The sequence below is a fragment of the Dietzia sp. UCD-THP genome, from assembly GCF_000349585.1.
GTDB lineage: Bacteria > Actinomycetota > Actinomycetes > Mycobacteriales > Mycobacteriaceae > Dietzia > Dietzia natronolimnaea_A.
The window spans coordinates 348377-406047 of record NZ_KB714650.1 but is presented as its reverse complement, the minus strand read 5'-3'; the positions used below and the strand labels follow the sequence as shown (position 1 = coordinate 406047).

Sequence of the window (57671 nt, the reverse complement as noted above, 5' to 3'; positions counted from 1 at the left end):
GGCCTTCCTCTGTACCGAGGTGGCGCGCTGGGTGGCGCAGGAGGGGCTGAGCCTGGACGTCGCCTCGGGCGGCGAGCTCGCGGTGGCCCTGCGCGCCGACTTCCCGCCCGCCCGGATCACGGTGCACGGCAACAACAAGTCCGCCGACGAACTCAGGCTCGCCGTGCGCAGCGGAGTCGGACACGTCGTCCTCGACTCGATGTCCGAGATCGCGCTGCTGGACCGTATCGCCGCCGAGGAGGGGCTGGTCCAGGACGCCTTCATCCGGGTGACGGTGGGCGTCGAGGCACACACCCACGAGTTCATCGCCACCGCGCACGAGGATCAGAAGTTCGGGTTCTCCCTCGCGGGAGGCGCGGCCATGGCCGCCGTCCGCGCGGTGCTCGACGCACCGCACATCCGGCTCACCGGACTCCACAGCCACATCGGTTCGCAGATCTTCGACGTCGACGGCTTCGAACTCGCCGCGCGTCGCGTGATCGGGCTCCTGCGCGACATCGTCGACGAGTTCGGCGCCGAACGCACGGCCCAGCTCGACCACCTGGACCTGGGCGGCGGCCTGGGCATCAGCTACGTCCCGACCGACGACCCGCCCCCGGTGGCGCACCTGGCCACCGCGCTGACGGAGATCGTCGACGGGTTCTCGGCCGACGTCGGGCTCGCGCCCCCCACGTTGGTCGTCGAGCCCGGCCGCGCGATCGCCGGACCCGGCACGGTCACCCTCTACGAGGTCGGCGTGGTCAAGGACGTCGAGCTCGCCGGAGGGGAGAGACGTCGCTACATCAGCGTCGACGGCGGGATGAGCGACAACATCCGGACCGCCCTGTACGACGCCGAGTACGACGCCCGTCTGGTGGGCCGCTCGTCGACCGCGGAGCCCGTCGTGGCGAGACTCGTGGGGAAACACTGCGAGAGCGGTGACGTGGTGGTCCGCGACCTGTGGATGCCCGAGGACACCGGGGCAGGGGATCTGGTGGCCGTCGCGGCGACCGGCGCCTACTGCTATTCGATGTCCAGCCGGTACAACCTGATCGGTCGGCCCGCGGTGGTCGCGGTCCGTGACGGACGGGCACGCCTGGTGCTCCGACGTGAAACCCTGGACGATCTGACGAGCCTGGAGGTGGGACAGTGAGCGACGCAACGGCGTCTGGCGCGCGACCCGTTGGAGTGGCGGTGCTCGGAATGGGCACCGTCGGCACCGAGGTCATCCGCTACATGACGGAGAACGCGGAGGCGCTCGCCTCCCGGATCGGGGCTCCGCTCGTCCTGCGGGGTGTCGCGGTGCGCGACCTGTCCCGCGACCGCGGGATCGACCCCGATCTGCTGACGGCGGATCCGTCCTCGCTCGTCTCGCGGGACGACGTCGACGTCGTCGTCGAACTGATGGGCGGTATCGACGTCCCGCGTCCCCTCCTGCTGGAGGCGCTCGGCAACGGCAAGGCCGTGGTCACCGCCAACAAGGCCCTGCTCGCCGAGTACACCGACGAACTGGCGGAGGCCGCGGACTCGACCCGCTCCGACCTGTACTTCGAGGCGGCCGTGGCCGGCGCGATCCCGGTGATCGGACCCCTGCGGCGTTCCATGGCGGGTGACCAGGTCCAGCGGGTCCTCGGGATCGTCAACGGGACGACCAACTACATCCTCTCCGCGATGGGGTCCACGGGCGCCGACTACGCCGAGACCCTCGCCGAGGCCTCCCGGCTCGGATACGCGGAGGCCGACCCCACGGCGGACGTCGAGGGATACGACGCGGCGGCCAAGGCCGCGATCCTGGCCTCGATCGCGTTTCACAGCCGCGTGACGGCGGGCGATGTCTACCGGGAGGGCATCTCCCGGATCACGCCCGACGATTTCGCCTCGGCCCGCGATATGGACTGCACCATCAAACTCCTCGCGATCTGCGAGAAGCTGCAGCGCGAGGACGGCAGTGAGGCCGTCTCGGCGCGCGTCTACCCGGCGCTGCTCCCCGACAGCCATCCGCTCGCCACCGTCAACGGCGCCTTCAACGCCGTCGTGGTCGAGGCGGAGGCGGCAGGCCGGCTCATGTTCTACGGGCAGGGAGCCGGGGGATCCCCGACCGCGTCCGCCGTCCTCGGGGACATGGTCGCCGCGGCCCGGAACAAGGTCGACTCGGGCCGGGCACCGGGGGAGTCGACCTACGCGGCGCTGCCGGTGGCATCGATGGACGAGGTCTCCACCCGCTATCACGTGCGGATGCGCGTGGCCGACAAGCCCGGGGTCCTGGCTCTGGTCGCGGCCGAGTTCTCGCGCCACGGGGTGTCCATCGCCCAGGTCCGGCAGACCGAGGTCGAGTTCCCCGATTCCGAGCTGGACGACGCCGAGCCCACCGCCGAGCTCACCGTCCTGACCCACCGAGCCTCGGAGCGCGCGCTCGCCGACACGGTCTCAGCGCTCTCCGACCAGGACGCGGTCTCGGTCATCACCAGCGTCATCCGACTCGAGGGAGTGGACACAGAATGAGCAGCACATATCAGCCCGTGCATTACCGCTGGCCCGGTCTCATCGAGGCCTACCGCGACCGCCTCCCGATCGGGGACACCTGGGAGACGGTGACGCTCTTCGAGGGTGGTACCCCGCTCCTGCCGGCCCCCTACCTCTCCGGGGTGACCGGGTGCGAGGTCTACCTCAAGGTGGAGGGCCTCAACCCGACGGGCTCGTTCAAGGACCGCGGGATGACGATGGCCGTCACCGACGCCAGGGCGCGCGGTCAGAAGGCCGTGCTGTGTGCCTCGACCGGCAACACCTCCGCCTCGGCCGCCGCCTATGCGACCCGGGCCGGCATGGGCTGCGCGGTGCTGATCCCCCAGGGCAAGATCGCCGCCGGGAAACTGGCACAGGCGGTCATGCACGGTGCCACGATCATCCAGGTCGACGGGAACTTCGACGACTGCCTGGAGCTGGCCCGCAAGACCACCGCGACGTACGCGGAGATCGGCCTGGTCAACTCGGTCAACCCGGTGCGGATCGAAGGCCAGAAGACCGCCGCGTTCGAGATCGTCGACGTGCTCGGGCGGGCTCCCGATCTGCACTTCCTCCCGGTCGGCAACGCGGGCAACATCACCGCGTACTGGAAGGGCTACAGCGAATACCACGCCGACGGCGTCATCTCGACCCGTCCCCGGATGATGGGCGTGCAGGCAGCGGGCGCGGCGCCCCTGGTGGACGGCGCGCCGGTCAAGAACCCCGAGACCATCGCCACCGCCATCCGCATCGGCGCGCCGGCGTCCTGGGACGGCGCCGTCGCCGCCCGCGACCAGTCCGGCGGGACGTTCCGCAAGCGCACCGACGAGCAGATCCTCGAGGCCTACCGCACCGTCGCGGGTAAGGACGGCGTGTACGTGGAGCCGGCCTCCGCGGCGTCGGTCGCGGGCCTGCTCGACGCTCACGCCAACGGAGAACTCGAGCCCGGCCAGACGATCGTCTGCACCGTGACCGGCAACGGACTCAAGGACCCGGACACCGCCTTGCTGGGCATGCCTGAGGTGGAGGCCATCCCGGTGGATCCCTCCGCCGTCGCCGGCGCCCTCGGGCTGGAGTGAGCGCCGTGAGCGTTGCCGGTCCGGAGGTCTTCGGCAGCTCCGGCGGACGTATCCTGCAGGTCGGCCGCTCGGTCACCGTCGAGGTGCCCGCCTCCAGCGCCAACCTCGGTCCGGGGTTCGACGCCCTCGGTGTGGCACTGGGACTCTACGACACCATCACGGTGACGACGATCGCGTCGGGCCTGGAACTCGAGGTCTCGGGGGAGGGGGCCGGGCAGGTTCCCGAGGACGCCTCACACCTTGTCGCCAAGGCGGTCGAGGCCGGTCTCCGGGCCGGCGGCACGGGCGCCCCCGGGGTCAGGATCACCTGTACCAACGCGATCCCCCATTCCCGGGGTCTCGGTTCCTCCGCGTCGGCGGCGGTGGGGGGACTCGTCGCGGCGAACGGGTTGATGGGTCAGGTGCTGACAGACGAGCACCTGGTGCAGCTGGCGAGCGAGTTCGAGGGCCATCCTGACAACGCCGCGGCCAGCGTCCTCGGTGGGGTGGTGGTCTCGTGGACCGAGAGGTCGGCGACCGCCGTGACCTACCGGGCGGTCCGCATGGAGGTGGACCCGACGATCGTCGCCACCGTGCTGGTGCCCTCCGAGACCTCGTCGACGGCTCAGACGCGCGGTCTGCTCCCGGAGACGGTGCCCCACGAGGATGCGGCCTTCAACGCCAGTAGAGCCGCGCTGATGTCGGTGGCGCTGGCCGCGCACCCCGAGTTCCTGCTCGCCGCGACCGAGGATCGACTGCACCAGTCCTACCGGGCGCCGGCGCTCGTCGGCACCACGGAGTGGATCGCTAGGCTACGGGGCCGGGGTCTCGCCGCCACGGTCTCCGGAGCAGGACCCACCGTTCTGGTGCTGGGGACCACCCCGCTGCCGACCGACCTGCGCGCTGACGCCGAGGCGCAGGGGTGGCAGGTCCTGGACCTGGAGATCGCCGAGGGCGCACGGGTGCTCGCCGAGCAGTGAGCACGACACCCGCGTGATCAGGTGGCGGAACCGGGCGAGATGGTGGTGACCGGATAAGCCCCCTCGGCGTGCAGCGAACGGATGGCCCGCTTGTCGTACTTTCCCACCGACGTGCGCGGGATGTCGTCGACGAAAGCCCAGTGATCAGGGCGTTTCCAGAGTTCGACGTGGCCCTCCAGTGAGTCCCAGAGGGACCGGGCGGTGGCCGCCGCGCCGGGTTTGAGGTGGACCAGGACCATGGGGCGATTGCCCCAGCGTTCGTCCGGCACCCCGATCACCGCTGCATCGGCCACCCGATCGTCCCGCAGGACCGCGTGCTCGAGTTCTATCGAGGAGATCAGCTCGCCCCCCGAGGCGATGATGTCGTCCACCCGGTCGACCACGTCGAGGTAGCCCCGCGGGGAGATGGTGGCCATGTCCCCGGTGCGCAGCCAACCGTCGACGAACCGGTCGGTGGCGTCGTCGTCCAGATAGCGGGCGGTGACCCACGGGCCCCTGAGCTGGAGTTCGCCGACGGACCACCCGTCGTTCGGGAGGACTCGTCCGGACTCGACGATCCGGGCGTCGACCCCGGCGGGAAACCGGCCCTGCCCGAGGATCTGGGCGCGGCGATGGGTCGCCGAGGAGTGGGGGTCGGCGCGGGCGAAGGTGGCGATCGGGCTGGACTCCGTGAGCCCGTAGGCCTGCATGATGGTGACCCCGTGCCGGGTGACGAAGGCGTCGAACAGCGCCTCCGGCACCGGAGAGCCGCCGACCAGGACCTCGGCCAGGTGGCCCAGTGGTTGCGGGTGGTTCTCCAGGTGTCGCAGGAGGCGCTGGAGCGAGGCCGGGGTGGTCGCGACCTTGTTGGGCCTGAACGTGGCCAGCAGGTCCGCCAGCTCGCGTCCGGAGTGCATGGCCTGACCCGGCCGCGGCCGTGCGGTGATGAGGCCGGCCCCGGTCATGAAGGCCGCGTACGGCAACCCCCAGGACAGCACGTGGTGCATCGGCACGGTCGTCAGGACGCTGTCCCCACTACTGAGGGCGGCACCCTCGGCCATGCAGATCTGCATGGAGTGAAGCCATATCGACCGGTGCGTGAACGCGACTGCTCTCGACAGTCCCGTGGTGCCGGAGGTGTACGCGAGCGCGGCGGCGGTGCGTTCGTCCACTGCAGGCCACGGGAAGGTGGTCGGTCGCCCGTCGAGGAGTGCCTCGAGGGCGTGGAGCTGCCCGCCCCGTACGTCCCCGGACACTGCGGGGGTGTCCCCGTGGACCTCGTCATCGAACACGACCAGGTGGGGTGCGTGCTCCAGATCGCCGATCACGTCGAGTGCGCGGGGCAGCAACTCCGGATCGACCAGCAGCACCGAGACGTCGTTGTCGCGCAGCGCGGCGAGGAGGAACGATCGGGATCGAAAGACGTTGAGCGAGAGAATCGCCGCGCCCATCGACGGGATCGCGAACATCGACTCGATGACCTCGGGGCGGCTACCGGACAGTACGGCCACGACGTCGCCGTCACCCACACCGAGATCCGTCAGGGCGTGCGCAGTGGCCGCGGCCCGGGCCGCGATCACGTCGAACCGGGAGGTCCGCGGCACCATGTCGCCGACGAAACCGGTGACCGTGGAGCTGGAGTGGCGCTCCGCGGCGTGGTCGAGGATCCGCGACACGAGCAACGGGGTGTCGAGCATCGTTCCGAACATCCGACCTCCTTCCACTCAGCCGCAGTGGGCTGTTAGGTTACCGCCCGTCGGTGGGGATGAGGACACGCCAGGCAGGACTCGCGAGGGGGACGCGTGTGGGGACGGGCAGCGGGTAGTATGCTTTTCTGAAGCCACGGACGCCCGGTCGTCCCTGAATCCCGGAACATCTCCCGTACGCTTGCCCCGCCAGCGGTGAGCGGTCCGCGAGGCGATCCCGGGGGAGCGGCCGAACGGCGCGTGGCCAATCGGGATTGTCGTGCCCGTGAGTGGGTCTCGTCCGACGTCGACGGTCAACATGAAGCCGACCCGGCAGGAATCACCTCGTGCACATCCCCCTCAGACGACTCCGTGTCCGGCCAGTTCGCCGCCACGGAAGGCCTCAGCGGCCACCCGGGACGCGTGTCTGCGTCCCGGACAGTTGCCCGGCGCGGAGCGGTTGACACCGACTCGGCCCGGGCCCAGAAAGGACACCCGTGACCTCGACGGAAACCCACTCCACACCTCCGCAGGGGGCTGCACTGGCGGCCATGCGTCTGGCAGACCTCAAGTCTCTCGCCCAGCAGATGGGCCTCAAGGGCCTGTCAGGTAAGCGCAAGAGCGATCTGGTGGCGATGATCGACTCCGCCAGTGGTGGGCGGCCCCAGGCCGCCGCCAAGTCATCGCCCGCCCAGTCCTCGCCCGCCCAGACTCCCACCCAGTCCTTGCCCGCCCAGACTCCCGCCGAGGCCACGCCGGCCGCGGCTGCGGACACCGCCCCCCGGCAGGACGGCCAGGAGGCCGCGGACGGGCAGAAGACCGGTGCCGGACGGAGGGCCGGGGGGGGTCAGAGGGCCGGGGGACAGGCGAAGAACGCTGATCAGGGGGCTCGCCGCGACGAGGGCCAGGACCAGCAGGAGTCCCAGAACCAGGGTGCCCGGCAGCGACGGGGCGGCCAGAACCGCGACGAGCAGCAGTCGGGTCGCCAGGACCAGGGTCAGCAGGGCGGTCGCGGTCGCGACCACCAGTCGGGGGACCAGCAGCAGTCCGATCACCAGGGTCGGGGTCAGCAGGGTCGCGACAACCAGGGTCGCGACAACCAGGGTCGAGACAACCAGGGCGGGCGCGGTCGCGGTCGCGACCAGCAGGGCGGCGATTCCGGGAACCCTCGTAACCAGGGCAACCAGGGCAACCAGGGCGGAGACAGCGGCCCGCGGGGCGACGGTCAGAACCGAGACGACGACGACGGGGGCGGCCGCGGTCGTCGAAGCCGCCGGCGGCGCGAGCGCAACCGCGGTGGGGGCGGCGGCCGACCGCAGGAGGGCGAGACCGAGGTGCGGGACGACGACGTCCTCCAGCCGGTCGCGGGCATTCTCGACGTCCTGGACAACTACGCGTTCGTCCGTACCTCCGGCTACCTCGCGGGGTCGAACGACGTCTACGTCTCGATGAACATGATCCGCAAGTACGGACTGCGTCGCGGCGACGCGATCACGGGCGCGGTCAAGATGCCTCGGGACGGTCAGGGCGACGCCCAGAACGACGGGTCCGGCGGGGGTCAGGGCGGCGGTCGCGGCGGCGGTCAAGGGGGGAAGAACAGGGCGAAGTTCAACCCGTTGGCCCGGATCGACTCGGTCAACGGGGGACCGCCGGAGGACGCGCGCAACCGCCCGGAGTTCGGCAAGCTCACGCCGCTCTACCCCAACCAGCGTCTGCGTCTCGAGACCGAGAAGAACGTCCTCTCGACCCGGGTGATCGATCTGATCATGCCCATCGGCAAGGGCCAGCGGGCGCTCATCGTCTCCCCGCCCAAGGCGGGCAAGACCACGATCCTGCAGAACATCGCGAACTCGATCGCGATCAACAACCCCGAGTGTCATCTCATGGTCGTGCTCGTCGACGAGCGACCCGAGGAGGTGACCGATATGCAGCGCTCGGTCAACGGCGAGGTCATCGCCTCGACCTTCGACCGCCCGCCGTCGGACCACACCCAGGTCGCGGAGCTCGCGATCGAACGCGCCAAGCGACTGGTGGAGATGGGGCAGGACGTCGTGGTCCTCCTCGATTCCATCACCCGGTTGGGTCGCGCCTACAACAACTCCTCACCCGCCTCGGGACGCATCCTGTCCGGCGGTGTCGACTCCACCGCGCTCTATCCGCCCAAGCGGTTCCTGGGAGCGGCACGCAACATCGAGAACGGTGGTTCCCTGACCATCATCTCCACCGCGATGGTCGAGACGGGGTCCGCCGGTGACACGGTGATCTTCGAGGAGTTCAAGGGCACCGGCAACGCGGAGCTCAAGCTGGACCGGCGCATCGCGGAGCGGCGCGTCTTCCCGGCTGTCGACGTGGGGCCCTCGGGCACCCGCAAGGAGGAGCTCCTGATGACGCCGGAGGAGGCCGGTGTCATGCACAAACTGCGGAGAGTGCTGTCCGGGCTCGACTCGCACCAGGCGATCGACCTGCTGATGTCGCAGCTGCGCAAGACCAACACCAACTACGAGTTCCTCCTGCAGGTGGCCAAGACGACTCCGACCCTGCCCCAGGACGAGGAGTGACGCAGGCCCCGGGGCGTTCGCCGTCCTCCATCGACGACGTCCTCTCGGAGTACGGGGGTCTCGAGGCGCAGCTGTCCGACCCGGCGCTCCACGAGGACCCGGTGGCCGCGCGCAGGGTGGGCAAGCGATTCGCCGAGCTGACTCCCGTGGTGCAGTGTCACCGTGCTCTGGAGTCCACCCGGGGCGACCTGTACGCCGCGCGTGAGCTGGCCGGCGACGACTCGTCGTTCGCCGAGGAGGCCGATCGGTTGGCGGAGGAGGTCACGAGGCTGGAGTCGCGGTTGGCCGACCTGTTGGCACCGCGGGACCCCCACGACGCGGATGACGTGGTCATGGAGATCAAGTCCGGTGAAGGCGGGGAGGAGTCGGCGCTGTTCGCGGCAGACCTGGCCCGCATGTACACGCGGTACGCGGAGAAGCACGGCTGGGTGGTCGAGGTCCTCGGGGTGACCGAGTCCGATCTGGGCGGGTACAAGGACGCCTCGTTCTCGATCAGGTCTCGTCACCCCTCGAGGGACGGTGTGTGGTCCCGCCTGAAATTCGAGGGCGGAGTGCACCGCGTCCAACGGGTACCGGTCACCGAGTCGCAGGGCCGGGTCCACACGTCGGCCGCCGGGGTGCTCGTCTTCCCCGAGCCCGAGGACGTGGGGCCGGTCGAGATCGACGAGTCGGACCTGAGGATCGACGTGTACCGCTCGTCGGGAAAGGGCGGCCAGGGGGTCAACACCACCGATTCGGCGGTGCGGATCACGCACCTGCCCACCGGCACTGTCGTCACGTGTCAGAACGAACGAAGTCAACTGCAGAACAAGCAGCGCGCGCTGGAGGTGCTCGCCGCCCGGCTCCAGGCCGCCGCCGAGGAGGCCGCGAGCGCCGAGGCCTCCGAGGGGCGGTCCAGCCAGATCCGCACCGTCGACCGGTCGGAGCGCATTCGCACCTACAACTTTCCCGAGAACCGGATCGCCGATCACCGGGTCGGGTTCAAGGCGCACAATCTCGACGCCGTCCTCGACGGTGACCTCGACGCGGTCCTCGACGCACTGGCGGTCGAGGACCGCCGCAGACGCATGGAAGACGCCTAGGCGGTGCCTTCGCGCCCCGTGCCGGCGACCGCGGTCGTGAGGTCGGCCGCGCACGACCTGCGGGCCGCCGGTGTCGACTCCGCCGTCGTGGAGGCGCAGCTGATCTGCGCGCATGTGCTCGGAATCACCCGCTCCGCACTCCCGTTGGCCGACGCGGTGGACGCCTCCGGACTCGCGGAGATCGACCGGTTGGTCGCCGCCCGCATCGCCGATCGCACCCCGATCCAGTACCTCCTCGGGCGGGCCGTGTCGGGCCGTCTGGACCTCGCGGTGGGGCCCGGTGTCTTCATCCCCAGACCTGAGACCGAGCTGTTGGTGGAGGACACGCTGGCCGCGCTCCCCGCCCCGGGCGACGGACCGGGCCCTGTCGTGGTGGACCTCTGTGCCGGTAGCGGAACGCTGGCCCTCGAGATCGCCCATGCCCGTCCCGATGCGCGGGTCCACGCCGTGGAGCTGCACGATCAGGCTCTGGAATGGCTGCGGCGCAACGCCGCCGAGCGGGCGGCCGCGGGGGACACGCCACTCATGGTGCACTCCGGGGACGCGACGGACCCCGGCATCCTGCCGGGACTACGGGGTCGGGTCGACGCGGTGGTGTCCAACCCGCCGTACATCCCGCGGACCGACGACCTCCCCGCGGAGGTCCTCGGGCACGAGCCGGCGACCGCGCTGTTCGGGGGAGCCGACGGCCTCGCCGTCATCACTCCGCTCGTCGGTGTAGCGGCCGGGCTCCTGGCGCCGGGGGGCCACCTCGCCGTGGAGCACGACGAGGAGACCGGCGCCGCCGTCGCGGCGGTGGTCGAGGCGCAGGGATGCTTCGGTACCGTGGAGCAGCACACCGACCTCGCCGGACGTCCGCGGTTCGTCACCGCGACCAGACTCGACGATCATGACAGCGATCGTGACGACGATCCTGACGGCGATCCTGACAACGACGACGAGCTCGACCCGACAGTCCGGAAGGGGACCACCCGGTGACCATCACCTACGACTGCACCGAGGACACCGGTCGAGAGGTCGGCCTCAGTTCCGCGGCCGGGGCACTGCGTGCGGGCCGGCTCGTCGTGACCCCCACGGACACCCTCTACGGCATCGCGGCCGACGCCTTCGACCCGGATGCGGTCACCCTGCTGCTCTCCGCCAAGCGGCGCGGACCGGACATGCCCGTGCCCGTCCTGGTCGGTTCCTGGGAGACCATCGACGGCCTGGTCGTCAGCACACCCGCGACGGCGCGAGACCTCATCCGGGCGTTCTGGCCCGGCGGCCTGAGCCTGATCGTGCACCAGGCACCGTCCCTCAACTGGAACCTGGGACACACGCAGGGCACGGTGATGCTCCGGATGCCGCTGCATCCCGTCGCCATCGAGCTGCTCCGCGAGGTCGGGCCGCTCGCCGTCTCCAGCGCCAACGTCTCCGGGCAGCCCCCGGCGACCACGGTCGCGGAGGCCCGTGAGCAGCTGGGGGACTCGGTCGCCGTCTACCTCGACGGCGGCCCGTGCTCGGTCGGCCAACCCTCGACGATCGTCGACCTCACGGGACCGGCGCCCCGGATCGTGCGGGAGGGGGCCGTGAGCGCAGAGCGCGTCGGGGAGGTCCTGAACACCGACGCCGCGTCTCTGCGCGGCTGACCGGGGTGATCTGGGCGTGGGCATAGGGGTTCCGTTCCGCGAGCTCCTGCTCATCGCGGTCACGGCGGGCCTGGTCACGTTCGTCGTCACAGGTCTGGTCAGGGGGGTCGCACCGGCGATCGGGGGACTGGCCTACCCGCGCGACAGAGACGTGCACGTGGTGCCGACGCCCCGCCTCGGCGGGGTCGGCATCTTCACCGGGATGCTGGTCGCCGTCTACCTGTCCGCGCAGCTCCCCGCTCTCAACCGGGCGTTCCCGCCGTTCGCCCCGGACGTCGAGGCGACGATCATCGCGGGCGGAGTGATCGTGCTGGTGGGCATCGTCGACGACATCCTCGGCCTCGGAGCGGTCACGAAGCTCGCAGGTCAGGCGGCGGCGGCGGGCGTCCTGGTGGCGATGGGCGTGTCCTGGAACCTGGTGTACATCCCCTTCGGGGACGGAAACATCCTGGTGCTGGATCAGCTCCAGGCGGGTCTGCTCACCGTCGTCTTCACACTGACCATCGTCAACGCGATGAACTTCGTCGACGGTCTGGACGGCCTCGCCGCCGGGCTCGGTGCCATCGCGGCCACCGCGATCTGCGTCTTCTCCGTCGGGATCATGCTCGACCAGGGGGGCACGGTCGGCGCGTACCCCCCGGCCCTGGTCACGGCGGTCCTCGCCGGCGCGTTGCTGGGCTTTTTGCCGCACAACTTCCAACCTGCCCGGATCTTCATGGGGGACTCGGGGTCGATGCTGATCGGCCTGGTCCTCGCGGCGGCCTCCACCAGCGCGTCCGGAAAGATCTCCCAGAGCCTGTACGGGCCGCAGGAGATGATCGTCCTGCTCTCGCCGATGATCGTCGTCGCGGCGGCCATGTTCGTCCCGATGCTCGACCTCGTGATGGCGGTGGTCCGTCGGGTGGGCGCCGGCCGCAGCCCGTTCGCCCCCGACAAGATGCATCTCCATCACCGTCTGCTGGATCTGGGTCACTCCCATCGGCGGGTCGCCCTCGTCATCTACGCGTGGGTCTCGCTCATCGCGTTCGGTGCCGTCGGCGCGACCATGCTCCCGACCGAGGTGATCGTCCCGCTCGCCGCCGCCGGGCTCATCTCGGTCCTGGCCGCCACGCTGGTGCCGCGGTTGCGGAGTTCGCGCGGCGAACGCGGAACCGTCGACCCCGGGGGCTCGGGTTAGGCTGCTGGTCATGACGGACACTCCCGCGACACCCGCGCAGCCCGCCGACAGCCCCCACACCGCAGGTCTCCGCAAGGCGGTCCGGTTCGGCGCTCTGGCGCTGGCCGTGCTCGCCGTGTTCAGTGCCGCGGCCTGGACCGCGATCGACGGGACCCCCGGGTTGTGGGGCACGCTGATGGGAGCCGCCGTGGGCGGGGCGTTCGTGCTCACCACGGCGATCGTGGTCATCTCCACGGCGCACTCGGCTCCGCAGACGACCGCGGCCGTCGTCCTGGGGACCTGGCTGGTCAAACTCCTCGCGGCGATGGGTATCGTCGCCGTGCTCTCGAGGTTCGACTTCTACTCGCGCCCCGCCTTCGCAGTCACGGTCATCGCCGCGCTGATCGTGGTGCTGGCGGTGGAGACGTGGGCCATCCTCAAGACCCGTGCGCCCTACGTGGAGCCCGCGGCCACGTGACGGGTCCCCCTGTGTCCCCGTGCCGAGACCAGGATGTTATTCTCATCGACGGTGAGACGAGCACGTCACCGGGCTGCTTCACGGCCCGAGGCGTTCGCGCGGAATCCCAAAATGGCCGCGATCACCGGGCCACTCGTACCGAACGCGCTCGGGCGCATGTCGCCCAACACGACCAGGGGAGAACACACTGAGTACCACGCTTCTGGCCTTCAAGGGCGAGTTTCATCCCCCGAACATCGACTATGAGTTCTTCCCTTCCCAGCAGTGGTTGACCGGTTTCGCCGGTGACGCGTTCGTCCTCGACCGGCTCATGATCATCCGGTTGCTCATGACGGTGGTGCTGCTGGGCTTCTTCGTGATCGCCATGCGGAACCCCAAGCTGGTCCCGCGCGGGGTCCAGAACTTCGCCGAGATCTGCCTGGACTTCGTCCGGGTCCACATCGCGGAGGAGATCCTGGGCAAGGAGCAGGGGCGCCGTTTCCTGCCGGTCATCGCGACGATCTTCTTCGCGGTCTTCGCGATGAACCTCCCGACGATCATCCCGGGGCTCAACATCTCGCCCAACGCCAGGATCGGCTTCCCGCTGATGCTCGCGGTCCTGGGCTACGTGACCTTCATCTACGCGGGGTCCAAGAGGTACGGCTTCGCCAAGTTCATCAAGGCGAGTGTGGTGATCCCGGGTCTTCCCCCGGCGCTGCACATCCTGGTGGTGCCGATCGAGTTGGTGTCGACGTTCATCCTCCGTCCGGCCACGCTGACCATTCGTCTCATGGCCAACATGCTGGCGGGGCACCTGATCATCGTCCTGCTGTTCAGTGCCACGAACTTCTTCTTCTGGCAGCTGAACGGCTGGTCGCTGCTGGCGGTGGGCACCTCGTTGCTCTCGGTCGCCTTCACGCTGTTCAAGCTGCTGGTCCTCTTCCTCCAGGCCTACATCTTCGCGCTGCTGGTCTCGGTGTACATCGACCTCGCACTCCACGCGGAGAGCCACTAGACCCCGGGCCCCCGGGCCCGGCACGACCATCCCGTCTACCCGACACATCACGTCCGACCGGTGCGGAGAAGCCCGCACCGGCCATCTGAAAGGGAACTCCCATGGACATCGTCACTCTCGCCCAGGCCGCCGAGACCGTCACCGTGAACGAGGGCTTCGGTGCCATCGGCTACGGCCTCGCCGCCATCGGCCCCGGCATCGGCATCGGCATCCTCGTCGGCAAGACCGTCGAGGGCATGGCCCGCCAGCCCGAGATGGCCGGCACCCTCCGTACCACGATGTTCCTCGGTATCGCCTTCACCGAGGCACTCGCCCTGATCGGTATCGTCGCCGGCTTCCTGTTCTGATCGACGACCACCGACCTCGTAGGGACGCACCATGAACAACGTCATCGCCATCTTGGCGGCCGAGGGTGGAGAATCACTCCCCCTGGAGGACAGCCCCAACCCGCTGATTCCTCCGCTGTATGACATCGTCTGGTCGCTCATCCCGCTCGCCGTCATCCTGTGGCTCTTCTGGAAGTTCATCCTCCCGAAGTTTCAGCAGGTCCTCGACGAGCGCTCCGAGCGCATCGAAGGCGGTCTGCGTCGTGCCGAGCAGACCCAGGCCGAGGCGAAGGAGGAGTTGGCCAAGTACAAGGCCCAACTCGCCGAGGCGCGCAGCGAAGCGGCCAAGATCCGCGACGACGCGCGTGCACAGGGTCAGCAGATCCTCGCGGACATGAAGTCCGAGGCACAGGCGGAGAGCGACCGCATCATCGCCTCCGGCGAGCAGCAGCTCGCCGCTCAGCGGCAGCAGATCATCGCCGAGCTCCGCAGCGACCTCGGTCGTCAGTCCGTGGATCTCGCCGAGCGGCTCATGGGTGAGCAGCTGTCGGATCCGGTCCGGCGCTCGGGCACCATCGATCGCTTTCTGGCGGACCTCGACCGGGTCCCCGGCGCGGGCAGGAACTAAGGGAAGTGGAGCCGATGCACGCAGCGAGTCGCGAAGCGCTCGACCATACCCGGAGCGCTCTGGAGCAGACCCTGGCGGCGAACCCGGCCGGGGGAGCGACAGGGGCGAAGGTGGGCCAGGAACTCTTCGAGGTCGTGGGCGTCCTCGAGGACAACCGCGCTCTCCGGGTGTCCGTGGCCGACACCGCGGCCCCGGTGGAGGCCCGACAGGACCTGGTCCGTGGGGTGTTCGGGTGGAAGGTCGACCAGGCGACCCTGGACCTTCTCCTCGCTGCGGTGTCCCAGGACTGGTCCACCCCTCGTGAGCTGCGGGAGGGTCTGGTCCTCCTGGGCCGCGAGGCGCTCCTGCGCTCGGCCGACCAGCAGGGCCAGCTCCAGACCGTCGAGGACGAGCTGTTCCGGCTCGGGCGGATCGTCGCCGGGGATCCCCAGTTCGAGCAGCTGCTGGCTGATCGGACCGCCGACGTGGGAGCCAGGCGCGGCCTGCTCGCCGAGGTGCTGTACGGCAAGGTCACCGCGGTCACCGAAGCTCTGGCCTCCCAGGCGGTGGCTCGGCCGTCGGGTATGCCGGCGGACGACATCATGGCGGTCTCGGTCCAGGCCGCGGAGTTGCGTGGCCGGTCCGTCGCCGTGGTGACCAGCGCGGAGCCGCTGACCGGACAGCAGTCGGATGATCTCCGGGCCCGACTGGCGTCGTTGTACGGGCGGGAGATCGCCATCCACAACGACGTCGACCAGTCCCTCCTGGGCGGCGTCGTCGTCCGGGTCGGCGACGAGATCATCGACGGTAGCGTGGCAGGACGGCTCGACGCGATGCGTCGGTCCCTCCGCTGACCTGCCGGGCCGGCACAAGACGAGCTGCGACTCGGCCGTGTTCCAGCGGTAGTGGCTCACGTAAACACCCATAAAGCACATCCCGACTTTGAGAGCAGGAATGACATGGCGGAGTTGACGATCTCCTCCGAAGAGATCCGCAGCGCGATTGCGAACTACACCTCGACCGTTTCGACCGACGCGACGAAGGAGGAGGTCGGCGTCGTCGTCGACACCGGTGACGGCATCGCGCACATCAGCGGCCTCCCCTCGGCGATGGCCAACGAGCTGCTGGAGTTCCCCGGCGGGATCCTCGGTGTCGCACTGAACCTCGAGGACCGGGAGATCGGCGCGGTCATCCTCGGCAACTTCGACGAGATCGCTCAGGGACAGGAGGTACGTCGCACCGGGGACGTCCTCTCCGTCCCCGTCGGCGACGGCTTCCTCGGCCGCGTGGTCAACCCGCTCGGCAAGCCCATCGACGGCCGTGGCGAGATCGAGTCCGCGGGTACCCGCGCTCTCGAGCTGCAGGCGCCGTCCGTCCTGGAGCGTCAGCCCGTCGAGGAGCCGATGCAGACCGGCATCAAGGCCATCGACGCCATGACCCCGATCGGCCGCGGACAGCGTCAGCTGATCATCGGCGACCGTAAGACCGGCAAGACCGCGGTCTGCATCGACGCGATCCTTAACCAGAAGGCCAACTGGGAGTCGGGCGACAAGAGCAAGCAGCTCCGGTGCATCTACGTCGCGATCGGCCAGAAGGGCTCGACCATCGCGGGCGTCAAGGCCACGCTCGAGGAGCACGGCGCGATGGAGTACACCACCATCGTCGCGGCCCCCGCCTCCGACTCCGCCGGCTTCAAGTGGCTCGCCCCCTTCACCGGCTCGGCCATCGGCCAGCACTGGATGTACGAGGGTGCGCACGTCCTGGTGGTGTTCGACGACCTGTCCAAGCAGGCCGACGCCTACCGCGCCATCTCGCTGCTGCTGCGCCGCCCGCCGGGTCGCGAGGCCTACCCGGGTGACGTCTTCTACCTGCACTCCCGTCTCCTCGAGCGCTGCGCCAAGCTCTCCGACGACATGGGCGGGGGATCGCTGACCGGCCTGCCGATCATCGAGACCAAGGCCAACGACGTCTCCGCGTTCATCCCGACCAACGTCATCTCCATCACCGACGGCCAGGTCTTCCTCGAGTCCGACCTGTTCAACCGCGGTGTGCGCCCCGCCGTCAACGTCGGTATCTCCGTCTCCCGAGTCGGCGGCGCCGCCCAGACCAAGGGCATGAAGAAGGTCTCCGGGTCACTGCGTCTCGACCTGGCCGCGTACCGCGACCTCGAGTCGTTCGCGACCTTCGCCTCCGACCTCGACGCCGCGTCCAAGGCGCAGCTCGAGCGTGGTCAGCGTCTGGTCGAGATCCTCAAGCAGGACCAGAGCTCCCCGGTGGCCGTCGAGGACCAGATCGTCTCGATCTACCTCGCCGGCGAGGGTTTCTACGACACGGTCCCCGTCGAGGACGTCCGTCGGTTCGAGGGCGAGCTGCTCGAGAGCCTGCGGCACTCCGCCGCCGACGTCTACAGCCAGATCGACGGCGGCGCCGCTCTGTCCGAGGAGTCCAAGGCGACTCTCGAGGCCAAGACCAATGAGTTCAAGGAGGGCTTCGTCGCCTCCGACGGCTCCCGCGTGGTCAACGAGCCCGAAGCCGAGGCCCTCTCGGAGGACGAGATCGACCGTGAGACCCTCACGCTCACCAAGAAGAAGAAGGCCTGAGGCCTCGAGATGACAGCCATCCGATTCAAGGCCGAGAGGAGAGTGATCTGAAGTAATGGCGAACATGCGTGAACTGCGCGACCGGATCAAGTCCGTCAACTCGACCAAGAAGATCACCAAGGCCCAGGAGCTGATCGCCACCTCGCAGATCTCCAAGGCCCAGGCGAGGGTCGAGGCCGCTCAGCCCTTCGCCGATCAGATCACCGCCATCCTGACCGATCTCGCCAGCGCGTCGTCGGTCCAGCACAGGATGCTCAACGAGCCGGAGGACGCCACACGCTCCGCCGTGCTGGTGGTGACGTCCGACCGCGGGATGTGCGGTGGATACAACCACAACGTCCTCAAGGAGGCCGCCGAGCTCATCGCGTTCCTGGAGGAGGCCGGCCGCGAGGTCGACATCTACGTGCTGGGCAACAAGGGCATCGTGTATTACACGTTCCGCGAGGTCGAACTGGCGGGTTCGTGGCACGGGCACTCCCAGAAGCCGGACTACCAGGAGGCCCGTCCGGCCTTCCAGCTCCTGTCCGCCGCCTTCGCGGCTGGGGGCGAGGCGACGTTCGACGCGTCGGAGTACCTCGGCAGCGACTACTCCGGCGACACCACCCGCAAGGGCGTCGACGAGGTCCACATCGTCTACACCCAGTTCAAGTCGATGCTCACGCAGACCCCGCGTGCACGGCGTCTGGCCCCGATCGAGACCCGTGTCGAGGTCGAGGAGCTGGACCTGGGCGAGGACATGCTGGACACGTCCAAGACGGACTTCAAGCCCGAGGTCACCTTCGAGCCCGACGCGGACACCCTCCTCGACAATCTCCTCCCGAGGTACATGTCGACGCGGGCGTTCGCGTCGCTGCTCGAGTCGGCGGCGTCGGAGTCGGCCGCGCGACGCACGGCCATGAAGTCCGCGACGGACAACGCGACCGAACTGGTGGAAGGCCTGAGCCGCGAGGCCAACCAGGCCCGCCAGGCACAGATCACCCAGGAAATCAGCGAGATTGTCGGTGGCGCTGGTGCGCTCGCCGCTAGCGCAGGAAGTGACTAAGCAATGACCACAGCTGTTACCGATCAGAGCACGACGGGCACGGCCGGTCTCACCGGTCGGGTCGCCCGCGTCCTGGGTGCGGTCGTCGACGTGGAGTTCCCGCGCGGCGCCCTCCCGGCACTCTTCAACGCCCTGACCACAGAGATCACCCTCGAGGCCGTGGCCAAGACCGTGACCTTCGAGGTCGCCCAGCACCTCGGCGACAACATGGTCCGCTGCATCTCCATGCAGTCGACCGACGGGCTCGTCCGTGGCGCGGAGGTCGTCGACTCGGGTAAGCCGATCTCGGTCCCCGTGGGCGACGTCGTCAAGGGCCACGTCTTCAACGCCCTCGGCGACTGCCTCGACGCGCCCGGCACCGGCCGGGACGGTGAGCAGTGGGGTATCCACCGTGAGCCGCCCGCCTTCGACCAGCTCGAGGGCAAGACCGAGATCCTCGAGACCGGCGTGAAGGTCATCGACCTCCTCACCCCGTACGTCAAGGGTGGCAAGATCGGCCTGTTCGGTGGTGCCGGCGTCGGCAAGACCGTGCTGATCCAGGAGATGATCACCCGTATCGCCCGCGAGTTCTCCGGCACCTCGGTGTTCGCCGGCGTCGGTGAGCGCACCCGTGAGGGCACCGACCTCTTCCTCGAGATGGAGGAGATGGGCGTCCTCCAGGACACCGCGTTGGTGTTCGGCCAGATGGACGAGCCGCCGGGGACGCGTATGCGCGTCGCCCTCTCGGCGCTGACCATGGCCGAGTACTTCCGCGACGTTCAGGGCCAGGACGTCCTGCTGTTCGTGGACAACATCTTCCGCTTCACGCAGGCCGGCTCCGAGGTCTCGACCCTGCTCGGCCGCATGCCGTCCGCCGTCGGTTACCAGCCGACCCTCGCGGACGAGATGGGCATGCTGCAGGAGCGGATCACCTCGACGCGTGGCCGGTCGATCACCTCGCTGCAGGCGATCTACGTCCCCGCGGACGACTACACCGACCCCGCGCCGGCGACCACCTTCGCCCACCTCGACGCGACCACCGAGCTCTCCCGCTCGATCGCCTCGAAGGGCATCTACCCGGCCGTCGACCCGCTCACCTCGACCTCCCGCATCCTCGAGCCGGGCATCGTGGGGGAGGAGCACTACCGGGTGGCGCAGAACGTCATCCAGATCCTGCAGAAGTACAAGGAACTCCAGGACATCATCGCCATCCTGGGCATGGACGAGCTCTCCGAGGAGGACAAGGTCACCGTTCAGCGTGCCCGTCGCCTCGAGCGCTTCCTCGGCCAGAACTTCCTGGTCGCCGAGAAGTTCACCGGCCAGGTCGGTTCGGTCGTGCCGCTGTCGGACACCATCGAGGCGTTCGACAAGCTGTGCAAGGGCGAGCTGGACCATCTCCCGGAGCAGGCGTTCAACGGTATCGGTGGTCTGGACGACGTCGAGGCGGCCGCCAAGAAGCTCTCGGGGAAGTGACCGCTGACCATGGCTGACATCGAGGTCGAGTTCGTCACGGTCGAGCGCCGCTTCTGGTCCGGTACCGCCACCATGGTGGTCGCCAAGACCACCGAGGGCGAGATCGGTATCCAGTCCGGGCACGAGCCGCTGCTCGGCGAGCTGGATGCCGGCGGCACCGTGACGGTCTACACGGACGAGGGCAAGAAGGTCGCCGCGGTGCAGGGCGGATTCCTCTCCGTGACGGCGAACAAGGTCAGCATCCTCGGCGAGACCGCGGAGTGGGCGGAGTCCATCGACCGGGCCGAGGCCGAGCGCGCACTGTCCGAGGCAGGGGACGACCAGCAGGCGGCCGCCGCCGCCCGCGGTCGTCTCCGGGCGGTCGAGAAGGCCGGCAGCTAGCGGTACGATACGGTCCTCCCGTGACCTGACGGCCGCGGCCACCGGAAGGGGTTGGGTAGATGGCGATCACCGGGATCATTCTCGGTGTCGTCGTGCTGCTCGTCCTGGCCCCGGTGGCCGCGGCCGTGGTGTATCGCCTGGTGGTCGTCCGCAGGAACGCCACCTCGGTCCTCGTCAGGCGGGACGGTGAGGACTCCTGGCGCCACGGCGCCGTGAGGTATTCCGATACCGATCTGGCCTTCTACCGGTTGCTCAGCGTGAGGTTCGGTGCGGACGTCCGGTTGGACCGCCGGAGCCTCGAACTCGGCCCCCGGCGACAGCCGACCGGCCACGAGCTCGACATCGCGGAGTCGGGGGAGCTGATCGTGTCCTTCGCGGGTCGTGACCGCAGGCTCGGGATCAGAGAAGGCGAACTGTGTGTGGGCCCGGCAGAGCTGACCGCGCTGCTGGCGTGGGTGGAGGCCTGCTCCACCGATCAGATCCGCTCCGCCGACCAGTTCCGCTCCGCTGACCAATTCCGCTCCGCGGACCGCCGACGGCGGTGACGGTCTCGAGCACCGCGCTCGGCGACGACTGTCCGGAGGGCGGTCCCGCACACCCCGAATCGAGGAGGATCCGTGCGTCTCGTCGTCGCCACATGCCAGGTCGACTACGTCGGCCGTCTGTCGGCCCATCTCCCCATGGCACCCAGGCTGCTGGTGCTCAAGGCGGACGGGTCCGTCAGCGTGCACGCCGACGACCGCGCCTACAAGCCGCTCAACTGGATGACGCCACCCTGTTCGCTCGTTGAGCAGGAGCATCCGGAGGATCCTGCGCACCTGCTCTGGGTGGTGGAGAACAAGGCCGGGGAGCAACTCCGGATCACACTCGCCGAGGTCCACCACGACTCCCGTCACGAGCTGGGGGTGGACCCCGGCCTGGTCAAGGACGGGGTGGAGGCCCATCTCCAGGAACTGCTGGCCGAGCACCTGGAGACTCTCGGTCCCGGCTACACCCTGGTCCGCCGTGAGTACATGACGGCGATCGGGCCTGTGGACATCCTCGGCCGGGACGCCGATGGCGTGACCGTGGCGGTCGAGATCAAGCGCCGCGGTGAGATCGACGGCGTGGAACAGCTCACGCGCTATCTGGAACTGCTCAATCGCGACCCGTTGTTGTCCCCGGTGAGAGGGGTGTTCGCGGCGCAGGTCATCAAGCCGCAGGCCAGGACTCTCGCCGAGGACCGCGGCATCCGTTGCGTGACGCTCGACTACGACTCGCTTCGCGGCATCGAGTCGACGGACCTGCGGCTGTTCTGAGGTGAGGGGACCAGGTGCCGAGACGTCACAGACGCGCGGGAGGTGAGCGCCCGGCGCCCCGGAGGGACGGCCTCGGAGGCGCCGCACTGGAATCCGGCCCGTCGGGGGATCCGGACGACTACCACGTTCGGCGTGTGCCCGGCTCGCGCGCCGGGAAGGACTATCGCTGCCCGGGGTGTGACCAGGTCATCACCGCGGGTTCCCCGCACGTGGTCGCGTGGCCCGACAGGCCGCGCGGCGAGGACGACCGGCGCCACTGGCACAGCGGATGCTGGTCCGGGAGGGCGAACCGTGGCCTCACCCGTCGGTGGAGCTGAGCCGACGATCGTCACGCTGTGGAACGTCGACAAGGGGATCGGCGGGCAGGGCCGGATCGTCGTCCAGGCGGCCGGGGATGGGCTCCAGACGGGCTCGTATCGACGCGAGATCGGCGACGACCTGCTCGCGGACCGACTTCAGCTGCTCCACGTGGGCACGCGCCTTCGAGACGAGAGCCGCCGCCTCGGAGGTGGCCCGGTCGATCGTCCCGCGAGCCTGCTCCTCGGCCTCCCGCCGGACGGAGTCCGCCGCGGCCTTTGAGGCCTCCCGGCGCTCCCGGTCCTCGAGCAGGGACCGCGTCCTCCTCGCGTCGGAGGCGATGCGGTGGTCCTCGTCGATCAGATCGCGACGGTGGGCGGCCTCGAGATCGAGCCTGGCGGCCTCCCGCTCGGCGGCGAGGACGATCTCCTCAGCTCTCGCCCGCGCCGCATCGAGGATGCCGGTCTGTTCCGTCCGCACCGCGGCGGCGCGCTCTCGCGCAGCGGTGAGCTCCGCGGCGGCGGCCCCGCGGTCGGCCTCGGCGTCTCGTCGGGCCGAGTCGCGCAGGTTCCAGGCCTCGTCCTCGGCGTCGGCCCGGATGCGATCAGCGGCGGCGAGGGCGGCGTCGCGCATCGACTCGGCCTCGGCGGAGGCGAGGGACAGCATGGTGGAGAGCCGGTCGGACATCTGCTCGTTGGTGACCGGGGTCCGGCCGAGTTCCGCGACGCGGGCCTCGAGGGAGGCGGCGCGGGACCGTTCCTGCGCCGCCTCGGCCGCCGCTCGTTCAGCCCTCTCGACGGCGGCGTCGCGGTCCGCGCGGAGGAGTTCCACCTCGGCCTCGAGGCGTTGGAGCGCTGAGGTCACCTGCTCGCGGTCGAAGCCCCTGCGGACCACCGCGAACGGGCCGGCGCCCGTGGCGGCCATCTGTGTGCTCGACATGACCCCACCCTAGCGGGGCGGCCACGCCGGGGGACTAGTGCGATCCGGCGGCCGGCTCGACCAGTTCGAGCAGGACGCCCCCTGCGTCCTTGGGGTGGATGAAGTTGATCCGCGAACCCGCGGTCCCGTTCTTCGGAGCCGGGTACAGCACCCGCACCCCCCGCCCGGTGAGGTGGAACGTGATCGCGTCGATGTCGGTCACCCTCACCGCCATCTGCTGGATTCCCGGACCGTTGCGGTCGAGGTACTTGGCGATGGTCGAGGACTCGTCCAGGGGTGCGAGCACCTGCAGCAGCGCGCCACCGTCCGGTCGTCCCGGCGATCCGAGCATGGCCTCGCGTACGCCCTGCTCCTCGTTGACCTCCTCGTGCAGGTTCTCCAGCCCGAGGTTGTCGCGGTACCAGGCGACGGCGGCATCGAAGTCGGGGACGGCCACGCCGACGTGGTCGATCGCCACGACGAGCTCGGAGGGCAGTAGGGGCTGGTCGGCTGGGGTAGAGGTCATGGGGACCACGGTAGTCGGTGAGTGGAGACGGTAGTTTGGCGTGTACACGTTCAGCCCCTCGAATGGAAGGTCCGCAATGCCCGCCGACTCCACCCGCACCGTCATCGTCTCCGGGGCCCGCACCCCGTTCGGCCGCCTCCAGGGCGGGTTGTCCTCGCTCTCGGCCCCGGAGCTCGGTGGCATCGCGATCAGCGCCGCCCTCGAGCGGGGCGGTGTCTCCCCGGAGGCCGTCGACCAGGTGATCATGGGACAGGTGCTCTCCGCCGGAAATGGTCAGATGCCCGCTCGTCAGGCCTCGCTGGCTGCGGGCATCCCCAAGCGGGTCGACGCCCTGAGCATCAACAAGATGTGCCTGTCCGGACTGACCGCGATCGCGCTCGCCGATCAGGCGATCCGCTCCGGGTACTCCGAGGTGGTCGTGGCCGGGGGTCAGGAGTCGATGTCGCAGGCTCCGCACCTGCTGCCCAAGAGCCGCGCCGGGTACAAGTACGGATCGATCGAGGTCCTCGACCACATGGCCTACGACGGCCTGCACGACGTTCCGACCGACCAGCCGATGGGCGCCCTCACCGAGGCGCGCAACGTCGAGCTCGAGATCACCCGTGAGCACCAGGACGAGTTCGCCGCGACCTCCCATCAGCGTGCCGCCGCCGCCGCGGAGGCCGGCCGGTTCGCGGACGAGATCGTCCCGGTGACGGTCAAGGGCCGCAAGGGCGACACCGTCGTGGAGACCGACGAGGGGGTCCGTGCGGAGTCGACCGCGGAGTCGATGGGCAAGCTCCGGCCGGCGTTCTCGAAGGACGGGACCATCACCGCCGGGTCCTCGTCGCAGATCTCCGACGGCGCCTCGGCGGTCATCGTGACCTCGGCCGCGCGCGCGGAGGCCGAGGGGTGGCCGGTCCTCGCCGAGATCGTCGGGTACGGCACCGTCGCGGGCCCGGACTCGACCCTGCAGCACCAGCCCGCGGACGCGGTACTGGACGCGTGCAGGCGAGCGGACGTCAACGTGAAGGACGTCGACCTGTTCGAGTTCAACGAGGCCTTCGCCTCGGTCGGACTGCACTCGACCCGCATGCTCGATCTGAGCCCGGACCAGGTGAACGTGAACGGCGGCGCCATCTCGATCGGTCACCCGATCGGCGTGTCGGGCAACCGCGTCGTCCTGACCCTCGCGCTCGAGCTCGCCCGCCGTGGTGGTGGCCTCGGGGCGGCCGCCCTCTGCGGCGGCGGTGGGCAGGGAGATGCTCTGTTGATCCGCGTGCCCGCGACCAGCTGACCCCCGATCGGACCGGCCGTGGCAGGATCGAAGGCGTGACGAGACCAGGTAACCGACCCCCGTCCGCGTCCGAGCAGAAGCTCGCGGCCTCCCTCGCCGGCGCCGTCGACCTGTCGGGGTTGAAGAAGCGGGCGGAGGCGAAGCGGGACCCCGTCGCCGCCCGCACGCCCGGTGGGGACACGGGGCCGGTGACCCTGGTCGAGGTCGACGAGGCGACCTTCGAGCAAGAGGTGTTGGTCCGGTCGACTCAGGTCCCCGTCGTCGTCGAACTCATGTCCCGCCGGGCACCCACGGTACTGACCACCCTGCTGTCCTCGCTGGCCGAGGAGGGGGGCGGTCAGTGGGTACACGCGGTCGTCGACGTGGACGCCAACCCGGGGATCGCGCAGGCGTTCCAGGCGCGGGCGGTCCCGACCGTCGTCGCCGTCGCGGCGGGGCGGCCGCTGGCGGACTTCGAGGGGGAGCAGCCCGAGGACGCGCTGCGTCAGTGGATCGCGGCCGTCCTCCAGGCCACCGAGGGGAAGCTCAGCGGAGTCCCCGGGTCCGAGGCCACCGGGCAGCCGGACGACCCGGCAGATCCCGAACGTGACGCGGCCGAGGACGCACTCGCGGACGGCGAGTTGGCTACCGCGGAGGAGCGCTTCGCCGCGCTGGTGGACTCACGCCCGCGTGACCACTCGCTCCTCGAGGCGCTGAGGTACGTGCAGGCCGCTCGTCGTGCGGCCGAGGACGCCGATGCCGGCGAGGGCACGGTTGCCGCGGCCCTGCGGGCGGCCGACAGGGCTTTGGTGGGCGGAGAGTACGAGTCGGCGTTCGCGGTCCTCGTCGACGCGATCCGGGTGAGCGCGGGCGACGACAGGGCGGTCCTGCGGTCCCGGCTGGTCGATCTCCTCGAGTCGCTCCCGACGGACGACCCGCGAGCCCTGGCCGCCCGCCGCAACCTCGCCAACGCGCTGTACTGACGCCGCTGCGCCTCCCCCGGTCACCGGGTGTGTCGCAACCAGATCGTGGCGCGGGGACCGACGGTGATGCCCGCCGAGTGCGTCCGGCCGTGGTGTGGCCGCTCCTCGGCGTCGACCCCACCGAGGTTGCCAGTACCGGATCCCTCGTAGGCGGCGGCGTCGGTGTTGAGGATCTCCTCCCAGAACCCGGCCTCGGGGAGCCCGATCCGGTAGTCGTGCAGGGCGCTGCCCGAGAAGTTCACCACGCAGGCGATGGTGCTGCCCGAATGATCCGTCCGCAGGAAGGACAGGGCGTTGTGGTCGGAGTCGTTGGCATCGATCCACGAGAATCCCGACGGGTCGTCGTCGAGTGACCAGAGACCGGGGTTCTCCGCGTAGCGGGCGTTCATGTCGCTGACCGAGGCGAGGATGCCGCGGTGGTACTCGCCCTCCCAACCCTCGAGGTCCCCCCAGGTCACGCCCTGTTCGTCGTTCCACTCGCCGACCTGGCCGAACTCCAGTCCCTGGAAGAGGAGCTTCTTGCCCGGGTGGGCCCACATGTAGGCGTAGAGTCCCCGCAACCCGGCCGCCCGGTCCCACGAGGAACCCGGCATGCGCTGCCACATCGATCCCTTGCCGTGCACCACCTCGTCGTGGCTGAGCGGGAGCACGAAGCGCTCGCTCCAGGCGTACATCAGCGAGAACGTGATCTCGCCGTGGTGGTGGCCCCGGTAGACCGGGTCGAGGCCCACGTACCGCAGGGTGTCGTTCATCCACCCCATGTTCCACTTCATGGAGAATCCGAGCCCGCCGGTCTCGGTGGGGGCGGTGACGCCGCCCCACGACGTCGATTCCTCGGCGACCATGAGGAATCCCGGGTGCTCCCGCTGCACGGTCGCGTTGACCTCCTGGAGGAACGAGATGGCCTCGAGGTTCTCCCTCCCGCCATAGCGGTTGGGGGTCCACTCGCCCTCGTTGCGCGAGTAGTCCAGGTAGAGCATCGACGCCACGGCGTCCACGCGCAGACCGTCCACGTGGAACTCCTCGGCCCAGTACAACGCGTTGGCCACCAGGAAGTTCCGGACCTCGTGACGGCCGAAGTCGAAGACATAGGTGCCCCAGTCGGGCTGTTCACCGCGGCGGGGGTCCGCGTGTTCGTAGAGCGGGGTGCCGTCGAAGCGGCCGAGGGACCACTCGTCCTTGGGGAAGTGTGCGGGGACCCAGTCCATGAGCACGCCGATGCCGCGCGAGTGCAGGTGGTCGACCACGTAGCGCAGGTCGTCCGGGGAGCCGAAGCGACTGGTGGGGGCGTAATAGGAGGAGACCTGGTAACCCCAGGACCCGCCGAAGGGGTGCTCGGCGACGGGCATGAGTTCGACGTGGGTGAAGCCGGTCTCGGCCACGTGGTCGGCCAACTGGTGGGCGAACTCCCGGTAGCCCAGCCCCGGCCGCCAGGAGCCCACGTGGACCTCGAGGACCGTCATCGGGGACCGGGAGTGGTCGCGGGTCGCGCGGGTGGCGACCCACTCGTCGTCGTTCCACTCGTACCCGGACGTGAACACCCTGGATCCTGTCGCGGGTGGCACCTCGGTGGCCACGGCCAGCGGATCGGCGTGGTCGACGGTGCGACCGTCGGCGCCGCGGACGCAGTACTTGTACACGGCGCCGTCGGCGACGTCGGGAACGAACACCTCCCACACCCCGGAGGCGCCGATCGCGCGCAGGGGCAGCGCGACGGGGTTCCACCCGCAGAAGTCACCCACCACGCTGACGCCACGGGCGTTCGGGGCCCAGACGGCGAACGACGTGCCGGTGACGGGACCGCCGGGGGTCTCGTACGTGCGGACGTGCGCCCCGAGGACGGTCCACAGCCGCTCGTGACGGCCCTCGTTGACCAGATGGAGGTCCATCTCGCCCAGGGTGGGCAGGAACCTGTACCCGTCCGCGACGGTCCGGGTGTATCCGTCCGGGTAGGTGACGTGGAACCGGTAGTCGGGGACATCCGGCTCGTCCATCGTCGCCCCGAACACGCCGTCACCGAGCGGATCCATGGGGACGGTGCGGGAGCCGAGCACGATCTCCACCGAGGTGGCGCCGGGCTGCATGGTCCGCACGACGGAACCGCCGCCGGCCCGGTGGGCGCCGTAGACCGAATGCGGGTCGCGGTGGGTCCCCGAGCGCAGCGCGTCGAACTCGTCGCGGGGGATCTCGCCCGCCGGACCCGCCGGCGCGGTCGGACCTTCCGGCGCGGCCGGAGCCGGGGTCTGCCCCGACGAGTCCCGCGCGAGATCCTCGGGCGTCCGCCAGGTGGCCCCCGGGTCGACGGGCGGAGGCACCCGGCCTGGCGTGGTGGTGGGCTTGTCGGAGGCGGGCCTGCCGGAGGCGGGTCGACCCGCGCCGTGGTGCTTTGCCATGCCGTTGTCCCTCAATCCACGATGTGCGTGCGGTAGGTCAGTTCGACCCTACGTGCTTCGTCGCAGGGCGGGACCACGACGATGTGCGCGACCGCCGTCCACGGCTCGAGTCGCACGTAGTTACTCGAGCCCCAGTGGAACTCGTTGCCGGAGACCTCGTCGTGGACGCTGAACCGGGCGTCGTCGTCGTACCCGAGGGCTGCCATGTCCAGCCTGAGCGTGCCCTCCTGCACCCCGTGGGAATCGAGCGAGACGACGGTCAGGACGCAGTCACCGGTGGCGGGGTCGACCTTGGAGTAGGCGATGATCTGATCGTTGTCCACGTCGTGGAAACGCAGCGTGCGCAGCTGCTGGAGAGCGGGATGCTCACGCCGGATGCGGTTGAGGGTCCGCAGCCACGGGGCCAGGGACTGCCCCGCCGCCTCGGCGCCGGCGAAGTCCCGGGGTCGGAGTTCGTACTTCTCCGAGTCCAGGTACTCCTCGCTGCCCTCGGTGACGGGTTGCCATTCGAACAGCTCGAAGCCCGAGTACACGCCCCACGCCGGGCTGAGCGTGGCCGCGAGGACCGACCGGATCGCGAACATCGCCGGGCCTCCGCGCTGCAGCGACTCGTGCAGGATGTCCGGGGTGTTGGTGAACATGTTCGGCCGGGCTTCGTCGACGTGCGCCAGCAACTGCTCGCAGAACTCGACCAGGTCGGACTTCGTGGTCTTCCAAGTGAAGTACGTGTAGGACTGCGAGAAACCCCGCTTCGCGAGCCCGAACAGACGGGCCGGGCGGGTGAAGGCCTCGGCGAGGAACAGCACGTCCGGTTCGGTGCGCTTGACCTCCGCGATCAGGCGGCTCCAGAAATCCGCGGGCTTGGTGTGCGGGTTGTCCACCCGGAAGATCCGTACGCCCAGGGAGGTCCACATCCGCACCACCCGGAGCACCTCGGCGTAGATCCCCTCGGGATCGAGGTCGAAGTTGACGGGGTAGATGTCCTGGTACTTCTTGGGTGGGTTCTCGGCGTAGGCGATGTGGCCGTCGGGCAGCACCGTGAACCACTCCGGGTGGGCCTGCGCCCACGGGTGGTCCGGGGCGCACTGCAACGCCAGGTCCAGGGCGATCTCGACGCCGCGACCGGTGGAGTACTCGACCAGTTCGCGGAAGTCCTCGATCGTGCCGAGTTCCGGGTGCACGGCATCGTGTCCACCGTCCGCCGAGCCGATGGCCCACGGCGACCCGACGTCTCCCTCGGCCGGGGTGAGGGAGTTGTTCCGGCCCTTGCGGTTGACCACCCCGATCGGGTGGATCGGCGGCAGGTAGACCACGTCGAAGCCCATGTCCGCGGCGTGGTCGATGTACCCGCGGGAGGTGGCGAAGGTGCCGTGGACCGGCCGACCCTGCTCGTCCCATCCGCCCGTGGAGCGGGGGAAGAACTCGTACCAGGAGCTGAACTGGGCCTCACGGCGGTCGACCCACACGCGGTGGGTCTGGCCGGGCGTCACGAGCTCGCGGACGGGCCCCGCGGCCATCGCGGCCGCGACGTCATCGGACAGCGCGAGCGACGTCCGTGTCCCGGCGTCCCCGGTGCCGCGGAGCGCGGTGGCCGCCTCCGTCAGGAGCGTGGCGCGGTCGGTGTCGCCCGACGCGGCCGCCTGCGCGGCCCCGGCGTCCAGGACCCGCGCGCCCACCTCGAACTCGTTGCCCAGGACGTCGGCGCCCTGGCCGGCGTCCATCTTCTTGACGATGCCGCTGTTCCACGTGGCGAACGGGTCGGACCACGCCTCGACGCGGAACGACCACATCCCGGGGACATCGGTGTTCAGGAGCGCGTGGACGGTGTCCGCCTCCTCCCCGGGTATCATCGTCGTGCGGTAGGAGGCGCCGCCGGGTCGGCGGACCACCAGGCTCGCCGACAACGCGTCGTGGCCCTCCCGCCACACGGTCGCCGAGATCGGCAACACCTCACCCACGACCGACTTGGCGGGGAACCTCCCGCAGGAGACCAGGGGGCGGACCTCGTCGATGGCCAGACGGTCGTTCACGTCGGTGCTCCTCTCGGCTGCGGGCTCCGGGGTGTGGACGCCTCTACGACACGACGCTATCGAAGCGGGCACCGATCCGTCAGGGGCGTGGCGCCGGTGTTCACGGGCTCGTGCCGTGTTCCTCGACACCCGGCCACCGGGGAGGGGGTTAGATGGGGGTCGTGAGAACGCCTATCGAGACCGACCCCGACCTCGTCCTGGATCTGACCGACGTCTCGCTTCGCAGGGACGGGCGGACGCTCGTGGGACCCGTCACCTGGCAGGTCGAGCTGGACGAGAGATGGGTCGTCCTGGGGCCCAACGGTGCGGGCAAGACCTCGCTGCTGCGCATCGCCTCGGCGCTCGAGTACCCGAGCACCGGCTCGGCGGTGATCCTCGGTGAGCAACTGGGTCGCACCGAGGTCACCGAACTCCGGAGCCGGGTGGGGTTGTCGTCCGCCGCGGTGGCCGGCCGGATCCCGGGCGACGAGGTGGTCAAGGACCTGGTGGTCTCCGCCGGGTACGCCGTGTTGGGGAGGTGGCGGGAGGCCTACGACGAGGCCGACTTCGACCGCGCGGCGGACACCCTGGAGATGATCGGTGGCGAGCACCTGGCCGACCGCACCTGGGGGACCTTGTCGGAGGGCGAACGCAAGAGGGTGCTGATCGCCCGCGCGATGATGACCGACCCGGAACTGCTCCTGCTCGACGAACCCGGAGCGGGCCTGGATCTGGGGGGCCGGGAGGATCTGGTCGCCCGTCTGGCGGACATGGCTCTCGACCCCGACGCCCCGGCCACGGTCCTGGTGACCCACCACGTGGAGGAGATTCCCCCGGGTTTCACCCACGCGATGCTGCTCGCGGAGGGCGGGGTGACGGCCACCGGGCTGATCGACGACGTGATCACCTCCGAGAACCTCAGTCGCGCTTTCGCGCAGTCGATCGTCGTCGACGCCGTCGACGGACGCTACTTCGCCCGCCGCGCGCGCCGGTCCGGCCGGCACCGACGTCCGTGAGCCGCGTCTGCGACCCCGTGACGACCCCACCCGCGGACGTCCCCGTCCGCGAGGCCGCCACGGTGGCCCTGGTGCGTGACGCCCGCGTGGGCGGGGGAGTCGAGGTGTTCCTGCAGCACCGTGTGGCCACCATGCAGTTCGCGGCCGGGATGTCCGTCTTCCCCGGGGGCGGGGTGGAACCGCGTGACTACCGGGGCTCCCGGCCCTGGCGGGGCCCGGATCCGCGCTGGTGGGCCGACGCGTTCGGGATCGACGACGCCCGCGCGGCCGCGGCCGTCCGGGGCGTGGTGCGGGAACTCTTCGAGGAAACCGGCGTGCTTCTGGCCGAGCCCGACCGGACCGCCACCGGGCGGCCCCGTCCCGGTGGCGCACCCGGTCCCGGACCCGAGGAGCGTCGCGCGCTGGCCGCGGGGGAGGGCGACCTGGATGCGCTTCTCGAGGAGCACCGGCTGACCCTGTCCGCGCACCTGCTGCGTCCGTGGGACCGTTGGACCACTCCGCCGGGACCCCCTCGCCGGTACGACACGCTGTTCTTCGTGGCCGCGGTGCCAGCAGGGATGGAACCGGACGCCGGCACGAGCGAGGCGCGCGCGGCGGGATGGATGCGCGCCGACGACGCGGCGACCGCGGGAACCCTCGGGCGGCTCGGCATGCTGCGCCCGACCCTCGACGTCCTGGCCGGTCTCGCGGCGGCGGCCGACGTCTCCGAACTCCTCGCCACGGCCCGGTCCATCGCACCGGGCGGCAGGTAGGTGGTGGGACGGTGACCCCGGAGGACCTCGATTTCCTGCTCACCGCCGCCGGCCGGGACCTGCTCGACCTGGCCGCCGGGCTGGACTGGTCCCGTGACCGCCTCGTCGCCTCGACGGCTGCCGTCAGGAGGGCCGACGCCGGCCACGCCGCCGCGGCGATCGACCTCGTCACCGCGCGCCGCCGCGCGGACGGTCGGATCCGGGGTGCGGACCGGATGCTCGTGACGGACGACGCGGTTCAGCAGGCCACCGCCTGGCCCGTCGCCGCACTGCGGGCCGCGCGGTTGGCGGGCCGGGACGTCCACGACGTCACCTGCTCGGTGGGGGCCGAACTGGGCGAACTTGTGCGGACCGCCGACCGGGTCGTGGGGTCCGATCTCGACCGGGTCAGGGCCCGGATGGCCGCGCACAACGTGCCCGACGCGCTGGTGTGTGTGGCGGATGCCCTCGCCCCGCCCAGTCGGGACGTCGTGCTGCTCGCCGACCCCGCCCGACGGTCCGGGGGCCGCCGGATCCACGACCCCGCCCGGCTCAGCCCCCCTCTGCCGGACCTGCTGGCCGTGGCGCGCGGCGCGGACTACGCGATCAAGTGTGCGCCCGGTCTGGACACCTCGGTTCTCGACCACCCGGGGGAGGTCGAACTCGTCTCACTGGACGGGTCGGTGCGCGAGGCGTGCCTGTGGTCGGCGGGCCTGTCCGGCCGGGCGCGGCGCCGCGCGACCGTGGTGCGCACCACCGTCGCCGACGCGCCCGCGCCGTGGGGGGCACCGCGACTGGTCGCCGACGGCATCGCGGTCCATGCGGAGGAGGTGACGGACGAGGACGACGACGAGGTCGACGCCCACGGGGAGGCGGACCGGTTCATCGTCGATCCCGACGGGGCGGTCGTCAGGGCCGGCCTGGTGCGGCACTGGGCCCGCCGTCGCGGACTCCGTCAGCTCGACCCCCGGATCGCCCACCTGACCGGGCCGCACATCCCGGCCGGGTACACGGGGTTCGAGGTGCTGGAGCGGTGCCGGCTCGACCGCAAGGAACTGCGCAGGGCCCTCAGGCGCCGGGACTGCGGGTCACTGGAGATCCTGGTCCGCGGGGTGGACACCGACCCGGACGTGCTGCGGCGGTCCCTGGCACCGGGCGGCTCCCGCCCGCTGGCGCTGGTGGTGACGAGGATCGGCAGGGCCGCTGTGGTGTTCGTGTGCGGGCCGCGGACCGATCAGTCCGCCGACGTTCAGTCGTAGAGACGCCGGCGTTCACTCGTAGAGATAGACCGCACCGACCGCGGTCGTGAGCGCGATGCGGCCGTCGTCGTCCACACTCAGGCCGGAGACCGGCCCCGCGGCGGCCGGGACCTCGATCTCGTGCAGGGTGCTGCCGTCGTCGCCGTCGAGCAGGAGCAGGGCGATCCCCGGCTCGTCGTCGGTCCCGCCCGACCTCACCGCCACCAGCACCCGCCCGTCGGCGGTGGCGGCGGGGTTGGTGAGCTGGCGCAGGTCGTCGCGCCGCCACACCTCGCCGCCCTGGCCGTCCTCCCCCCGGCCACCGGCCCCGCGGACGGCGACCACGGGCGCGGGTCCGGCGTCGGCGGCGTGGTCGTCGTCCTGCCCCCTCCACACGGTCGAGGTGCGACCACCGGTGACCAGCGTGCCGTCCGGGAGCAGGGCGGGGGGCGTGTCGGGTCGGTATCCGATCGGGGACGACCACACGGGTGACCCGTCGGCGGTCGAGTAGGCGGACAGGGCGCCGTCCTCGGAGTGCAGGTAGACCTCGTCCCGGTCGTCCGACAGGACCACCGGGACCCCGAGACGACCCTCGGGGAGCCCGGCGCGCCACAGCACCTCCAGGCGCCCCGCGTCGCCGGCGGTGAACCGCACGGCGACCAGCTCGGGGGCCGGGCCCCCTGGTGTCCACGCGGTGAGATAGGCGGTGCCGGTCTCCGTGTCGACCGCTGCCGGGCCGGGCACGGGGCACCCGCGTTCACCGATGCCGCACCACGGCGACCCGAACCCCGGATCGGACGGTGCGATCTCCCCGGCGACCGGCAGTTCGGGCGAGGCGTCCAGACCGGTCTGGGTGTTGACCACCCGGACGATCCCCAGGTGGGAGACCGTCAGGAGGTGGCGGTTGTCGAGCAGCGTGATGGTGGTGGGGATGCCCCGGGTCCGGGCGAACCACCGGTTCTCACCCTCCGCCGACACCGCACCCACCCCTCCGTAGAAGGGAACGAAGAGGGATCCTCGGCCGTCGACGGTCGCGGTGATCCGCGGCCCGTGCGTCGGCAGGCGCAGGCACCACCGCTTGCGGCCGTCGTCGGCGGTCAGTGCGAAGAGGTTGCACCCCTGCTCGGAGACGGTCGCCTGGAAGAAGGAGCCGATCCCGTCGGAACCGGCGACCCCGGTCGCGGGCGCCCCCAGTGGTCGTGACCAGACCAGCGCCGGAGAATCGGAGACCGATGCGTGTGCGCGTCCGGAGTTCGGGGGGCCGCCGGCGACGGACGACCAGCTCTCGGCCTGCTCCAGGCGGGCGCCCCCGCTCTCGGTGTGGGACGCGCACCCCGCGGCGAGCCCGACCGCGACCGCACCCACCGCCAGAGCCCGCGCGGTCGGTGCGGCCCGCCGCGGAATCGATGCCGGTGCCACCTGGAGGTCCCCTTCACGTCGGATCGTCACCGGAGAGCGTAGTCCGAGGGGCGTCGCCGGGGGGACCGGGGCGCAATCCGCCGGTGCGCGAGAGCCGCCGCGGCTACCGTGACCGTGATCACCCGAGACCGGGTCACCGGACGACCCCACGAGAGGCGGACCCCGCGCGATGGCAGCCAGTTCAGGACTCGACACCGCTCTCACCCCTCTCGCCTTCCTGGAGAAGGCCGCGCGCGTGGTCCCTGACGCGACCGCCGTGGTGGACGGGCCCCGCCGGCAGAGCTACGCCGAGTTCGCCGACCGGGCCACGCGCCTGGCCTCGCTACTGCGGATGCGCGGGGTCGCCAGGGGAGAGCGCGTCGGGGTTCTGGCCCCCAACTCCGCCGAGGCGCTCCTGGCCCAGTTCGCCGTCCCGCTCGCCGGGGGAGCGGTGGTGGCGCTCAACACCCGTCTCGCGCCCCCGGAGGTCTCCTACATCGTCGAGCACGCCGGGATCTCCGTGCTCATCGCCGACGCCGGGCTCCTGGAGGGGTTGGGGAACGAGGTGCCGGAGTCGATCAGCCTGATCCTGGTGACCCCGGACGCCGACGGCACCCAACCGGACCCCGCCCGCTTCGGCCCCCGCGCCGAGGCACTGGAGGAGAGCCTCGCGCTGGCCTCCCCGCAGCCGGTGGCGTGGACGGTGGAGGACGAGGACTCCGTCATCGCCGTCAACTACACCTCGGGGACCACGGGACGCCCGAAGGGAGTGATGTACACCCACCGAGGTGCGTACCTCAACGCGCTCGGCGAGATCATCACCCAGGGGCTCGACGCGGACTCCCGCTATCTGTGGACGCTGCCGATGTTCCACTGCAACGGCTGGTGCACCACGTGGGCCCTGACCGGCGCGATGGGTACCCACGTGTGTCTGCGCGCCGTCCGGGGCGAGGAGATCTGGAGAATGTTCGACGACGAGGGGATCAACCGCCTCGCCGGCGCCCCGGCGGTGTTGAGCACGATCGCCGACGATCCGGCGGCCCGGCCGGTGGAGGGGATCCGCATGGTCACGGCCGGTGCGCCCCCCTCGCCCACGATCCTGCGACGGTTCGAGGACCTGGGCATCGACGTGACGCAGGTCTACGGGCTGACCGAGACCTACGGACCGTTCACGGTGTGCACGCCCCAGCCCGGGTGGGCGGAGCTGGACCCGGACGAGCGGGCGAGCCTGAAGTCCAGGCAGGGCGTGGCGATGATCCACGCCGACACGGTCCGGGTGGTCGAGCGGACCAGCCCCGGGGAGAAGCACCTCGTCGACGTCCCGGCGGACGGTGTGACGATGGGCGAGGTTGTCATGACCGGCAACGGCGTGATGAAGGGGTACTTCGCCGACCCCGAGGCCACCGCCACCGCGTTCGCCGGCGGGTGGTTCCACTCGGGCGATCTCGGGGTGATGCATCCGGACGGGTACGTCCAGCTGCTCGACCGCGCCAAGGACGTGGTCGTCTCCGGCGGCGAGAACATCTCCACGATCGAGGTCGAACAGGCGATCGTGGCGCACCCCGACGTGGTCGACTGCGCCGTGGTCTCGATGCCCGACGAGAAGTGGGGAGAGCGACCCAAGGCCTACGTCGTGGTCAGGCCCGGGTCGGAACTCGACGAGCACGGCGTGATCGACCACTGCCGGACGAGGATCGCCCGCTACAAGGTGCCGGGAGCGGTGGAGATCACCGAGGCCCTGCCGCGGACCTCCACCGGCAAGGTCCGCAAGAACGAACTGCGCGACGCGGCGTGGGCGGGGTGGGACACGCGCATCAACTGACGGACCCGCTCCGGCGGTACCGACGGCCCCGCTCCTGCGGTGAGGGCCCGGGTGGCGTTATTGTTGTCCCCAGGACCACAATCCGGTGCGCCCGGTCAGTTCGGAACGCACCCAGCCCCGACTCGCAGGAGGTCGACGCAGGCCCATGACGAACATCGTCGTACTGATCAAGCAGGTTCCGGACACCTACTCGGAGCGCAAGCTCTCCGATGGGGACTTCACCCTGGACCGTGAGGCCGCGGACGCGGTGCTCGATGAGATCAATGAGAAGGCCGTTGAGCAGGCACTCCAGATCAAGGAGGCCGAGGGGGGCGAGGTGACCGTCCTGACCGCCGGTCCCGACCGCGCCACCGAGGCGATCCGCAAGGCTCTGTCGATGGGCGCGGACAAGGCCGTCCACCTCAACGACGAGGCGCTCCACGGTTCGGACGTGGTCCAGACCGCGTGGGCCATCGCCAACGTGCTGGGCACCATCGAGGGCACCGAACTGGTCATCTGTGGCAACGAGGCCACCGACGGCCGCATGGGCAGCGTCCCGGCCATCATCGCCGAGTACCTGGGCCTGCCGCAGGTCACGCACATGCGCACCCTCGAGGTCTCCGGCGGGACGATCAAGGGCGAGCGCGAGACCGACGAGGGCGTCTTCGAGATCGAGGCCTCGCTACCGTGCGTCGTGTCGGTCGGCGAGAAGATCAACGAGCCGCGGTTCCCCTCCTTCAAGGGCATCATGGCCGCCAAGAAGAAGCCGGTCGAGGTCCTGACGCTCGCCGACACCAACGTCGAGGCCGGCCAGGTGGGCAAGGACAACGCCGCGTCCACCGTGACCTCGTCCGTCCCGAAGCCGCCGCGCAGCGCCGGTGAGAAGTTCAACGACGAGGGCGAGGGCGGCAACGAGGTCGCCAAGTACCTCGTGGCGCAGAAGCTCATCTGATCGCGCTCACCCCGAACGACTCCCACCACTGTTTTCCAAGGAGAATCCACCATGGCTGAAGTCCTCGTCGCGGTCGAGCACGTCGACGGCGAACTGAAGAAGGTCACCCTCGAGCTGCTCACCGCCGCACGCGCGCTCGGCGAGCCGTCCGCCGTTGTGTTCGGTGAGTCCGGCACCGCCGCGGCGCTCACCGACGCCCTGAAGGAGGCCGGCGCGGAGAAGATCTACGTGGCCGAGGGCGACGCGGTGCAGAACTACCTCGTCACCCCCAAGGTCGACGTCCTCGCCGGGCTCGCCGAGCAGGGTGCGGCGGCGATCGTCCTGGCCGCCACGTTCGAGGGCAAGGAGGTGGCGGGTCGGCTCGCCGCCCGCACCGGCTCCGGCACCCTCTGCGACGTCGTCGAGATCAAGTCCGACGGCTCCGCCGTCCACTCGATCTTCGGCGGCGCGTTCACCGTCGAGGCGACCGTCGCCGGCGACACGCCCATCTACACCCTGCGTCCGGGTGCCGTCGAGGCCGTACCGAGCGCCGGTGCCGGTGAGGTCGTCGAGATCGACGTCCCCGAGCCCGAGAACGCCGCCAGGGTCATCTCCCGCAACCCGATCGTCGGTGGCGACCGTCCGGAACTCACGGAGGCGACCGTCGTCGTCGCCGGTGGCCGCGGCGTGGGTTCGGCCGAGAAGTTCGAGGAGGTCGTGGAGCCGCTGGCGGACTCGCTCAAGGGCGCCGTCGGTGCCTCGCGTGCGGCCGTCGACTCGGGGTACTACCCGGGTCAGTTCCAGGTGGGTCAGACGGGCAAGACCGTCTCGCCGCAGCTGTACATCGCCCTCGGCATCTCGGGCGCCATCCAGCACCGCGCCGGGATGCAGACGTCCAAGACGATCGTCGCCGTCAACAAGGACGAGGAGGCCCCGATCTTCGAGATCGCGGACTACGGCATCGTCGGCGACCTGTTCGCTGTTGCCCCGCAGCTCACCGAGGCCATCAACGCCCGCAAGTAAGAGCGTCGTAGCGGCGTCGAGCCGCATCGACCGGACCCCGGCACCCCTGCGGTGCCGGGGTCCGGCGCGTTCGGGCGTATTCTTGCCGACGTCATGCTCACGATCCGCACACCGCACTATCTCGACCACGCCGCCACCACCCCGATGCGTCAGTCGGCTCTGGCCGCGTACATCGAGGCCGCCGCGAGCGTCGGTAACGCCTCGTCTCTGCACGGAGCCGGCCGACACGCGCGTCGTCGGCTCGAGGAGGCCCGCGAGTCGCTGGCCGCCCACCTCGGGTGCAGGCCCTCCGAGGTCGTGTTCACCTCCGGTGGGACCGAGTCCGACAACCTCGCGGTGTTGGGTCAGGCGGCCGCCTCGAGCGGTGACGTCGTGGCCGTCGGGGCGACCGAACACCACTCGGTTCTCGACTCCGCCGCGCACCTGGCCACCCCGCGCGGCGGGGGTATGGACGTCCGCCTGCTTCCGGTGGACCGGTGTGGGGCCGTGGCGCCCGCCTCGGTCCGCGGGATCGTGGACGAGGTGGGTGGGCGCCTGGCCCTCGTCGCCGTCATGCTCGGCAACAACGAGATCGGCACCCTCAGCGACGTCGCCGGGGTGGCGGCCGTCGCCACCGCCGCCGGTGCGGCCGTCCACACCGACGCCGTACAGGCCGTCGGACACGTCCCGGTCGACTTCGGCGCCCTGGGTGTGACGTCCCTGAGCCTGTCCGCGCACAAGTTCGGTGGCCCCCTGGGGGTCGGTGCGTTGATCATCGACCGCGGCGCTGCGTGTCTCCCGGTGGGCTTCGGCGGTGGCCAGGAGCGGGATCTCAGGTCGGGGACGGTCGACGTCCCGGGCGTCGTGGCGATGGCCGCTGCCCTCGATGAGGCCGTCCGGGACATGGAGGCCGAGGCGATCCGCCTGGAACGCCTGCGGGACCGGTTGGTCGCGGGTGTCCTCGCCGCGGTCCCGGACGCCGTGTCCAACGGCGGAGGGCAGCGTCTGCCGGGGATCGCCAACCTCACCTTCCCGGGCTGCTCCGGGGAATCCCTGATCCTGCTGCTCGATGCCGCGGGGATCGAGTGCTCCACGGGCTCCGCGTGCACGGCGGGGGTGGCCGAGCCCAGTCACGTGCTGCTGGCCCTGGGCGCGGGGGACGCGGCCGCGAGGAGCAGTCTGCGACTGAGTCTCGGCCACACCACGACCGAGGACGACGTGGACGCGGCGATCGCCGCACTGGCCCCCGCGGCCGAGAGGGCCCGCGTCGCGGGGCTCGGGTTGATCGGCACCGGGGTGACGACGTCGTGAGGGTCCTGGCCGCCATGAGCGGGGGAGTCGATTCCGCCGTCGCCGCCGCGCGCGCCGTGGCCGCCGGTCATGAGGTGGTGGGTGTGCACCTCGCTCTGAGTGCGGACCCGGCGACGCTGCGGACGGGCTCCCGCGGGTGCTGTTCGCGTGAGGACGCGGGTGATGCGCGCCGAGTGGCCGATCTGCTGGGCATCCCGTTCTACGTCTGGGACTTCGCGGAGCGGTTCAGGGCGGACGTGATCGACGACTTCGTCGAGTCGTACTCCCGCGGCGAGACCCCCAATCCGTGCCTGAGGTGCAACGAGCGGATCAAGTTCGAGGCCCTCCTCGACCGGGGGATGGCGCTCGGGTTCGACGCGGTGGCCACCGGACACTATGCCCGACTGTCCGTCGAGGAGACGGAGTCCGGCGAGTCGCGCCCGGTCCTGCGCCGCGCGGTCGATCCCGGCAAGGACCAGTCCTATGTCCTGGGTGTGCTCACCCCGCGACAACTCGCGCACTCGATGTTCCCGCTGGGGGACTCCCACAAGTCCGAGGTCCGCGCCGAGGCCGAGTCGTCGGGTCTTCCCGTGGCGACCAAGCCCGACAGCCACGACATCTGCTTCATCCCCTCCGGGGACACCCGAGCCTTCCTCGGCGCGCGGATCGGCGTGCGGCCCGGTGCGGTGGTCGACGCCGACAGCGGTGACGAACTCGGCCGGCACGACGGCGTGTACGGGTTCACGATCGGACAGCGCAAGGGACTCGGTCTGCCGGGCCCGGCGCCCGACGGCCGCCCCAGATACGTGACGTCCATCGACGCGGACTCCGGGACCGTGACCGTCGGGGGGGCCGAGCACCTGCTGTCCCGGGCGATGACCGCGTCCTCGCCCTACTGGTTGGTCGACGAGACCATCCGGGAGGCCGCGTGCCACGTGCAGATCCGTGCGCACGGACAGGCCACTCCGGGGTATGTCAGACGGGTGGGGGACGGTGCGGACGCCCGGTTGGAGATCTCGCTCGACGAACCCGTGCGTGGGGTCGCCGCCGGCCAGGCGGCCGTGCTCTACCGGCCCGAGCCCGGTGGCGACCGCGTTCTGGGAAGTGGCACCATCACCGCCTCCGTCCCGGCCGCGACCGCTCCGTGACCTCCGTCGTGCCGGGGTTCACCGGCCCTGGCCCCATGCGGGGAACGGATCCCCGGGAGGCCGCGCGGGTGGTTCTCGGTGAATGCCACCGGATGCCGTTCCTCCCGGAGCTGACCGACCGGGGGCTCGGAGCCGATCAGGTGGGCAGGACCCTGGCCATGCTCGCCGACCTCCCGGTCGACGTCTCCACCCGGGGCTGGCGACTCGCGGGCTCACCGGGGCGACCGGCCCGGAGGGCCTCCGATCTGCTCGACCGTGACCTCGACGCGCTGGAGGAGGCCGACGAATCGGTGAGGGATCCCGAGGTCGATCGCGCCTCGGAGGACCGTCGCCTCGTGGTGCGGGTACTGGGCCCCTGGTCTCTCGCCGCGCGGGTGGAGTTGCCCGCCGGGTCACCGGTCCTCACCGATCGAGGGGCCCGGAGGGACCTCGCCGAGGCGCTGGCCGAAGGGGTGGCCGCCCGCGTCACCCGGCTGGCGGCGCGCCTGGGCGCCGGTGCGAGAATCCTGCTCGACGAGCCGATGATCTGGCACATCGCGGCCGGCTCCGTTGCCGGACCGAGCCGGTTCGACCCGATCCCGGCGGTGCCCGAGGATCGGCTGTCGCTGTCCCTCTGCCGGTTCGCCGACGTCCTGCGGCGCCACGGGGTGGCGGAGGTGATGCTCCGCGTCCCCACGGACGGTGGAGACGAGGCGCCCGCCAGCTGGGCCGCCCTCACCCGCACCCCCGACGGTGAGACCCCCCTCGACGGGCTCTGCATGGCGGCCGACACACTCCACTCGGGTGGCTCCCATGCCGCTCTCGACGCCGCGGGGACGGTCCTCGACGGCGGGCGGATCCTCCAGCTCGAGGGCCTGCCGGGGTCGACGAGACCCCCGTCGTCCGGGCCGGAGGTGGAACGTCGTGTCGCCGCGATCCTGGCGCTTCTCGAGCGGCTGAGCGCACCCCGGTACGCGGGGTTGCGACAGTTGGTCCTCACCCCGACCGTGGACGACATGGTCTCGCCACACCTCACCTCAGGGGAGGTACTGGGGACTGTGCGTCGGGTGGCCGAGGCCGCGCCACGGTTGGCCGAGTAGCCGGTCCCGCGTCGATCGGTCGCGGGTCGGTGTGCCCCGGGTCGATTGGTCGCGGGCCGGTCCGGTCGAGGGCGACCGGCCACTGCGTGTTGACGTCCGAGGCGTCCTTGCCCGACTGCTGGAGATAGGCGGCGAAATCCCGCTGCCGCGCTTCGTGCCACAGCGCCTGCTGGGCGTTGACCGCGCGCCAGTCCGCTCCGGCCAGGTCGGGGAGCGAGCCAAGCAGTTTCCATGCCAGGCGGGCCGCCGCGAGTGCGTCGGCACCGGCCTCATGTGCACCGTCCAACCTCACGCCGTGGTGAGTGCACAGGGCCCCGAGGGTGCGCTTGCCCCGGCGGTACGGGTCTACCGCGCGGTCGATGACGAACGGGTCGACCACCGGGCCGAGCACCTCGAATGACGGGTCCCATCTCCTGAGGATGGTGAGGTCGTACGCGGCGTTGAACACCACCAGGGTCCGCCCCTCCCGCCACCCCGTCCGGACGCCCGCGATGGTCTCGGCCACCACCTCCGCATGCGGACGTCCGTGGGCCCGGGCATGGGCGGTCGTGATGCCGTGGACCGCCGTCGCGCCCTCCGGGATGTCGATCCCGGGATCGGCCAGCCAGGTGCGCTCCACCTTGCGGGGCCCGTCGATCGCCAGGAGGGCCGAGGTGACGACGTGGGCGGTCCGGGGATCGGGCCCGGTGGTCTCGAGGTCGAAGGCCAGCAGCCGGTTCCGATCGGGTGGGACGGCGTTCGTGATCTCCGGGTTCATGCGGCCACCGTAGGCCAGCGCCCCGACATCGCGGGCACGTGTCGGATTACCCTGTGCTGGTGACCCACGCCAGTCGAAGCACCGCACCCCTCGGCACCGGGGACATCCCTCCGGAGGTTCGTCAGCAGTGGACCGAGCTCGCGGAGACGGTGAGGGACCACCAGTTCCGCTACTACGTCAGGGATGCCCCCATCGTCTCCGACGCCGAGTTCGACGCACTTTTCCACGAGTTGGAGGCGCTCGAGGAGCGCCACCCCGCCCTGCGGACCGCGGACTCGCCGACACAGCTCGTGGGTGGTGGGTTCTCCACCGACTTCGCGCCGGTGGAGCACCTGCAGCGGATGACGAGCCTGGACAACGTGTTCTCCGAGGAGGAGCTGCGTGCGTGGGTGGCGTCAGCCGTCGAACAGTCGCACCTCGCGGCGGACGACCTGCGCTTCCTGTGTGAAGTCAAGATCGACGGGGTGGCGCTCGACCTGGTCTACCGCGACGGCAGGCTGGTCAGTGCGGCCACCCGCGGCGACGGTCGGACAGGTGAGGACGTGACCCTCAACGCCCGGACGATCGACGACATCCCGGTCACGCTCACCCCCACACGGGACCGCCCCGTACCCGCGGTGCTCGAGGTGAGAGGGGAGGTGTTCTTCCGCCTCGAGGATTTCGCCGAACTCAACGCCCGGCTCGTCGCCGAGGGCAAGCCGCCGTTCGCCAACCCGCGCAACAGTGCCGCCGGGTCACTGCGCCAGAAGAACCCGGCGATCACCGCCCAGCGACGACTCGGCATGTACTGCCACGGTCTCGGAGTGGTCGAGGGCGCGACCTTCGACAGCCTCCACGACGTCTACCTCGCGCTCGCGGACTGGGGGCTTCCCGTCTCGCCACACACCGCCCCGGCGACCGGGATCGACGAGGTCCTCGAGCGGATGCGGTACTGGGGAGAGCACCGCGACGACCCGGAGCACGAGATCGACGGCCTCGTCGTCAAGATCGACGACCGGTCGGTCCAGCGTCGACTCGGTCAGACGTCGCGGGCACCGCGGTGGGCGATCGCCTACAAGTACCCACCCGAAGAGGTGATGACCGACCTCCTCGACATCCGGGTCTCCGTGGGCAGGACGGGGCGCGTCACCCCGTTCGCCCACATGAAGCCGGTACTGGTCGCCGGCTCCACGGTCTCACTCGCGACCCTGCACAACCAGACCGAGGTCAGGCGGAAGGGCGTGCTGATCGGCGACACCGTCGTGATCCGCAAGGCCGGCGACGTCATCCCCGAGGTGCTCGGCCCGGTGGTGGAGCGCCGGGATGGTACCGAGCGGGAGTTCGTCTTCCCCGAGCGCTGTCCGGAGTGCGACACGGTCCTGGCCCCGGCGAAGGAAGGTGACGCCGACTGGCGCTGCCCGAACCAGCGTTCCTGTCCGGCACAACTCCGTGAGCGACTGTTCTACCTGTCGTCGCGCAACGCCCTGGACATCGAGGCGCTCGGCTACGAGGGGGCCTCCGATCTGCTCACGAGCGGGGTGTTGGTCAACGAGGCAGGCCTGTTCGACCTCACCGAGGCCGACCTCCTCCGCACCTCCCTCTACACCCGCGTGGAGAAGGCGACCCGCAAGCAGGTCGAGGAGGGCGCCGACCCCGAGCGCACCGTGCTCAACGAGAACGGCCGCAAGTTGCTGGCGAATCTGGAGACGGCGAGCGACCGACCCCTGTGGCGGGTGTTGGTGGCACTGTCCATCCGCCATGTGGGGCCAACGGCCGCGCGGGCGTTGGCCACACGCTTCGGTTCGATGGAGGCACTCCGCGCCGCCACCGAGGAGGAGTTGGCCGAGACGGACGGCGTCGGGTCGACCATCGCGGCCTCGGTGGTCGAGTGGTTCGACGTGGACTGGCACCGCGAGATCGTCGACCGGTGGGCGGCCTCCGGAGTGTCGATGGCCGACGAACGCGACGAGTCGATCCCGCGCACCCTGGAGGGCCTGACCATCGTGGCGACGGGATCCCTCGAGGGGTTCACCCGTGACGGGATCAAGGAGGCGATCATCGCCAGGGGCGGCAAGGCCTCGGGATCGGTGTCCAAGAAGACCGACTACGTCGTGGTGGGGGACAACCCGGGGTCGAAGGCGACCAAGGCGCAGGAGCTGGGGCTGACCATCCTCGACGAGGCCGGATTCGTGGAGCTGATGGAGAACGGCCCGGAGCCTCGGGCCGACGGGGCGCCTGCCGGGACCTGACTTCGGATGCCCCGCCGCCGGGTCGCCGTTCGGGGTGACCACTCGGGGTGACCGTTCGGGTGCGCTGCGTGTCGGGACCCAACCGGCCGCGCAAGCCTTCGGGATGCGGGCAAAGGGGCCGCGCATGCCGGGGGCGGGCAAAGGGGCCGCGCAAGTCGGAGGGCCGGGGTGTGTCGGCTCAACCGGCGTTGAGAGACCGCAGGATCCCCGTGAGATATCCGAGTCGCGCGATCTCGGACGGTCGGAACGACGGCCCGCCCGGTCGTCCGACGACGAGGACGTGACCGGAGGCCAGCGGCGCCGCGGCGACGGCGGTGTCCATCGCCGTCCACTCCTCGGGCAGGTCGTCCTCCAGCGCGGTCGCCCTCTCGAGGCTGCACACAGCCCCGACCTGGCCACCGTCCCACAACGGCGCGGCGGGTCCCCGGGCGATCAGTCGGCAGCCGTCGGCCGTCTCCTCCACCACGAGCGCCCATCCGAGGCGCAGCGCGGCCGGCAACTCGTCTGCGAGCATCTGGTCCGCACCGGCACCCGCACCCGCCACCGCGTCGATGAGCTCGAGTTCGCGGTGCGCGTCGAGTATCCCGCCGAACGGCCGCAGTGAGTCCACCATGACGCCGTCGAGCTGCTCGGCGGCGGTGATCAGGGTGTCGGGGAAGGTTCCGTTGGGGACGTTCACCACGATGTCGTCCACGGCCACACCGTCGAACCTGTCCACCACGTCGAGGCTGATGATGTCCGCGCCCGCGGTACCCAGTGCGACCGCGAGGGAGCCGAGGCTCCCCGGACGATCGGGGAGCAGGACGCGGAGCAGATAAGACATAGCGCCCATTGTGCCGCACTCCGAGGGCCTGACTAGGCTGGGTCGGTACCGACACGCCACGCCGAAGGGACTACACACGTGACCTCGATCTCACGCGGGGACGTCGCGCATCTGGCCAGGCTCTCCCGCCTGGAACTGAGCGACTCCGAGCTGGAGTCGTTCGCGCGACAGCTCACCGACATCCTCGACCACGTGCAGGCGGTGTCCGAGGTGGCGGCGGACGACGTCCCGGCGATGAGCCACCCCACCGCGATCTCCAACGTGTACCGCGCCGACGTGGTCACCCCGGGGCTGACCCCGGACCAGGCGCTCGACCAGGCGCCGGCCGCGGACCAGCAGCGCTTCGAGGTCCCGCAGATCCTGGGGGAGGAGGCATGAGCACGCTCACCACCGCCACCGCCGCGGAACTGGCCCGCCGGATCGCCGCGGGGGAGGTCTCCTCCGAGGAGGTCACCCGGGCGCACCTCGACCGGATCTCGGAGGTCGACGGGGAGATCAACGCCTTCCTGCACGTCGGCGCCGACGAGGCTCTCGAGGCCGCGCGCGCCGTGGACGCCCGACGCGCGGCCGGCGAGGAACTCGGCCCTCTGGCCGGGGTCCCGGTCGCCCTCAAGGACGTGTTCACCACCACCGACGCGCCGACGACGTGTGGCTCGCGGATGCTCGAGGGGTACCGCTCGCCGTACGACGCCACGGTCACCGCCAGGCTGCGGGAGGCGGGGATCCCGATCCTGGGCAAGACGAACATGGACGAGTTCGCCATGGGGTCCTCGACCGAGAACTCGGCGTACGGACCGACGCGCAACCCGTGGGACACCAGCCGGACCCCGGGTGGCTCCGGCGGTGGTTCCGCAGCGGCCCTGGCGTCACACCAGGCCCCGATCGCCATCGGCACCGACACCGGCGGCTCCATTCGTCAGCCCGCCGCGCTCACCGCCACTGTCGGGGTCAAGCCCACGTACGGCACCGTGTCCAGGTATGGCCTCGTGGCCTGTGCGTCGTCGCTCGACCAGGGCGGGCCGTGCGGCCGCACCGTAGAGGACACGGCGCTCCTGCACCAGGTCATCGCCGGACACGACCCGCGCGATTCGACCAGCGTCGACGTGGCGATCCCGGACATGGTCCGCGCCGCGCGCGAGGGCGCGCGGGGAGACCTGGCGGGTGTGCGCGTGGGCGTGGTCTCCGAGTTCGCCGGGGAGGGATACCAGCCGGGGGTCGAGGCGTCATTCCGTGCCTCGGTGGACACCCTGCGGGGCCTGGGTGCCGAGGTCATCGAGGTCTCGTGCCCGAACTTCCGGTACGCCCTGCCGGCCTACTACCTGATCCTGCCCTCCGAGGTGTCCAGTAACCTCGCCCGGTTCGACGCCATGCGGTACGGCCTGCGTGTCGGTGACGGGTCGGCGGACCAGGTCATGGCGGCGAGCCGGGAAGCCGGGTTCGGCCCGGAGGTCAAGCGCCGCATCATGCTCGGCACCTACGCCCTCTCCGCCGGGTACTACGACGCCTTCTACGGCCAGGCGCAGAAGGTCCGCACGCTCATCGCCCGGGATTTCGACGCCGCCTACGAGGAGGTGGACGTCCTGGTCTCGCCCACCACGCCGACGACCGCGTTCCCGCTGGGGGCCAAGGTCGAGGACCCGGTGGCCATGTACCAGTTCGACCTCTGCACCCTTCCGCTCAACCTCGCCGGGCACTGCGGGATGTCCGTTCCGTCCGGGCTCGTCGACGGGCTCCCGGCGGGCCTCCAGATCATGGCCCCCGCACTGGCCGACGACCGGTTGTACCGGGTGGGCGCCGCCTTCGAGGCGGCGAGAGGCCCGATCGCGTGACCACAGTCCCCGAGAGGGACGCATGGAAGGCGTTGACGGCACTCGTCATCGGGTTCTTCATGATCCTGGTGGACCAGACGATCGTCGCGGTCGCCACCGATGCCTTCGTCTCGCAGCTCGGCGCGTCGACCAACCAGGTCATCTGGGTGACCAGCGCCTACCTGCTGGCCTACGTGGTGCCGCTGCTGTTCACGGGTCGACTGGGCGACCAGATCGGCCCGCGCACGGTGTCGATCGCGGGACTCGTGCTGTTCACGGGTGCCTCTCTGTGGTGCGGGTTGGCGGGCAGCATCGAGACACTCATCGTGGCGAGGGTCTTCCAGGGCCTCGGCGCCGCGTTGCTCACCCCCCAGTCGCTCAGCGTGATCACCCGGGTCTTCGCTCCGGCGCGTCGCGGGGCGGCCATGGGGGCCTGGGGGGCGGTCGCGGGAATCGCCTCGGTCGTCGGTCCCGTGCTGGGTGGGGTGCTCATCGACGCGTTCGACTGGCGGGCCATCTTCTTCGTCAACATCCCCTTCGGGATCCTGGCGGTGATCCTGGTGTGGCGGTGGGTCCCGAGGCTCGAGACCCGCTCGCACTCCTATGACGTCCCCGGCATCGTCCTGTCGGCCGCGGGTATGTTCCTGCTGGTCTTCGGCATCCAGCAGGGCGAGTCCCACGGATGGGCGGGGACCACCCTCGCGCTCATCCTGGCCGGTACGGCGGGCCTTGCGGCGTTCCTCTGGTGGCAGTCACGGGTGCGTACCGAGCCGCTGGTCCCTCTACGTCTGTTCCGGGACCGGAACTTCTCGATCGGGACCTTCGGGGTCTCCACGATCGGCTTCGTCACCGCGGGCACCATGGTCCCGCTGATGTTCTACCTCCAGGGGGTCAAGGACCTCAGTGCCACACGCGCGGGCCTGATGCTGTTGCCGATGGCCCTGATCGCCGGTGTCCTCGCGCCGGTCGTCGGACGCTGGGCGGACAGGATCGATCCGCGGCTGTTCACGGGGATCGGCTACTTCTCCTACGCGATCTCCCTGTTCTGGTTGGCGGTGGTCATGGACTCCCAGACCTCCATCCCCGCGTTGCTCGGTCCGATCGCGTTGATGGGGGTGGCCAACGGGTGTGTCTGGGCGCCTACCTCGTCGACCGCGATGCGGCGTCTCGAACTGGCCTCCGCGGGGGCTGGATCGGGGGTCTACAACACCACCCGTCAGGTGGGCGCCGTCCTGGGCTCCGCGGCGATCGGTGCGTTGATGCAAGCACGGTTGGTCGTCCACGGCGACGTGGGGCAGGCGGTCGCTGACGCCATGTATCTCCCCGCCGTGGTGGTCCTGCTCGGTGGCCTGGCCACGATGGCGTTTCGTACCGGTGAACAGTCACCGGACCCTGGCGCGATGAGCAGGCCCCGGCCCTAGACTGCTGGAGAACCGAGAGGAGTCCGACGTGCGTATAGGCGTGCTGACCGCAGGTGGGGACTGTCCCGGACTCAACGCGGTGATCCGGGCGTTGGTGCGGACCGCCAACTCCGAGTACGACTCGCCGGTCCTGGGTTTCCAGGACGGGTGGTCGGGGCTGGTCCACGACCGTGCGGTGCCACTGTTCGACGACGAGGGGATCGACCGCATCCTGCTCCGCGGGGGCACGATCCTCGGAACGGGCCGGCTCAACCCGGACATCCTCACCGCGAGCCTGCCGCAGATCCGCCGGACCCTCGCGCGTCACTCCCTCGACGCGCTGGTGGCGATCGGCGGGGACGGGACGCTGAAGGCCGCCAGGTGGCTCACGGAGAACGGCATCCCGGTCGTGGGCGTGCCGAAGACCATCGACAACGACGTCGCCGGGACGGACTACACGTTCGGCTTCGATACCGCCGTCTCGATCGCGTCCGACGCGATCGACCGGCTGCACACCACGGCGGAGTCCCACGAGCGGGTGATGCTGGTGGAGGTGATGGGGCGGCACGCCGGGTGGATCGCCCTGCACGCCGGGCTCGCCTCCGGGGCGCACATGATCGTCATCCCCGAGGTGCCGTTCGACATCGACTACGTGTGCAAGGTGATGAAGCGCCGATTCCAGATGGGGGAGGCGTACGGGATCTGCGTGGTCGCGGAGGGTGCCACTCCCGCCGAGGGCTCGGGGATGACGTTGCGGCGGGGAGGCACCGACCAGTTCGGGCACGAGGTGTTCACCGGTGTCGCCGACCAGATGGCGTCGGCGATCGCCGAGCGGATGAACCGCGACGTCCGCACCACCGTGCTGGGACATATCCAGCGCGGGGGGACCCCGACCGCGTACGACCGCGTCCTGGCGACCCGGTACGGCGTCCATGCCGCACACGCCGCCCACCGTGGGGACTTCGGTCAGGTGGTGGCGCTGCGGGGGGAGTCCATCGAGATGGTGCCGGTCGCCGAGGCCGTGGCCGTGCTCAAGACCGTTCCGGAGGACCGCTACCGCGAGGCCGCCTGCCTCTTCGGCTAGATTGTTCCGCATGGAGTTCACCGAGGTCGTGTCACGTTTCGATCCCGTCATGGGCATGGAGGTGCACGTCGAGTTGCACACCGCCACCAAGATGTTCTGCGGGTGCCCGACGGCGTTCGGAGCCGACCCCAACACGCAGGTGTGCCCGGTGTGTATCGGGCTGCCGGGGGCGCTGCCGGTGGTCAACGGGCAGGCCGTCGAATGGGCCATCAAGATCGGCCTGGCCCTGGGGTGTTCGATCGCGCCGTACAGCCGGTTCGCGCGCAAGAACTACTTCTACCCGGACCAGCCGAAGAACTACCAGATCTCCCAGTACGACGAGCCGATCGCGCACGACGGGTTCCTCGACGTCCAGCTCGATGACGGCTCCACCTGGCGCGTCGAGGTCGAGCGGGCGCACATGGAGGAGGACACCGGCAAGTCCACGCATGTCGGCTCGGCCACCGGCCGGATCCACGGTGCCACCCATTCGCTGCTCGACTTCAATCGCGCCGGCGTTCCGCTGATCGAGATCGTCTCCAAGCCGATCGTCGGGGCGGGGGAGCGTGCACCCGAGATCGCCCGCGCCTACGTCTCGGCGTTGCGCGACCTGCTCCGGAGCCTCGACGTCTCGGACGTCCGCATGGACCAGGGATCGATGCGGTGTGACGCCAACGTCTCCCTGATGCCCAAGGGGGCCACCGAGTTCGGCACCCGCACGGAGACGAAGAACGTCAACTCGCTGCGCAGTGTCGAGATCGCCGTGCGCCACGAGATGTGCAGACAGGCCGACGTGCTGACCTCCGGTGGTGAGGTGGTGCTCGAGACGCGGCACTTCCACGAATCCGACGGCACCACCACGGCGGGCAGGCCCAAGGAGTCCGCCGAGGACTACCGGTACTTCCCGGAGCCCGATCTCGCCCCGGTGGAACCGCTCGACGAGCTCGTCGAGAAGATCCGAGCCGAACTGCCCGAACTGCCATGGGTGCGCCGCGCGCGGGTGCAGGCGGAGTGGGGCGTCTCGGACGAGGAGATGCGCGACCTGGTCAATGCCGGGGCGCTGGACCTGATCCTCGCCACCGTTGACGCCGGCGCTGCGCCCACCGAGGCCCGCTCGTGGTGGGTGTCCTACCTGTCCCAGCAGGCCAACAAGCGTGGCGTGGGCCTGCAAGGTCTCGAGATCTCCCCGGCCCAGGTGGCACGCGTCATCGAGCTCGTGGCAGAAGGCAGGCTCACCAACAAGCTCGCCCGTCAGGTCGTGGACGCGGTCCTGGACGGCGAGGGTGAGCCCGACCGCGTCGTGGCGGACAGGGGCCTCGAGGTGGTCCGTGACGACTCCGCGCTACAGAAGGCCGTCGACGACGCCCTCGCGGCCCAGCCGGATATCGCGGAGAAGATCCGCTCCGGGAAGGTCCAGGCGGCCGGGGCGATCGTGGGTGCGGTCATGAAGGCCACCCGCGGTCAGGCGGACCCGGCGAGGGTCAAGGAACTGGTCATCGCCGCCTGCGGCTAGGTGTGCAGCCAGGCCCCGGTCTCAGGTGCGAGCGTCGCCGCCGCCGCCGGCGGACTGAGGCAGGATGACGGCGCGGTCATCGGTGGGGACGGGTGAGCCACCGCTCTTGTTGGTGGTCCCTCCCAGCAGTACCCCGTCACCGACTGACGCCAGGCCGGTGATACGTCCGTAGCGACCCTCGGCCAACGCCTCGGGTTGGCCGCGCGCCGCCCCACCGGTCAGGGCGAGGGTGTCAGCGCGTTCGCCGTCCGGCAAAGCGAGGGCGAGTGAGTCCTGGGCCGCGGCGCACCCTCCGGCCGAACGCTGGTCAGGCCAGGTCCAGATGACGCGATCGGCGCTCCGGATCACCGCACCGCGGTCGGTGACGGTGGCGAGGTAGAGCTCGGACCCATGGGTGCACAGTCCGGTGATCCGGCCCACGTCGCGGACGACGACCTCGGTGTTCTGCGCGGTGCCGATGCCCCTGAACCCGGGGAATCTCACGACCTCCGAGCCCACACCCACCGTCAGGACCGCGTCGACAAAGGCGAGCCCCCCGGTCTCGGCGGGGGCGAGTTCGGCGACCGTCCTGGGCGCGTCCCCGCGCGCGAGCCGTTCGACCCTGGAGGGGCCGTCGCCGACGACGAGGAGATACAGCAGCCTGTCCTGGGCGAAGTCCGGGGAGGGCGCCACGGCCGCCACGCGACCGCCACGCGGGTCGACCCGGCCGAAGTCCTCGGGAGGGCCGTCCACAGACACGATCTTCACGCCCCCCGTCGACTCCGCCACCAGCGCCCGCTCTCCGAGGCCGGCGACCGCGACGGCCGGTTCGAGGCACGTCGCGATGACGGCCGGGTCCGGGTCCACACACGGGCCGGTCTCCGGGGGTGCGTCCTGCTCGCCCGGGATGGGAGACGAAGACGGCGGGGGGATCCCCGGCGGGGTGGACGGCGGGGCCGCACCCATCCCCGGGCCCGGTGCGGGGGTGAAGGGGGCCTCGAGACGATCGTCGAACCTCGCGCACCCGGCCATCACCATGACCAGGACCACCAGCAGCGAGAGCGATCTCATGACGACAAGACTACGGTGCGCCGTGTCCTGGGTGCGGGGGCCCGGGAAGCGGCCTATGGTCGCAGGGTGACTTCCTCAACGCCCGGAGACGACGCCCGAACCGAGATGATCCACGACGTCGACTACCCGCTCGACGTCCCCGAAGCCACGAGGACCGGCCCCACCCCGGGATCCGCGGACTCGGCGACCACGGCATTCCCGGCGGCGACCCGGACGGACTACTCCCACTACCCGGACTCCGGTGCCTACGACACGTCGACGCCGTTGCCGTTCGGCGACCAGCCCACGACCATCGCCCCTGAGAACCGGGACGAGATCCCCCGGCGCGGCACGGCGGACTTCGGATTGTTCCTCCTGCGTCTCGCGGTGGGCGTCCTGCTGGCGATGCGGGGTCTGCAGAAGCTCTTCGGTCTGTTCGGGGGCCCGGGTCTCGACGGGTTCACGCAGACACTCACCGAGTCGGGCTTCGACCAGGCCCGGCTCCTCGCGGTCACCGGCGGCGTCGTCGAGCTTGTGGCGGGAGCCCTGCTCGTCGTGGGCCTGGCCACTCCGGTAGCGGCGGCGGGGTTGCTCGGCATCGTCGGTCTGGGCCTCGCGGTCCGGCTCACCGGCGGCGACCCCATCCCCCTGCTCGGGGAGACGACGCGTGGTCTGGAGACCTCGGTGCTGTACATCGCCGCTCTGCTCGCCCTGCTGTTCGCGGGTCCCGGACGGTGGTCTGTCGACCGTAAATGGCGATGGTCGCACCGCCCCCGGTTCAGCGGTGCGATCTGGCTGCTGCTGGCCGTCATCGCGGCGGGAGTGATCTGGTATCTGCTCAACGGCACCGACCCGCTGACGTCCACCACCGACAGCCCAGCGGTCACCGCCGGCTGAGGGCCGGGACCGCGGGGGCCCGAACGAGGATCAGTCGGGCAGGATCCGGACCGCACCCTTGTCGGCGGACGACGCCATGGAGGCGTAGGCCCGCAGCGCGGCGGAGACCTTCCGGTCGCGGGAGTCCGGACGCCAGGGGGTGGGTCCCTTGGCCGCCCGGCGACGGTCCATCTCGACGTCGTCGACGTCCACCGAGATGGACCGGGTGGCCACGTCGATCGTCACCACGTCACCGTCCCGGACCAACCCGATCGGGCCACCGGCCGCGGCCTCCGGCGCGATGTGCCCGATTGACAGTCCCGACGAGCCCCCGGAGAAGCGGCCGTCGGTGATGAGTGCACACTTGGTCCCCAGGCCGGCGCCCTTGATGAACGCGGTGGGGTGGAGCATCTCCTGCATCCCCGGCCCGCCGGCGGGGCCCTCGTACAGCACAACCAGCACCTCACCGGGCCGCAGGGTCTTGTTGAGGATCACCGACACCGCCTGCTCCTGGGACTCCACGACCCGGGCGGGGCCGCTGAAGTGGAAGTTCTCCTCGGACACGCCGGCCGTCTTGAAGACCGACCCGTCCGGGGCGATGTTCCCGCGCAGCACGGCCAGCCCGCCCTCGGCGGTGGCCGGGTGCTCGACGGAGTGGATGCACCCGTGCGCGGCGTCCGTGTCGAGTGACTCCCAGCGGTTGTCGGTGGAGAACGGCTCAATCGTCCGGACCCCGCCCGGGGCGGCGTGGAACAACTCCACGGCCTTCTCGGTGGCCGTGCCGCTACGGATGTCCCAGTCCGCGATGTACTGCTCGAGCGAGGGGGAGTGGACGGAATGGACGTCGGTCTCCAGCAGGCCACCGCGGAGCAGTTCGCCGAGGATCGCCGGGATGCCGCCGGCCCGGTGGACGTGTTCCATGTAGTAGTCCGAGTTGGGCGCGACCTTGGCCAGGCAGGGGATCCGGCGGGAGATCCGCTCGATGTCGGACAGGTCGAAGTCCACCTCGCCCTCCTGCGCGGCGGCCAGGATGTGCAGCACTGTGTTGGTGGAGCCACCCATCGCGACGTCCAGCGCCATGGCGTTGCTGAAGGCCTGCCGGGTGGCCACCGCGCGGGGGAGGACGGACTCGTCGTCGTCGCGGTAGTACCGGGTGCACAGGTCCACGATGAGCCGGCCCGCCTCGGCGAAGAGCTCCCGTCGTGCGCTGTGCGTGGCGAGGGTCGAGCCGTTGCCCGGGAGGGACAGCCCCAGGGCCTCGGTGAGGCAGTTCATGGAATTGGCGGTGAACATGCCCGAGCAGGACCCGCACGTGGGGCACGCCGAGCGTTCGATCGCGTCGAGGTCCTTTTGCCCCACCGCAGTGTTGGCCGAGGCGGAGATCGCGGTGATGAGGTCGGAACCGGCTTTGACCACGCCGTCGACGACCACCGAGAACCCGGACTCCATGGGGCCACCGGAGACGAACACCGTGGGGATGTTCAGTCGCATCGCCGCGTTGAGCATGCCCGGGGTGATCTTGTCGCAGTTGGAGATGCACACCAGTGCGTCGGCGGTGTGGGCGTTGACCATGTACTCGACGGAGTCGGCGATGATCTCGCGGCTCGGTAGCGAGTACAGCATGCCCGCGTGTCCCATGGCGATGCCGTCGTCCACGGCGATGGTGTGGAACTCGCGCGCGACGCCGCCCGCCGCGGTGATCTGCTCGGCGACGATCTCACCGACGTTCTTCAGGTGCACGTGCCCCGGGACGAACTGCGTGTACGAGTTGGCCACCGCGATGATCGGCTTGCCGAAGTCCGCGTCGGTCATGCCGGTGGCGCGCCACAGGGCGCGCGCCCCCGCCGCGTTGCGTCCGGCTGTGCTGGTGCGTGACCTCAGGGCAGGCATGGGACCTCGATCGGTTCTCAGGACTACGGGCGGAGCGCCCCGTCTGAGCAGCGCCGCGGCCGGGCCGGGGAACGGACCTGTGACCGGGCCCGTGACGTGCGGCGGAGCGCTCGAGGGGACGGGTACACAGTACCCGCGGGGGCAGGAGTAGCTTCGTTCCGGTCGGGAGAGTGACCGACCGGCACTGCACACGAATGAGGTTCACCATGACCGACTCGACCGACGTGACCGACGTGACCGACCCGAACGACGTGACCGACTCGGGTCACACCGGAGGCGTCCGGGAGTTCGTCTCGCACTCCGCAGGCGCGGTCGTACTGGTCTGCGGGTTGTTCTTCCTGCTGTCGTTCATGTACCTCGGGGGCACCGCCGACCCCCAGGCCCATGCCCGCCACATCCCCGTGGCGGTGGTGGACTCCGACGCCGGCGCCTCGTTGGACACGCCGGTCGGGGTGCGGGACCTCGACGTGGGATCGCAGATCACCGCCGGCCTGCTCCAGAACAACGACTGGGAGAGGATCCGGCTGCACGTCGTGGATCCCGAGACGGCGGAGGAGGGTCTGCGCAACGGGTCGTACTTCGGCGCGGTGAGGATCCCCGCGGATCTGAGTGAGCGGGTGGTCGGCCTGGTCGAGGCGGCCGCCACCGAGGCGGGGGATGCGGCGGAACCTCCCGCGCCCGCGCGGGTCACGGTCGAGTACTCGCCCCGCGTCTCCATCGTGTCGAGCCAGGTGATGAACACCATGGCCGAGGCGATGCAGGAGTCGTTCCGCGACCGGATGGGCCCCAGGTTGCTCGCCGACTCACAGTTGCTCGCCGAGGCGGAGGGCAGGACGATCGGCGCCGCCGCGACCCTCGCACTCCAGGACCCGGTCGGGATCGACGTCACCGCGTGGAACCCGCTGCCTGAGGGGGTGTCGAACGCCTCGCTGCCGATGTTCTACGCGCTGATCGTGGTGCTCGCGGGGTTCACCGGGGCGATGATCATCTCCGCCGTGCTCGACGCTCGTCTGGGGTTCATCCCGCTCGAGATCGGACCGCTGGCGCTGCACGTCCACGTGGCCCCGTTCGGTCGGCTCCAGACCCTTGCCCGCAAATGGGCGGTGACGCTGGTGACGGCCCCGCTCGTGTCGGGGCTGACCCTTCTCGTCGCCCACGTCATCGGGGTCACGGGGTACGACCCGTGGCACCTGTTCTGGTTCTCGAATCTGGTCATCGTCGCGGTGGGAGTCTGTGCCCACACCATCATCGCGGCGATCGGCAACGCCGGCCTGCTGGTCAACCTCGTGGTCTTCGTGGTGCTGGGGATCCCCACGTCGGGAGGCGCCACCCCGACCCAGATGCTTCCGCAGGTGTTCGTGGTGATCGGAAACCTCCAACCCATGCACCAGGCCTACCTGGGGATCCGCTCTGTCATGTTCTTCGACTCGAGCTGGGACGCGGGTCTGGGCCACGCGGTCTGGGTGCTCGGCGGCTGGGCCGTGGCGGGACTCCTCGCCGGGGTCGTGATCACCCTGCTGTACGAGCGGATGGGGATGCGGCGTCAGGCCGTGGCGGAGCGGGTCCCGGCGGGCCGTCGCTCAACCGGCGTCGTCAGCCCGCGAGGCGGAGTAGGGGTCGCGGATGCGCCCCCGACTGGCGACCGAGAGTCGGGGGAGGTCGTGGAACGAGACCCCTCCCATCGGGAATGAGCTGTCCGTGGTGGTGACGAGGCGGGCGAAGCCGTTCTTGGGGAACAGCACCCCCTTGACCTCGTCCCACGGCACGAACCTGCTCGACCGCCAGGACGACAGGTGGACGCCGTCCTCGTCGAGTCTGGTGTTGGTCCGCGCGACCCACCACCCGAACGCGATCGGGAGCAGCACGAGCCATCCGAGAGCGACGGGGTAGGTGCTGACGGGCCAGAGGATCGCCAGGACGACGATGACGATAACGGCGTAGGACATGGGGTTGACCCGGAACAGGGCGCGGTCGCTCGGCGTGGATTCCGGGTGGGGTGCTCTGAATGGGGCGCTCATGGTGCCCTCCACTGTCTCACGGTCCACCATGTGGGATCGGGTATCCACGAGTTGACGACCGTGACGGCCGGGGCCTAACCTGAGCGCGTGAACACCTGGAACGGTCTAGTACTCGGCCGGCGCGTCGGCGCCTGAGCCGCTACCTGGCTTTTTCGTCGACGCGCACCCTCGCCGGCCCCCGTGGTCGTCGGGGGTTTTTTGTTGCCGGGTTCCCCTGGTCCCACCGGACCGGGTGCGGCGACGAACGTCAGCTCCACGACCACCATGAAGGACAGTTGAAGTGAGCGCACCAACGGCACAGCCCGGACCACGTCCGGGTGCAGAGCACAGGGCCCGGTCCGCGGCCCCCGAGAGGATGACGGGCGCGCAGGCGGTCGTCCGGTCCCTCGAGGAGATCGGCACCGAGGTCGTCTTCGGCATCCCCGGCGGCGCGATCCTGCCCGTCTACGATCCCCTCTACGACTCG

Annotated in this window: 51 protein-coding genes and 1 pseudogene (2 of these 52 running past the window's edge); 41 read left to right on the top strand and 11 right to left on the bottom strand. The window is 70.4% G+C overall.

From position 1 onward, the window contains the following. The 4 genes in view from lysA to thrB are tightly spaced (at most 5 nt apart) and all read left to right on the top strand, a layout consistent with a single transcriptional unit that may run on beyond the window. Nucleotides 1–1132: the 3' portion of a diaminopimelate decarboxylase gene (gene lysA / locus H483_RS30400; RefSeq protein WP_017837084.1), read on the top strand. 287 nt of this gene lie to the left of the window's left edge; only the last 1132 of its 1419 coding nucleotides appear in the window; the start codon falls outside the window, past its left edge; its stop codon occupies nucleotides 1130–1132. Beyond that, nucleotides 1129–2481 (top strand): homoserine dehydrogenase, encoded by a 1353-nt coding sequence (locus H483_RS30395; RefSeq protein ID WP_031264913.1) that lies wholly within the window; start codon nucleotides 1129–1131, stop codon nucleotides 2479–2481. The genes lysA and H483_RS30395 overlap by 4 nt, the downstream gene beginning before the upstream one ends. Beyond that, on the top strand, nucleotides 2478–3560 hold the full coding sequence (gene thrC, locus H483_RS30390) for a threonine synthase (RefSeq protein WP_017837082.1): 1083 nt from the start codon (nucleotides 2478–2480) through the stop codon (nucleotides 3558–3560). Before H483_RS30395 ends, thrC begins: the two co-directional genes overlap by 4 nt. Nucleotides 3561–3565: 5 nt before the next feature. Further along, nucleotides 3566–4519: a homoserine kinase gene (thrB, locus tag H483_RS30385; protein WP_017837081.1), complete on the top strand. Its 954-nt coding sequence runs from the start codon at nucleotides 3566–3568 to the stop codon at nucleotides 4517–4519. 17 nt (nucleotides 4520–4536) lie between these two features. On the opposite strand, the gene H483_RS30380 is transcribed toward thrB, so the two are convergent. Then, complete coding sequence (locus H483_RS30380) at nucleotides 4537–6207, bottom strand: AMP-binding protein (RefSeq protein ID WP_017837080.1); 1671 nt, start codon at nucleotides 6205–6207, stop codon at nucleotides 4537–4539. Between the two features lie 473 nt (nucleotides 6208–6680). Between H483_RS30380 and rho the strand changes: the two genes are divergently transcribed. The 17 genes from rho to H483_RS40110 all read left to right on the top strand — a co-directional run bounded on the left by rho (nucleotide 6681) and on the right by H483_RS40110 (nucleotide 22102). Beyond that, the gene (gene rho, locus H483_RS30375) at nucleotides 6681–8741 is read left to right on the top strand and encodes a transcription termination factor Rho (RefSeq protein WP_017837079.1); all 2061 of its coding nucleotides are present in this window, start codon (nucleotides 6681–6683) and stop codon (nucleotides 8739–8741) included. Then, entirely contained in the window at nucleotides 8738–9823 is a 1086-nt protein-coding gene (gene prfA, locus H483_RS30370) for a peptide chain release factor 1 (protein WP_017837078.1), read from the top strand. The genes rho and prfA overlap by 4 nt, the downstream gene beginning before the upstream one ends. A gap of 3 nt (nucleotides 9824–9826) precedes the next feature. Further along, nucleotides 9827–10801, top strand: a complete 975-nt coding sequence (gene prmC / locus H483_RS30365; RefSeq protein ID WP_152427955.1) for a peptide chain release factor N(5)-glutamine methyltransferase — start codon at nucleotides 9827–9829, stop codon at nucleotides 10799–10801. Next, nucleotides 10798–11451: an L-threonylcarbamoyladenylate synthase gene (locus H483_RS30360; protein WP_017837076.1), complete on the top strand. Its 654-nt coding sequence runs from the start codon at nucleotides 10798–10800 to the stop codon at nucleotides 11449–11451. Before prmC ends, H483_RS30360 begins: the two co-directional genes overlap by 4 nt. Before the next feature lie 16 nt (nucleotides 11452–11467). Then, nucleotides 11468–12628 (top strand): glycosyltransferase family 4 protein, encoded by a 1161-nt coding sequence (locus H483_RS30355; protein ID WP_017837075.1) that lies wholly within the window; start codon nucleotides 11468–11470, stop codon nucleotides 12626–12628. Between the two features lie 10 nt (nucleotides 12629–12638). Then, nucleotides 12639–13085: a hypothetical protein gene (locus H483_RS30350; protein ID WP_017837074.1), complete on the top strand. Its 447-nt coding sequence runs from the start codon at nucleotides 12639–12641 to the stop codon at nucleotides 13083–13085. Between the two features lie 268 nt (nucleotides 13086–13353). Next, complete coding sequence (gene atpB, locus H483_RS30345) at nucleotides 13354–14079, top strand: F0F1 ATP synthase subunit A (RefSeq protein WP_017837073.1); 726 nt, start codon at nucleotides 13354–13356, stop codon at nucleotides 14077–14079. 101 nt (nucleotides 14080–14180) lie between these two features. Further along, entirely contained in the window at nucleotides 14181–14426 is a 246-nt protein-coding gene (locus tag H483_RS30340; RefSeq protein ID WP_017837072.1) for an ATP synthase F0 subunit C, read from the top strand. Nucleotides 14427–14457: 31 nt separating this feature from the next. Then, on the top strand, nucleotides 14458–15033 hold the full coding sequence (locus H483_RS30335) for a F0F1 ATP synthase subunit B (protein WP_017837071.1): 576 nt from the start codon (nucleotides 14458–14460) through the stop codon (nucleotides 15031–15033). Between the two features lie 14 nt (nucleotides 15034–15047). After that, a complete protein-coding gene (locus H483_RS30330; RefSeq protein ID WP_031264910.1) occupies nucleotides 15048–15866 on the top strand; it encodes a F0F1 ATP synthase subunit delta in 819 nt (272 codons plus the stop codon). Nucleotides 15867–15971: 105 nt separating this feature from the next. Then, on the top strand, nucleotides 15972–17612 hold the full coding sequence (atpA, locus tag H483_RS30325) for a F0F1 ATP synthase subunit alpha (RefSeq protein WP_017837069.1): 1641 nt from the start codon (nucleotides 15972–15974) through the stop codon (nucleotides 17610–17612). A 55-nt stretch (nucleotides 17613–17667) separates the two neighbouring features. Then, a complete protein-coding gene (locus tag H483_RS30320) occupies nucleotides 17668–18654 on the top strand; it encodes a F0F1 ATP synthase subunit gamma (protein ID WP_017837068.1) in 987 nt (328 codons plus the stop codon). A 3-nt stretch (nucleotides 18655–18657) separates the two neighbouring features. Further along, a complete protein-coding gene (gene atpD, locus H483_RS30315) occupies nucleotides 18658–20106 on the top strand; it encodes a F0F1 ATP synthase subunit beta (RefSeq protein WP_017837067.1) in 1449 nt (482 codons plus the stop codon). 9 nt (nucleotides 20107–20115) lie between these two features. After that, complete coding sequence (locus tag H483_RS30310; protein ID WP_017837066.1) at nucleotides 20116–20487, top strand: F0F1 ATP synthase subunit epsilon; 372 nt, start codon at nucleotides 20116–20118, stop codon at nucleotides 20485–20487. Between the two features lie 59 nt (nucleotides 20488–20546). Beyond that, entirely contained in the window at nucleotides 20547–21032 is a 486-nt protein-coding gene (locus H483_RS30305; protein WP_017837065.1) for a DUF2550 family protein, read from the top strand. Nucleotides 21033–21104: 72 nt separating this feature from the next. Next, nucleotides 21105–21785: an endonuclease NucS gene (gene nucS / locus H483_RS30300; protein ID WP_017837064.1), complete on the top strand. Its 681-nt coding sequence runs from the start codon at nucleotides 21105–21107 to the stop codon at nucleotides 21783–21785. 14 nt (nucleotides 21786–21799) lie between these two features. Next, the gene (locus H483_RS40110; RefSeq protein ID WP_081615183.1) at nucleotides 21800–22102 is read left to right on the top strand and encodes an ATP/GTP-binding protein; all 303 of its coding nucleotides are present in this window, start codon (nucleotides 21800–21802) and stop codon (nucleotides 22100–22102) included. On the opposite strand, the gene H483_RS30295 is transcribed toward H483_RS40110, so the two are convergent. Further along, nucleotides 22083–23021 (bottom strand): hypothetical protein, encoded by a 939-nt coding sequence (locus H483_RS30295; protein WP_017837063.1) that lies wholly within the window; start codon nucleotides 23019–23021, stop codon nucleotides 22083–22085. The genes H483_RS40110 and H483_RS30295 overlap by 20 nt on opposite strands. Before the next feature lie 34 nt (nucleotides 23022–23055). Then, entirely contained in the window at nucleotides 23056–23526 is a 471-nt protein-coding gene (mce, locus tag H483_RS30290; RefSeq protein WP_031264909.1) for a methylmalonyl-CoA epimerase, read from the bottom strand. A gap of 76 nt (nucleotides 23527–23602) precedes the next feature. Here mce and H483_RS30285 point away from each other — a divergent pair, with 76 nt between their 5' ends. Both H483_RS30285 and H483_RS30280 read left to right on the top strand, forming a co-directional pair. Continuing rightward, entirely contained in the window at nucleotides 23603–24802 is a 1200-nt protein-coding gene (locus H483_RS30285) for an acetyl-CoA C-acetyltransferase (RefSeq protein WP_017837061.1), read from the top strand. 35 nt (nucleotides 24803–24837) lie between these two features. Next, nucleotides 24838–25764: a tetratricopeptide repeat protein gene (locus H483_RS30280; RefSeq protein WP_017837060.1), complete on the top strand. Its 927-nt coding sequence runs from the start codon at nucleotides 24838–24840 to the stop codon at nucleotides 25762–25764. A 20-nt stretch (nucleotides 25765–25784) separates the two neighbouring features. Here H483_RS30280 and glgB read toward each other — a convergent pair whose 3' ends face one another. Together glgB and H483_RS30270 are read right to left on the bottom strand one after the other, a co-directional pair. Continuing rightward, nucleotides 25785–28157 (bottom strand): 1,4-alpha-glucan branching protein GlgB, encoded by a 2373-nt coding sequence (gene glgB, locus H483_RS30275; protein ID WP_017837059.1) that lies wholly within the window; start codon nucleotides 28155–28157, stop codon nucleotides 25785–25787. Between the two features lie 11 nt (nucleotides 28158–28168). Further along, complete coding sequence (locus H483_RS30270; RefSeq protein WP_017837058.1) at nucleotides 28169–30187, bottom strand: maltotransferase domain-containing protein; 2019 nt, start codon at nucleotides 30185–30187, stop codon at nucleotides 28169–28171. A 152-nt stretch (nucleotides 30188–30339) separates the two neighbouring features. Here H483_RS30270 and H483_RS30265 point away from each other — a divergent pair, with 152 nt between their 5' ends. Genes H483_RS30265 through H483_RS30255 form a run of 3 tightly spaced genes read left to right on the top strand, consistent with a single transcriptional unit; the run spans nucleotide 30340 to nucleotide 33172 of the window. Next, nucleotides 30340–31182: an ABC transporter ATP-binding protein gene (locus tag H483_RS30265; RefSeq protein WP_017837057.1), complete on the top strand. Its 843-nt coding sequence runs from the start codon at nucleotides 30340–30342 to the stop codon at nucleotides 31180–31182. A 17-nt stretch (nucleotides 31183–31199) separates the two neighbouring features. Beyond that, nucleotides 31200–31934, top strand: coding sequence for an NUDIX domain-containing protein (locus tag H483_RS30260; protein WP_141244244.1), 735 nt, complete (start codon nucleotides 31200–31202; stop codon nucleotides 31932–31934). An 11-nt stretch (nucleotides 31935–31945) separates the two neighbouring features. Further along, nucleotides 31946–33172, top strand: coding sequence for a hypothetical protein (locus H483_RS30255; protein ID WP_017837055.1), 1227 nt, complete (start codon nucleotides 31946–31948; stop codon nucleotides 33170–33172). A 12-nt stretch (nucleotides 33173–33184) separates the two neighbouring features. On the opposite strand, the gene H483_RS30250 is transcribed toward H483_RS30255, so the two are convergent. Beyond that, nucleotides 33185–34600 (bottom strand): PQQ-binding-like beta-propeller repeat protein, encoded by a 1416-nt coding sequence (locus H483_RS30250; RefSeq protein ID WP_017837054.1) that lies wholly within the window; start codon nucleotides 34598–34600, stop codon nucleotides 33185–33187. Between the two features lie 139 nt (nucleotides 34601–34739). On the opposite strand from H483_RS30250, the gene H483_RS30245 reads away from it, so the two are divergent. The 6 genes from H483_RS30245 to H483_RS30220 all read left to right on the top strand — a co-directional run bounded on the left by H483_RS30245 (nucleotide 34740) and on the right by H483_RS30220 (nucleotide 41800). Next, the gene (locus tag H483_RS30245) at nucleotides 34740–36371 is read left to right on the top strand and encodes an AMP-binding protein (protein ID WP_017837053.1); all 1632 of its coding nucleotides are present in this window, start codon (nucleotides 34740–34742) and stop codon (nucleotides 36369–36371) included. Nucleotides 36372–36516: 145 nt separating this feature from the next. After that, nucleotides 36517–37302, top strand: a complete 786-nt coding sequence (locus tag H483_RS30240) for an electron transfer flavoprotein subunit beta/FixA family protein (protein ID WP_017837052.1) — start codon at nucleotides 36517–36519, stop codon at nucleotides 37300–37302. Nucleotides 37303–37353: 51 nt separating this feature from the next. After that, nucleotides 37354–38304, top strand: coding sequence for an electron transfer flavoprotein subunit alpha/FixB family protein (locus tag H483_RS30235; protein WP_017837051.1), 951 nt, complete (start codon nucleotides 37354–37356; stop codon nucleotides 38302–38304). A 93-nt stretch (nucleotides 38305–38397) separates the two neighbouring features. After that, a complete protein-coding gene (locus H483_RS30230) occupies nucleotides 38398–39594 on the top strand; it encodes a cysteine desulfurase family protein (protein ID WP_017837050.1) in 1197 nt (398 codons plus the stop codon). Further along, nucleotides 39591–40721 (top strand): tRNA 2-thiouridine(34) synthase MnmA, encoded by a 1131-nt coding sequence (gene mnmA, locus H483_RS30225; RefSeq protein WP_017837049.1) that lies wholly within the window; start codon nucleotides 39591–39593, stop codon nucleotides 40719–40721. Before H483_RS30230 ends, mnmA begins: the two co-directional genes overlap by 4 nt. After that, nucleotides 40718–41800, top strand: coding sequence for a hypothetical protein (locus H483_RS30220; RefSeq protein ID WP_017837048.1), 1083 nt, complete (start codon nucleotides 40718–40720; stop codon nucleotides 41798–41800). The genes mnmA and H483_RS30220 overlap by 4 nt, the downstream gene beginning before the upstream one ends. A gap of 70 nt (nucleotides 41801–41870) precedes the next feature. Here H483_RS30220 and H483_RS30215 read toward each other — a convergent pair. Further along, nucleotides 41871–42557, bottom strand: a pseudogene (locus tag H483_RS30215) (exonuclease domain-containing protein); the annotation flags it as partial. A 59-nt stretch (nucleotides 42558–42616) separates the two neighbouring features. Here H483_RS30215 and ligA point away from each other — a divergent pair. After that, nucleotides 42617–44785, top strand: a complete 2169-nt coding sequence (ligA, locus tag H483_RS30210) for an NAD-dependent DNA ligase LigA (RefSeq protein ID WP_042329865.1) — start codon at nucleotides 42617–42619, stop codon at nucleotides 44783–44785. 178 nt (nucleotides 44786–44963) lie between these two features. Here the strand turns inward: ligA and H483_RS30205 are convergent, their stop codons facing one another. After that, nucleotides 44964–45608 carry an amino acid-binding protein gene (locus H483_RS30205; protein WP_017837045.1) on the bottom strand — a complete coding sequence of 215 codons (645 nt, stop codon included), beginning with the start codon at nucleotides 45606–45608 and terminating at the stop codon, nucleotides 44964–44966. A 78-nt stretch (nucleotides 45609–45686) separates the two neighbouring features. On the opposite strand from H483_RS30205, the gene gatC reads away from it, so the two are divergent. From gatC to gatB, 5 genes are read left to right on the top strand one after another with little or no spacing between them, the layout of a single operon-like run. Continuing rightward, entirely contained in the window at nucleotides 45687–45986 is a 300-nt protein-coding gene (gatC, locus tag H483_RS30200) for an Asp-tRNA(Asn)/Glu-tRNA(Gln) amidotransferase subunit GatC (protein ID WP_017837044.1), read from the top strand. Beyond that, a complete protein-coding gene (gene gatA / locus H483_RS30195) occupies nucleotides 45983–47437 on the top strand; it encodes an Asp-tRNA(Asn)/Glu-tRNA(Gln) amidotransferase subunit GatA (protein ID WP_017837043.1) in 1455 nt (484 codons plus the stop codon). The genes gatC and gatA overlap by 4 nt, the downstream gene beginning before the upstream one ends. Beyond that, complete coding sequence (locus tag H483_RS30190) at nucleotides 47434–48837, top strand: DHA2 family efflux MFS transporter permease subunit (RefSeq protein ID WP_017837042.1); 1404 nt, start codon at nucleotides 47434–47436, stop codon at nucleotides 48835–48837. Before gatA ends, H483_RS30190 begins: the two co-directional genes overlap by 4 nt. A gap of 28 nt (nucleotides 48838–48865) precedes the next feature. Beyond that, entirely contained in the window at nucleotides 48866–49900 is a 1035-nt protein-coding gene (locus tag H483_RS30185; RefSeq protein WP_031264908.1) for an ATP-dependent 6-phosphofructokinase, read from the top strand. A gap of 10 nt (nucleotides 49901–49910) precedes the next feature. Beyond that, a complete protein-coding gene (gene gatB / locus H483_RS30180; protein ID WP_017837040.1) occupies nucleotides 49911–51392 on the top strand; it encodes an Asp-tRNA(Asn)/Glu-tRNA(Gln) amidotransferase subunit GatB in 1482 nt (493 codons plus the stop codon). A gap of 21 nt (nucleotides 51393–51413) precedes the next feature. Here the strand turns inward: gatB and H483_RS30175 are convergent, their stop codons facing one another. After that, on the bottom strand, nucleotides 51414–52442 hold the full coding sequence (locus tag H483_RS30175; RefSeq protein ID WP_017837039.1) for a hypothetical protein: 1029 nt from the start codon (nucleotides 52440–52442) through the stop codon (nucleotides 51414–51416). A gap of 66 nt (nucleotides 52443–52508) precedes the next feature. On the opposite strand from H483_RS30175, the gene H483_RS30170 reads away from it, so the two are divergent. Continuing rightward, nucleotides 52509–53318: a DoxX family protein gene (locus H483_RS30170; protein WP_031264907.1), complete on the top strand. Its 810-nt coding sequence runs from the start codon at nucleotides 52509–52511 to the stop codon at nucleotides 53316–53318. A gap of 30 nt (nucleotides 53319–53348) precedes the next feature. On the opposite strand, the gene ilvD is transcribed toward H483_RS30170, so the two are convergent. Beyond that, nucleotides 53349–55187, bottom strand: coding sequence for a dihydroxy-acid dehydratase (gene ilvD / locus H483_RS30165; protein ID WP_017837037.1), 1839 nt, complete (start codon nucleotides 55185–55187; stop codon nucleotides 53349–53351). A 206-nt stretch (nucleotides 55188–55393) separates the two neighbouring features. Here ilvD and H483_RS30160 point away from each other — a divergent pair, with 206 nt between their 5' ends. Continuing rightward, nucleotides 55394–56878, top strand: a complete 1485-nt coding sequence (locus tag H483_RS30160; protein ID WP_238556296.1) for a DUF3533 domain-containing protein — start codon at nucleotides 55394–55396, stop codon at nucleotides 56876–56878. Here H483_RS30160 and H483_RS30155 read toward each other — a convergent pair. Next, complete coding sequence (locus H483_RS30155) at nucleotides 56768–57205, bottom strand: PH domain-containing protein (protein ID WP_193746873.1); 438 nt, start codon at nucleotides 57203–57205, stop codon at nucleotides 56768–56770. The two genes, H483_RS30160 and H483_RS30155, sit on opposite strands and share 111 nt — an antisense overlap. A 280-nt stretch (nucleotides 57206–57485) precedes the next feature. On the opposite strand from H483_RS30155, the gene H483_RS30150 reads away from it, so the two are divergent. Then, on the top strand, nucleotides 57486–57671 hold the 5' end (the start) of the coding sequence (locus tag H483_RS30150) for an acetolactate synthase large subunit (protein ID WP_081615182.1). It continues 1710 nt past the right edge of the window; the window shows 186 of its 1896 coding nt (coding positions 1–186); the start codon lies at nucleotides 57486–57488; its stop codon lies beyond the right edge, outside the window.

What these genes read in the sequence shown, in the direction of transcription:
- thrC (WP_017837082.1), top strand. Translation starts at nt 2,478, where the DNA reads ATGAGCAGCACATATCAGCCCGTGCATTACCGCTGGCCCGGTCTCATC.
- H483_RS30380 (WP_017837080.1), bottom strand. Translation starts at nt 6,207, where the DNA reads ATGTTCGGAACGATGCTCGACACCCCGTTGCTCGTGTCGCGGATCCTC.
- H483_RS30350 (WP_017837074.1), top strand. Translation starts at nt 12,639, where the DNA reads ATGACGGACACTCCCGCGACACCCGCGCAGCCCGCCGACAGCCCCCAC.
- H483_RS30340 (WP_017837072.1), top strand. Translation starts at nt 14,181, where the DNA reads ATGGACATCGTCACTCTCGCCCAGGCCGCCGAGACCGTCACCGTGAAC.
- H483_RS30335 (WP_017837071.1), top strand. Translation starts at nt 14,458, where the DNA reads ATGAACAACGTCATCGCCATCTTGGCGGCCGAGGGTGGAGAATCACTC.
- H483_RS30330 (WP_031264910.1), top strand. Translation starts at nt 15,048, where the DNA reads ATGCACGCAGCGAGTCGCGAAGCGCTCGACCATACCCGGAGCGCTCTG.
- atpA (WP_017837069.1), top strand. Translation starts at nt 15,972, where the DNA reads ATGGCGGAGTTGACGATCTCCTCCGAAGAGATCCGCAGCGCGATTGCG.
- H483_RS30320 (WP_017837068.1), top strand. Translation starts at nt 17,668, where the DNA reads ATGGCGAACATGCGTGAACTGCGCGACCGGATCAAGTCCGTCAACTCG.
- atpD (WP_017837067.1), top strand. Translation starts at nt 18,658, where the DNA reads ATGACCACAGCTGTTACCGATCAGAGCACGACGGGCACGGCCGGTCTC.
- H483_RS30310 (WP_017837066.1), top strand. Translation starts at nt 20,116, where the DNA reads ATGGCTGACATCGAGGTCGAGTTCGTCACGGTCGAGCGCCGCTTCTGG.
- H483_RS30305 (WP_017837065.1), top strand. Translation starts at nt 20,547, where the DNA reads ATGGCGATCACCGGGATCATTCTCGGTGTCGTCGTGCTGCTCGTCCTG.
- H483_RS30295 (WP_017837063.1), bottom strand. Translation starts at nt 23,021, where the DNA reads ATGTCGAGCACACAGATGGCCGCCACGGGCGCCGGCCCGTTCGCGGTG.
- mce (WP_031264909.1), bottom strand. Translation starts at nt 23,526, where the DNA reads ATGACCTCTACCCCAGCCGACCAGCCCCTACTGCCCTCCGAGCTCGTC.
- H483_RS30285 (WP_017837061.1), top strand. Translation starts at nt 23,603, where the DNA reads ATGCCCGCCGACTCCACCCGCACCGTCATCGTCTCCGGGGCCCGCACC.
- glgB (WP_017837059.1), bottom strand. Translation starts at nt 28,157, where the DNA reads ATGGCAAAGCACCACGGCGCGGGTCGACCCGCCTCCGGCAGGCCCGCC.
- H483_RS30265 (WP_017837057.1), top strand. Translation starts at nt 30,340, where the DNA reads ATGGGGGTCGTGAGAACGCCTATCGAGACCGACCCCGACCTCGTCCTG.
- H483_RS30245 (WP_017837053.1), top strand. Translation starts at nt 34,740, where the DNA reads ATGGCAGCCAGTTCAGGACTCGACACCGCTCTCACCCCTCTCGCCTTC.
- H483_RS30240 (WP_017837052.1), top strand. Translation starts at nt 36,517, where the DNA reads ATGACGAACATCGTCGTACTGATCAAGCAGGTTCCGGACACCTACTCG.
- H483_RS30235 (WP_017837051.1), top strand. Translation starts at nt 37,354, where the DNA reads ATGGCTGAAGTCCTCGTCGCGGTCGAGCACGTCGACGGCGAACTGAAG.
- H483_RS30230 (WP_017837050.1), top strand. Translation starts at nt 38,398, where the DNA reads ATGCTCACGATCCGCACACCGCACTATCTCGACCACGCCGCCACCACC.
- H483_RS30205 (WP_017837045.1), bottom strand. Translation starts at nt 45,608, where the DNA reads ATGTCTTATCTGCTCCGCGTCCTGCTCCCCGATCGTCCGGGGAGCCTC.
- gatA (WP_017837043.1), top strand. Translation starts at nt 45,983, where the DNA reads ATGAGCACGCTCACCACCGCCACCGCCGCGGAACTGGCCCGCCGGATC.
- gatB (WP_017837040.1), top strand. Translation starts at nt 49,911, where the DNA reads ATGGAGTTCACCGAGGTCGTGTCACGTTTCGATCCCGTCATGGGCATG.
- H483_RS30175 (WP_017837039.1), bottom strand. Translation starts at nt 52,442, where the DNA reads ATGAGATCGCTCTCGCTGCTGGTGGTCCTGGTCATGGTGATGGCCGGG.
- ilvD (WP_017837037.1), bottom strand. Translation starts at nt 55,187, where the DNA reads ATGCCTGCCCTGAGGTCACGCACCAGCACAGCCGGACGCAACGCGGCG.
- H483_RS30160 (WP_238556296.1), top strand. Translation starts at nt 55,394, where the DNA reads ATGACCGACTCGACCGACGTGACCGACGTGACCGACCCGAACGACGTG.
- H483_RS30155 (WP_193746873.1), bottom strand. Translation starts at nt 57,205, where the DNA reads ATGAGCGCCCCATTCAGAGCACCCCACCCGGAATCCACGCCGAGCGAC.